We start from the raw sequence: 56,762 nt of genomic DNA on the forward strand, positions 1-56,762 counted from the left end.
GGGCAGCATGAAGTTGGGAAGTATGCCGTCTGGATCGAAAAGTTCCTGCATCTGCTCTAACAGCGTCGTGTTACCGCTGTCCATTCCCCAGCAGATGTTCCGTGCGTACCGGATGATGTCGCCTTCCGAAAGCGCTCCGTCCAACCGAACATTGGAGAGCCGCCATTCAACCTCGCCAGCAGCATCACGCTCGTCAGCCGTGTAGACGCCATCTATCACCGGGTCCTGGGCGATGCGTCCTGGACCGGGGTCATACTCCGTCCATGAATTGGCAGATTCTGACGTGGTCGTTGTCGAAGCCGCGCCTGTACGGGTGACCTCTTCTGCTTCAGTATCCCCTCCGCATGCGGCGAGGGTGAGCATGGCGAGTGTGGTGGCCACAGCGGTGGCTAGTTTCCTCAACGTCATTAGTACATCATATGTCAAACCATGTCTGCGCACAGAATTTACTCAGGTTAAGGTCGGCGATCCTCGCGGAAAACACAGCGAGCGACACTCCCCCTATCCCCGCCGCGCGGTGGATGCGGATGACGACGAAGCCGTGAAAACCCAAAAGGCTGATACGACTGCATGGCCCAGCAACTCAACCAGTACCACCAGGCTGACGCTGCCTGAACCGCGACCAACGGCGACAGCGCTCAGGTGGCCGATCTGGTCGACGCGAAGATCATCCTCCAGCCCGCACGACTTGCAACGTCGGCCCCGGCCCCTAGAGAGTGCACGCGAGGGCCAGCCTTCCACGCTAGAGACGCGGGATCGATTCCAGTCATTCCCTCCACGGAGAAACCCCCTCCGACCAGAGTCGGAAGGGGGTTTTCGGCGTCCTACAGGCCCTTGAAGCCGGACGGGCGCGGCACGTTGCGCAGGTTCGACTTCGCCATGGTGAACATCTTGCCCACGCCGCCCTCGAGCACGGTGCGGGTGGCCGCGCGGGCGAAACCGGCGACCTGCTCCAGCGAGATCTCCGGCGGGATGGACAGTGCGTTCGGGTCGGTGACCACGTCGACGACCACCGGACCGTCGTAGGCGAGCGCCTCGGCGAGCACCGGGCGGACGTCCTTCGGATCCTCGATGCGGAAGGACTTGATGCCGCATGCTTCGGCAATGTCGGCGTAATTGACCTTCTCGTGGTCGGTGCCGAAGTCGGGCATGCCGGCCACAAGCATCTCCAGCTTCACCATGCCCAGGGTGGAGTTGTTGTACACGATCGCCTTGAGCGGCACCTGGTGCAGCTTCAGGGTGAGCAGCTCACCCATGAGCATGCCCAGGCCACCGTCGCCGCACATCGCCACGACCTGACGCTTGCCCTCCACGGCCTCGGCCGCACCGATGGCCTGCGGCAGAGCATTGGCCATCGTCCCGTGCCGGAAGGACGCCAGCAGCTTGCGGTTGGCGGTCGGCGTCACGTAGCGGGCGTGCCACACATTGCACATGCCGGTGTCGGCGGTGAAGACCGCATCGTCGTCGGCGAGCTCGTCGAGCACGTAGGAGACGTACTCCGGGTGCAGCGGGACGTGCTTCTCGATGTTCTTCGTGTAGGCGTCGATGACGTGGCGCAGGTTCTTCTCCTGCGCGGCGAGCATCGAGGACAGGAAGGACGAGTCGTCCTTCTCGTCGAGCAACGGCAGCAGGTCCTCGATCGTCGCGGCGACGTCACCGGTGACCGGGTACTTCACCGTGGTGCGGCGTCCGATGTTGCGGCCCTTGATGTCCACCTGCGCGGTGTCGGTGTCGCGCGGGAGGAACTCGGTGTACGGGAAGTCCGTGCCCAGCAGGATCAGCAGGTCGGCCTCGTCGAAGGCCTCCGAGCAGGCACCGTAGCCCAGCAGGCCGGACATGCCCACGTCGTAGGGATTGTCGTAGTGCAGGTACTCCTTGCCACCGTAGGCGTGGCCGACCGGGGCCTTGATCTTCTCCGCCAGGGCGAAGACCTCCTCGCGGGCGTCCTTGCAGCCCGCGCCGCCGAAGATCGTGATCTTCTTGGCCTTGTTGATCGCCGCGGCGAGCGCGACCAGTTCGCTCTTGGCCGGGTGCACGGCAGGACGCTCCGCGGCGATGGCCGACTCCAGCTGCGGGGAGTCCACCGCCTCGTCACTGGCGATGTCGCCCGGCAGGACGAGGACGGACACACCGTTGCCTGCCATCGTCGACTGAATCGCGTGGTGCAGGATCGTGGCTCCCTGGGTCGCGGAGTTCACCATCTCGCAGTAGCCGGAGCACTCGGCGAAGAGCGCCTCCGGGTGGGTCTCCTGGAAGTAGTGCGACCCGATGAACTGCGAAGGGATGTGGCTGGCGATGGCCAGCACCTTCGCGCCGTTGCGGTGCGAGTCGTAGAGCCCCTGCACCAGGTGGGTGTTTCCGGGACCGCAGGAGCCGGCGCAGACCGCGAGGTTGCCGGTGACCTCGGACTCCGCACCCGCGGCAAAGGCGGCTGCCTCCTCGTTACGCACGTGGAACCACTCGATGCTGCTGCGCTTGACCGCGTCCACCACCGGGTTGAGACTGTCTCCGACGAGACCGAAGATTCTACGAACGCCCTGAGCCTCCAGGGCTGCGACGAGCTGTTCCGCGTAATTGCGAGCCATGTGGGCCACTCCTGTACATGAGAATTGTCGTTGACTACCTCTCCGACACTATACCGGTGCGCGCAACCCTGCACGGAGAGGTTCATCACCCCGCCCAGCCCGGACGATCATGTGTGGATAACTAAAGTTCCGCCTTGCGGTTACCCCCGTCATGCGCCGCCCCCGGGGCAAGAATGACCTCAACAGCACCTTTGTCCGGCATGGGTGGTCGGATATGGCGTTGAGGCCACCCAATTGTCAAAGGAAAAGTACCGTAAGCGTCCATGAAGCCCACCATCATCGACGCGGACAGCGGTCGCGAGCTGTGGACGGCCTCAGAGTGCGCCGACCACGCCGGGACGTCCCGCGGCACCTTCACCAGCTACGCAGGTCGCGGCCGGGCCCCCGAACCGGCCGCCAAACACCACGGCCTGACCCTCTGGGACTCCCAGGAGGTCAAGGACTGGAACGCCGGACGCCAACGCCGGGCCCAGGAGGGTCAGGCACAGGAGAGTCAGGACCCGGAGGGCCCGACGTCATCCTGACTACTTGGCGTCCGGGATCCCCGGGGTCTGGCCGGTCTGCTCGTAGGTGTCGAGGATCTCGATGCGCCGCTGGTGGCGATCCACGCCCGACCAGGACTCGGAGATGAAGGCGTCGACGATGTCGAGGACCTCCTCCTCGGAGTGCATCCGCCCGCCGATGCCGATCAGCTGGGCGTTGTTGTGCTCGCGGGCCAGCTTGGCGGTCTCCACCGACCAGGCCAGGGCACAGCGGGCGCCGACGACCTTGTTGGCGGCGATCTGCTCACCGTTGCCCGAGCCGCCGAGCACGATGCCCAGGGAGCCCTTGTCGTCGACGGTCTTGCGCGCGGCTTCGATGCAGAACGCGGGGTAGTCATCCTCAGGGTCGAAGGTGTGGGCGCCACAGTCGATGACGGTGTGCCCCTCCTCCTTGAGGTGGTCCGCAATGACGTTCTTCATCTCGAATCCGGCATGGTCAGCACCGAGGTAAATACGCATGGCCCTGAGTTTATCCGACGGCGGCCCCCGACAGTGGACAACACCGGTAGTTGCACCCCGGATAACACCGGCACCCCTCAACCCGGGGTGCGCCGAAGGGACAGAAATCGAGCGTGGGATGGCTGAATCCGATGATTCAGCCATCCCACGCTCGATGTTCGCCCCTCCCCTACGGCCCTACGGCGAGGAGTGGGGGAACGTCACTCAGCCAACGACTTCCTCGCCCAGGGAGCCGATCAGTTGGGGCAAGGTTCCCGGCAGCTCGTCCTCGATACCGAGCGAACCGACGATGGAGCCGACGAGGCTGCCGCCGATCTCGCCGGCGGTCTCGTCACCGGCAAGCGAGCCGTCCGTACTCAGCACGGAGTTGTCCCCGCCGAGGATGCCGGTGATGAGCTGGATGAACTCCCAGATGGACCCGATAATCTCAGGCATGGCCTAGCCCTCTGCGCCGTCGCCCAGGGAACCGGAGATGGCGTCACCCTCGGCCAGCGAGCCGGTGATGTCGGACAGCGAACCGGTCAGGTCCCACTCGCTGCTGGTGTCGAAGACGCCCTCGAGGGAGCCCTCGGTGCTCAGCACGGTGAGATCGCCCCGGATCAGGCCGAGGGTGATCTGCAGGACCTCGCTGATGATGTCGGTGAAGTCTGAAAGTGAACCCATGGTGTTCTTACCCCTTGTGTGTGGTGGTGCGGAAAGGAAGAGGAGAGCTACTCGGCACCGGACGACACCGCGCCGCGCCGTGAACTGCCGATACGGCAGATACTATCCACAAGGAACGCTAACCACTACACGTTTCCCGGACCGCCCCACCCCCGGGGGTACCTGAGAGCAGGCCCCCTGGCGACTTACTCCGCGCTGGGGTCCTCGGTGCGGGACTTCTTCAGCTCGAAGAAGTGCTCGTAACTACCCAGGGTCACCGCAGCGTCGAAGATCTTCCCCGCCTCCTCCGAGCGAGGCACCCGGGTGAGCACCGGGCCGAAGAACGCCCGTCCGTCCAGCTCGACGACGGGCGTGCCCACGTCGTCGCCGACCTTGGCGATCGCCGTCGACTGGTAGCTGCGCAACGTCGGCTCCCAGGCCTCCGGCGAGTCACCGCGCGAATGCGCGGCGTCGACGTAGTCGGCCGACAGGCCGACCTCCTCCAGGACCTCGGCGATGAGGTCGTCGTAGGCACCGTCGCCGGTGCGTCCTCCCTGTCCCTGGTCGTGGATGCGGGTGCCCAGGGCGGTGTAGAGCGCGTCGACCTTCTCCGGCTCACGGGTGTAGACGGCCGCCGCGACGAGCGCGGGGCCCCACGCCGCGGTCATGCGCTCGGCGTACTCGTCGGGGATGTCCTTGCCCTCGTTCAGCACGGCCAGGCTCATCGGGGCGAAGGTCACGTCGATGTCGCGCACGGCCTCGACCTCCTTGATCCACCTGCTGGTCACCCAGGCGAAGGGACAGGTCGCGTCGAAGTACAGGGTGACCGGTGTGGTGCTGGTGCTCATGTGTGCAACTCCTTGTCTGGCGTGTGCCTGGCATGCATGTCGTTGATCGCCCCACTGAGAATACGCGCCCCCGAACCGACCCATGTCCGGACAGGACGGTCCACGCCGACTATGGTGGTCCCCTATGAGTTCAACCAACCTGACCCGATCCGAGGCTGCCGAGCGGTCGGACCTGATCACGGACGTCCACTACGCCATCGACCTCGACCTCACCGAGGGCGGGGACATGGACCACAAGACGTTCTCGTCGGTGACCACCGTGACCTTCACCGCCACCACGGCAGGGTCCACCTTCATCGACCTGCGCGCCGACGAGGTGACCACCGTCGACCTGGACGGTGCGGACATCCTGCCCCTGGCCCTGCCCGGGGACGGGGAGGGTCGCTACGACGAGGCCCGTGGCCTCCAGCTCACCGACCTGACCGCGGGGCGTCACGAACTGACCATCGTCGCGGAGTCGCTGTACTCCACCACCGGTGAGGGGCTGCACCGTTTCCTCGACCCGGCGGACGGCGAGGTGTACATGTACACCCAGTTCGAGGCGGCGGACGCCAAGCGCGTCTTCGCCTGCTTCGACCAGCCGGACATCAAGGCCACCTACGAGGTCACCGTCCACACGCCGACCACGTGGACCGTGGTCACCAACAACTCCGTGGAGACCACCACCACCGGCGGCGAGAAGACCGGGGAGACCTCCCACCGTGCGGTGGTGGACTACCCGCTGTCGACGTACCTCATCGCCTTCTGCGTGGGCCCCTGGTACCACGTCACCGACTCGTGGACGGGGTCGCTGACCCCCACCGCCGAGGTCGCCGGCGTCACCGACACCCGCCTGGTGCCCGAGGGCGAGATCACCGTGCCGCTGGGCCTGTTCGTGCGCCAGTCGCTGGCCGAGTACCTCGACGCCGACGTCCTGTTCGACGTCACCAAGTCCGGCTTCGACTACTACGCGGCGAACTTCGGGGTGGCCTACCCGTTCCACAAGTACGACCAGATCTTCTGCCCCGAGTACAACATGGGCGCGATGGAGAACGCCGGCTGCGTGACCATCCGCGACGAGTACGTCTTCCGCTCGGCGGCGAGCCACTACGAGTACGAGCGTCGGGCGGACACGATCCTGCACGAGCTCGCCCACATGTGGTTCGGCGACCTGGTGACGATGCGCTGGTGGGACGACCTGTGGCTCAACGAGTCCTTCGCCACCTGGTCCTCGGCGATGGCGCAGACCCACGCCACGTCCTACGACACCGCCTGGGTGACCTTCGCGAACAAGGAGAAGTCCTGGGCGTACGCGCAGGACCAGCTGCCCTCGACCCACCCGGTGTTCTCCGGGGCCAACGACCTGGTCGAGGTCGACGCCAACTTCGACGGCATCACCTACGCCAAGGGCGCCTCGCTGCTCAAGCAGCTCGCCGCCTACGTGGGCCTGGAGCCGTTCTTCGCCGGCATCCGCGCGCACTTCGTCAACCACGCCTTCGGCAACGCCACCTTCGACGACCTGCTCGGTGCACTGGAGAAGGCCTCCGGGCGCGACCTGTCCGACTGGGCCGACCAGTGGCTCAAGACCACCGGCATCAACACCCTCGGCACGGAGACGGAGGTTACCGACGGCACCTACTCCTCCTTCGCCGTGACCCAGTCCGGCGCCGCCCCGGGCGACGGCGAGACCCGCACCCACCGCCTCGCGGTGGGCCTCTACGACCTGCAGGACGAAGGGGACGCAGCGTCGGTCGTCCTGCGCCGCCGCGTGGAGACCGACGTCGCCGGGGCGTCCACCGACGTCCCCGAGCTCGTCGGCGAGAAGAAGGCCGACCTGGTGCTCGTCAACGACGACGACCTCGCCTACGGCTTCCTCGCCCTCGACGAGGACTCCCTGGCCACCGCCGTGGAGCACATCGCCGGCATCGCCGACCCGATGGCCCGCTCGCTGATCTGGTCGGCGGCGTGGCAGATGACCCGCAACGCCCAGATGCGCGCCCGTGACTTCGTCGCCCTCGTCGTGCGCGGCGCCTGGGCGGAGACGCAGCTCGGCGTGCTCGAGCAGATCCTCGCGCAGGCCATCGGCGCCGTCGAGAACTACGCGGCACCGTCGTGGCGTCCGGAAGGACGCGCCCAGCTGCTCGCCGGGCTGCGTGCCGGTGCCGAACGCACCGAGGGCCAGGCACGCCTGGCGTTCGTGCGCGCCTACGCCAACGCCGCGCAGGACGCCGAGTCGACCGTCTGGATCTCCGGGCTGCTCGGCATCGGCGACGTGTCCGCCGGCGACCTGCTGCCCGGCTTCACCGTGGACCAGGACCTGCGCTGGCGCCTGATCACCGCCCTCGTCGGCGCCGTCGACGTGCTGCCCGACGAGGACGCCGCCGAACTCGTCGAGGACGAGGAGCAGGCCGACCTGTCGTCGTCCGGACGCATGAACGCCATGAAGGCTCGCATCGCCCGCCCCGACATCGAGGTCAAGCGCAACGCCTGGAACGCCATCACCCTCAACGGGCGTGAGCTCGGCAACCTGGAGCTGCGCTTCATGATGGGCGGGCTGACCCACGTCGGCCAGGGCGAGCTGCTCTCCCCCTTCGGCCCGGAGTACGTGCAGCGTGCCGTGGAGATGTGGGAGAACCTGTCGTCCGAGATGGCGCTGCGCACCCTCGACGGGCTGTTCCCCTCCTGGGCCGGCTACGAGGACGTCGCCGACGACCTGCGCTCCACCGCCGCCGACGAGTCCACCCCGGCCGGCCTGCGCCGCGTCCTGTCCGAGGGCCTGTCGCGCGCCGACCGCGCCGCCACGGCCCGGGCCTTCGACGCCCGCTGATGACTCAACCCAGCAGCTTCTACGAGGCCGTCGGCGGCGAGGAGATCTTCCGCCGGATCGTGCACGAGTTCTACCGGCAGATCCCCGACGACGACATCCTCGGTCCCATGTACCCCGCCGACGACCTGGCCGGCGCCGAGGACCGCCTGCGGTGGTTCCTCGTGCAGTACTGGGGCGGGCCGCAGACGTTCACCGAGCACCGCGGCCACCCGCGCCTGCGCATGCGCCACATGCACTTCCCCATCGACGCCGCCGCCCGCGAGCGCTGGCTGGTGCTCATGGGCAACGCCCTGGACACCGTCAGCGACGAGGACCTTCCCGAGGCCCCGCGCGCGGCGATGTGGGAGCACATGGTCCGCGTGGCCGACATGCTCGTCAACAAGCTGTAGTAGACGAGCTGCAGGACGCCGCTAGCGCGGCGACGGGATGCGCGCCAGCCCGCCCGGGCGCGGCACGTAGGCGGTGCCGAACAACGCGTCGATACGGATCCACGAGCCTGTCGCGCTCACCCGGATCAGGTCGTGGGCGCGCAGGTCCTCGCGGCGCGGCTCCACCACCAGGCCCAGGGCCCCCAACGCCGCGACGACGCGTCCGGCGATCTCCACCGCCCCGGCATCGTCTGCATCACCGGTCAGACGCAGCAGCGGCTGGTCCAGCAGCGACGGCGGCAACCCCGCCGGCCCGGAGTGCTCGTCCGCCTCGCGCTGCATGCCCTCGAACAGGGAGCGCACGTCGGCGGCCGGGACCGTGTCGATCAACCGGAACCCCGTCGCCGGCGGCGCAGTCCCCGTCCACAGCAACGACACCACCCCGCCGAGACTCACCGTCCCACGCGTGGGGCTCTCCACCACCCCGGCGAGCAGCCGCGGCACGGGCTCAGCCAGCACCACCGCGTCCGGCACCGAGGGCACCGCGTGGATCCGCTCGGCGACGATGCACCCCAGCGGCGTGGAGAAGATCACGTCCGACATCTCGTCGCCGACCTGCACCACCCGCGCCATCGCGCCGGTGTCCATGCGCAGCACGCGGGACGCCACGGCCGCCGTGCGGCGCAGCGCGGCGGCCTGCACGTCCGCCGGGCGGGTGAGGGTCAGGGTGAGCTGGGCGTCCTGCGAGGAGCCGGGGAAGTTGAGCACCATGACTGCCAGGGTATCGGTCCGCCCGCCGGCTAGCGCTGGCGCCCGCCGACCACGGTGCCGCCGTCGCGCGTGCCGTCGACCGCGGCCTCCTCCTCGTTCAGCGGGATGAGGAAGGTGTCGATGACCTTCAGGTCGTGTTCCGTCCACTCCCTGGTCTTGCCGGACATCGGGTCCACGCCCACGTTCACCGTGTCCACCACCGCCACCAGACGGTGCTGGCCGTTGCGGATGTACTGGCGCATCTTGAACGACTTCACGCCCACCTGGAAGATGAACGACTCCACCACCACCGCGACCTCGCTGGACGACACGGACTTCTGGTAGTCCACCGACGCCCACCGGACCACGAACGCCGGGATCGACATGTCGATCTCCGTGAGGACGTCGCGCACGAAGTCGATCCGCGCGTCCTGCGAGAACTCCAGGTACGCCGCATTGTTGACGTGCTGGAACTGGTCGAAGTCAGACCAGCGGAGGTTCACCCGTGTGCTGTGGTAGCGGGCACCGGTGGCCTCGTGGTCAACGAAAGGCATCGAAGTCTTCTCCTTACGAGGGCGGGGCCCCAGCATGTGACGCTGAGGCCCCGCCTGAACGGTCCGCCCGAGAAGCGGGAACCGCAGTTGTCCTGTTTTGTCTCGTAGAGGATTCTATCGGGAAAGCCGGCGATGTGTTACCCGGGTGGGTCGGGCGGCGTCCGCACCGAGTCGCTCGACCTTGTTCTTCTCGTAGTCCTCGAAGTTGCCCTCGAACCAGAACCACTGGCCCTCGGCGAAGTTGCCCTCCCACGCGAGGATGTGGGTGCAGGTACGGTCCAGGAACCAACGGTCGTGGGAGATGACCACCGCACAGCCCGGGAACTTCTGCAGGGCGTTCTCCAGCGAGCTCAGGGTCTCGACGTCCAGGTCGTTCGTCGGCTCATCCAGCAGGATCAGGTTGCCGCCGATCTTCAGCGTGAGCGCCAGGTTCAGGCGGTTGCGCTCACCACCGGAGAGCACCTTCGCCGGCTTCTGCTGGTCGCCGCCCTTGAATCCGAAGGCAGACAGGTAGGCACGCGAGGGCATCTCGTTCTGGCCGACGATGATGTAGTCCAGGCCCTCCGAGACGATCTGCCAGACGGTCTTCTCCGGGTCGATGTTCTCCCGGTTCTGGTCGACGTAGCTCAGCTCCACGGTCTTGCCGACCTGCACCTCGCCGGCGTCCGGCTGCTCCAGACCCACGATGGTCTTGAACAGCGTGGACTTACCGACACCGTTCGGGCCGATCACTCCGACGATGCCGTTACGCGGCAGGGTGAAGGACAGGTCCTTGATCAGCGTGCGACCGTCGAAGCCCTTGGTCAGGTTCTTCACGTCCACGACCTGGTTGCCCAGGCGCGGCGGAGTCGGGATCTGGATCTCCTCGAAGTCGAGCTTCTTGTACTGCTCGGCCTCCGCCGCCATCTCCTCGTAGCGCTGCAGACGGGCCTTGTTCTTGGCCTGGCGTGCCTTCGCCCCGGAGCGGACCCACGCCAGCTCCTCCTTGAGGCGCTTCTGCAGCTTCTGGTCCTTCTTGCCCGCGACCTCGAGACGCTCGGCCTTGGTCTCCAGGTAGGTGGAGTAGTTGCCCTCGTAGGGGAAGAGCTTTCCGCGGTCGACCTCGCAGATCCACTGCGCGACATGGTCCAGGAAGTAGCGGTCGTGGGTGACGGCCAGGACCGCGCCCTTGTAGTTGGCCAGGTGGTTCTCCAGCCACAGCACGCTCTCGGCGTCCAGGTGGTTGGTCGGCTCATCCAGCAGCAGCAAGTCCGGCTCGCTGAGCAGCAGCTTCGCCATGGCCACGCGACGACGCTCACCACCGGAGAGGTGGGTCACCATCTCCTCGGGCGCCGGGCAGCGCAGGGCGTCCATCGCCTGCTCGATCTTGGAGTCGAGCTCCCAGGCGTCGGCGGCGTCGATCTTCTCCTGGAGTTCGGTCATCTCCTCCATGAGCTCGTCGGTGTAGTTCGTGGCCATCTCCTCGGCGATGGCCTCGTAACGGGTCTTGACCTCGAAGATCTCGCCGAGACCCTCCTCCACGTTGCCGCGGACGGTCTTCTCCTCGTTCAGCGGCGGCTCCTGCAGCAGGATGCCGACGGTGGCACCCGGGTCGATGAACGCCTCACCGTTGGACGGCTGGTCGATGCCGGCCATGATCTTGAGCAGCGAGGACTTGCCGGCGCCGTTGGGTCCGACGACACCGATCTTCGCCCCCGGGTAGAAGCTCATGGTGACGTTGTCGAGGACGACCTTCTCGCCGTGAGCCTTGCGTACGTTCTTCATCGTGTAGATGAACTCGGCCAATGTGTTCCCTCCGGTTTACCTGGCTGCGTGCGCCTGTGCGTCGAAGCCCTTGCATATACGTTGGACGAGCCTACCCCACCACGCCACGCTTCCCCGAAGATGCGCGTACCCCCTCCCCTGCCTCGGCGGGACCCGGTGTTCTGACGAAGACGGGTACCAAGTTGGACCTGGGAGCGTTGAGTTGGTCAACTCAACGCTCCCAGGTCCAACTTGGTACCCCTTGCCTCAAACTAACCCGCCGCGTACCCGCGGGTGGACCCTACCGCCGGGTGCCACCGCATGACGGCGTCCTCGTCACTCCCGGGAATCGCCGGGGACTGCCTGTTGATTCGTGGAAGCACAGCACGCCGGATGTCTCGGGCGACGCGCTCGGCCGCCCGTCTTATGCAGGCGTCGGTGTAGTGCTGCAGCACCCAGCCGTGGTGGGTGATCTCGTTGTCCTTCCACCGCTCCTTGACGAAGCTCCCCAGCGTGACACCTTCCCCCTCCGCCGCGTGATACCTGAAACTGTCGATCTCGACGGCCACCTGCGCCTCCGGGATTACGAGGTCATAGCAGTAGTTCCCGACCATCCGGTTGACCAATACGGTGACGGGGAGGTCCGCCAACGCCTCACTCACGATCTCGAAGGCCCGGCGCTCCAGTTTGCTCATTACACCGATCGGCGTCCCCTCGAGCAACACGACCGCCTGCTTCCTGCCCTTGACCAGCGACGCAAGGTCCAGTTCCAGGAGGTTATCCGCACCGATGCCGTGGTAGGCGTTCGCGATGAAGCCGCGGAGTTCGCCGTCGGGAAGCTCAGCGTCGAGCGCGGCTTGCAGGGGACTGACCAGTGCGATTCCACCTGCCGTCCGGATCCGCTCCGGTACGCCACGGCGAAGTGAGTAGAGCTCTGAGCGACGCGCCTGACCCGTGCACCGTGCTTCCACGGGCCACCGGAAGGGCCGGTCGAGGTAGAGGCTCATCGCCGTACTCCCCGTGTACACCAGCCCCCGGAGTTCATGGAGCGCGACGAGAACCGTCCTGTCGTCCGGCTCCTCGTCGCAGTAGATCCCCTGGGCGAGGCGGAAGATTTCCCCGTCCCGGACCGCCGCCCGAATCTTCTTCGGTGTCTTGGTCCGACGCAGTTCGCTCGTCGTCATGAACCTGATGATTGCCACCTCCTCGACCTTCAGGCCACGCGTCCCCGGACGGTCAGAAGGAGGGCTCCGCGTCGCCGGCGGCGGCGACGAAGTCGTCGACCGGTGCCGAGTCGCCGTCGGTGCCTGCATCCCCGTCAGTACCGGACTCGCCGGACGCGCCGGAGGCACCGACGGCCGCGTAGCCGCCGAGGCTCTCCGACGGTGACTTCGATGCCGCCGCGTCCGCCGGTGCGTCCTGCGTCTGTGGTTCCTTGACGCGGTCAAGCCGCGACCAGGTCGACGGCGAGTGGCTCAGGTCCAGGCCGATGTTGGAGGCGGAGACCCGCCAGAGGGTATGGAGGATCTCCTTGCCCTCGTTGTTCGTGCGGGCGTTCTCCGGGGCGTAGGTGTAGGACGTCATCCGGCCGGTGATGACCAGCGGCGCGCCCTTCACCACGCTCTGCAGCACGTTCTGGCCGAGGCGTCCCCAGCACTGCACGTCGATGAACAGGGTGCCGGAGTCCTTCCATTCCCCGTTGTCGTTCCAGCTCGGCGTGGACGCCATGCGGAAGGTGACGAGCCTGTTGACGTTGTTGTGCCGCTGCGGGTGCGTCGCGGCGAAGCCTGTCATGGTCACGGACATCTGCTGTAGCGCCATCTCCGGCACGCTCCTCCCCCGGTCTCCCCCGGGTTGTGCGGCGGCCCCCGGCCGCCTCCCGGTGGTCGGTGGAGCCGTCCCCCACCTCGTTTCCCCGGTGGGACCATCATCCACAGCGTCCCCACGCCGGGTCAACGACCCTCTCACCGCCTGTGGACAACCCCGCCGGTTCCGGACGGAAGTTGTCCACAGCCTCCCTGCGAATTCCGTGACCTGCTAGGACTCGCCGGGGCCGCGGTGCCGCTGTTCGCGCTTGGCCTTCTCGGAGTGCACGTAGCCCTGCACCTCCTCGCTGCGGTACTCGGTGCGGTAGTAGGCGTCCGCGGCGTCGTCGCGTCCTTCCGTGAGGCCGGCGAGCATGGAGTTGTAGGCGTCCAGGTCGGCGTCGTTGTCGCGCTCGGCCTTGCGGTCGTAGCGGGCGGCCTCCTTGCGGTCCTGGCGCAGCCACTGCACCGCGTGCGCCGTGCTGACCAGTAGCAGGGGAAGCTCGCTGAGCCCCCAGGCGATCGCGCCGCCGGTGTGCTGCTGCTCCATGAGGTCCACGTCGAAGGGCAGTTGCAGCGACAGGTAGTAGGTCTCCGCCAGTGGCTGCGCCATCTGCATCATCGCGATGCCGAACCAGGCGTGGAAGGCCATGGACGCGAGCGTCATCAGCAGTTTCATGAACGGGCTGAGCTGGCGCGGCGCGGCGTCCACGCCGATGACCACCCAGTAGAAGAGGTATCCGGAGATCAGGAAGTGGGTCATCATGAACAGGTGCCCGGCGTGCTCGGAGGCCAGGTCGCTGAACAGGTCCGACAGGTACAGCGCGTAGAAACCGACCACGAACTGGAAGGACGCCACGATCGGGTTCGTCAGGAACCGTGAGACGGGGTTGTTGATGAAGACCACGAGCCACTCGCGGGGACCCTGCAGACCGTTGCGTCCGGCGGGGCGCAGCGCGCGCAGCAGCAGCGTCATCGGACCGCCGAGCACCCAGAACACCGGGATCAGCATGGTCAGCGCCATGTGCTGGAGCATGTGCGGGGCGAACATCGCCATGGAGTACATGCCGAGTCCGGAGCAGGTGACGAAGATCAGCACGAGGTTACCCAGCGTCCACCACACCAGCCGGCTGGTCTTCCACTCCACGCCGCGGCGTCGCAGCGTGATCCACGCCCACATGTACACCGCCTGCAGCAGCAGGGCGACGGTGCCGAAGACCAGGTCGAAGCGCCAGTTGGTGAGCACCGCCGCCAGGCTGAAGGGTTCGGAGACGTCGAAGCCCATGATCAGCTCGGCCGGGGTGATGTCGGCGACGGCCTCGACGGGTGGCGGAATGCGGGTCAGCGACAACGCGACGCCGACCGTGGCAGCCATGACGAAGATCTCAACCAGCGCCAGACGGACGAAGGGACGCCGCCACCAGGCGGTGGCCTTCACACCGGACGCCTCGGCCGCCTCGAGCTGCGGCACCGTCCAGCGCCGGTGGGCGAAGCCGAGGAAGGCCAGGATGAGCGTGAGCACGGCCTTCGCCACGATCACACGGCCGTAGTCGGTGGTGAACCACTCGGAGAACGACAGGCGGATACCCGCGTTGATCAGGCCGGACGCCGCGATGCCGATGATCGCGCACAATGCCACGAAGCTGTAGCGCCGGGTGATCTCGGCGAGGAAGGGGCCACGTCGCGCGGCGTGCGCGACCAGGGCCATCAGCCCGCCGATCCAGATGGCCGACAGGATGATGTGCCACAGCAGCGAGTTCACGCCGTAGTCGTGGTTGCCGCCGGCGGCGGAGTGCCCCTCGAGGGCGATCGGGATCAACGACGCCACCGAGAGGACGAAGAACACCGGTTGCCAGATCCACCGCCTGGTCAACAGGGACAGCACGGCGACCGCGCCGGCGATGCCGGCGATCCAGAGCATCGCCTTGGCGGTGGAGACCTGCGCGATCGCGACACCCCACATGTCGGGACGCAGCGTGTCCTTCAGCGGCTGGCCGGAGAGGTCGGACAGGTACAGCGGGACCAGCAGCAGGGCGCACAACGCCCAGCCGGCCATCGCCCAGGTGCCCGTGCGGGACGCCCGGTAGCCGTCGAGGCCGAGGTAGCCGTCCTTCCCCGGTTGCGCGCCGAAGGCGCTCATGAGGAATGAGCCGACGCCGAGGCACGCCAGGACGGTGCCCGTCCCCCGCACCAACGGCACGCCCCAGGATGTGACGGGACCGGGGTCGCTGATGCCGAGCGCCGCGAGCGACTGGCCGAGGAAGGCGTCGCTGATGACGGCGGCGACGAGCCCGGCCATGACGGCGGCGATGACGTAGATGGCGACTGGCGAGCCGATCCGTCCGGCAGGACGGGAGGGGCGGGACGGACGTTGCGGATCCCCTGTCGGGGATCCGCTGACTGATTCGGTGGCGGTGGCCGCGTCGGACATGCCCTGAACGTTACTAGCCGTGACCCCTGTACCCCGATTCCGTGTCCGTGGCCTGGCGTGCACTACGATGACTAGCGCAAGCCTCCGTAGCTCAGTGGATGAGAGCAACCGGTTTCTACCCGGTCGGTCGCGGGTTCGAATCCTGCCGGGGGCACTACACAGGTCGCCTACCTGCACGGACGTGCGGGAGGCGGCTTTCGTATTGCTACCCGAGCACCGGAGCGCGGTGTGGGTTGCAACGCAGGACGCCCGGACGGTGATGCTCGCCGCACACTGTCGGTCCACCCCGGAGCTTCTTCCCGTTCGAGGCGAGACGACCCCGGCCACCACCGCAACGGGTCGGCGAGGATCCTGGGTATCTTTCCCCGCCGAACCTGAGTTTTAGTGCGGTAACGTTTATGATCGCCCACAAGACGTTTCCCCCACGAAAGACTCACCTTGTTCACCACGATGACCCGCACCACCACCGCCGTGGTCGCAGCGCTCGCACTGACCACCCTCGCCGCCTGCGGGGACGATGCCGGCAGCACCTCGGACGCCACGTCGCCGACCGACACCACGACCGATGCCGACGACCCAAACGCCGAGCTCCGTGACCTCTACAACGAGGCCCTGGACGGCCTCAACCTCGACAACGACCGTTTCACCGACGAGGACAACGCCGCTCCGCTCTACGACTCGACCGGCGAGTTCGAGTACTCACTCGTCGACATCGACGGCGATGACACCCCAGAGATGCTGGTCGCGGCGATCGGAGATCCCTTCAAGATCTCCAAGGTCTTCGCCGTAGCAGATGGGTCACTGATCGAGACAGACCAACTTTTCGCCGACGGTGCCGCAACCGGCGGCGGTAGCCGGGCGGGATTCCACACCAGTGCCGAGCACAACGGAGTGTTCAAGACACTCGGCCGCAGCGGCAACGGCCAGTACGTCACGTCGCGCTGGTCGCTGGAGGGTGACCAGATGGTCGAGGGGCAGACATGGGAGTACAGGATCGACCAGATCCCCTCCGACCTCGATGCCGAGCAGGCCGAGATCCAGTGGACGTCCACCGACGACAGGTCGGCGCTGGACCACATCGGTGAAGCTGACGACGCAGACGGCGCAGACGACCAGGGCGACGGTCCGAATCCGGACCTCCCCGGCGCCACGAGCGACAGCGGCGACAGCAGCGGGTCCGCAACATCCGGCGGAAACCTGCCCCAGACGGACACCGCCTCCCCCGATCAGACAGGCACCGAATGCGGCACGGTCGACGGTGTGACGGTGACCGCCGGCAGTGCGACGAGCTGCGGTTTCGCGATGAACGTCGCACAGCAGGCCCTGCACCCAGGCAGTTGGGAGCCGGGCGTCGCCCCCGACGCCACAGTGACGCCACCGTGGGGACAAACGACGGTCACCGCGAGCAGTCCTGCAACCGGGCAGACGTACACGCTGAGCTGCAACTCCGGAACCGACCCCTTCTACGCCAATTGCAGTGGCGGAAACAACGCCAGAATCCAGTTCAACAAGACCGCCCAAGGCGGCCTGATGTACCTGCTCGGTTAAATAGCCGGACGCTCCGTTCGATGCGCAGGGCAGCGCCGCCGGCATGCACCACGTTCATGTCCGTCCCCTCCCCTATGATTGTTTTACCGGAGCAACCAGATGAGAGGACCGCCATGCGCACCACCACCATGATGAACCCCACCGCACTGCCAGGAAGGCCATGGCGATGTTCCTGACCTGCATGATCCTCTCGGCAGCCATCTCCGCTCTCGTCACCTGGCTGACGATGTGGCTCGTCCTCTCGATGGAGGAGAAGTCGAACGGAACGATCGAGGGGTTCGGGAGAAAACGCCGGACCGTCCAGCAGGCGGCAGCGAAGCAACTCGACGAGTGCCGCCACGTCTGGGGACAGTGGGAGACCATCCAGGAGGAGGCGACAGCTCCATTCACGGTCATCCAGCGGCGCGAATGCGAACTGTGCAGGAAACGGGCGCTGGACAGGGTGACTCTGACCGCGTGACGCGGCGTCGCCATCCCCGCTGCCGAGGCTCTACTGCAGGGACGAGGTCGGCGTGGAGCCTTCCGCACCCCTGCCCGGGTTGGCCTCCAGGTAGTCGGCCTTGGCCTTCTCGGTCTGCCCGCGGGCGTCGTCCTCGTTGAAGCCGAGCCCCTTGGCGATGACGGGCCAGGACTCGAACATGTCGTCCTGCCAGTAGGCCCACTGGTGCGTGCCCGTGGGGTGCAGGTTGTAGACGAGGTTGTTGGAGTCCTCGGTGATGCCGGCCTGGTCGGTCGTCGACTTCAGCAGCTGGGTGCACACGTTGCTGCCCGCCTCGATGGCAAAACCTTCGGTCATCGGCACGATCATGCCGATCCCGTTGCCGTTGAGGACGTCGCCGGACGTCACGTCGTGCTCACCGAGCAGTCCCGTGCCCGAGGAGACGTAGATGTTGTGCTGGTCGGACAGCTTGTCGGCATTGACCAGGGCGTCGTTCTCGCGGGCGACGGAGCCGTTGGGGTCACCCCACATCTGCTCGAACGAGGCGTTCCCACGGTCCAGGATCAGCTGGGTGGCCGCGGAGAACCGTCCGGACGTCGCCGCACAGCCGGAGTATGCGCCGACAGCGTCGTAGAAGCCGGGGTACTTCTGCGCGTAGACCAGCGAGGTGGACCCGGTCATGGACATGCCGATGATTGCCCGCTTGCCGTTGGCCTTCAGGTGCGACTCGATCGGCCCGGGGAGCTCCTGGGTCAGAAACGTCTCCCACATCTGCGTGCCGCCGTTGCCGTTGCCGTCGGTGTCCAGCGTGTCGTTCGGCTGCTGCCAGTCGGTGTAGTACGACATGCGCCCGGCCATCGGGATCACCACGTTCACGTCGCTGGTGCGCTTGCCGTAGAAGTCCACGGCGGTGGTCTGCTTCAGCCAGTTCGCCCCGCCCTCGCCACCGTCGGCACCGTTGAGCAGGTAGATCGTGGGCGCATTCTCGCTCTTCGCCCTGATGGTGACCACCGGGATCTCACGGCCGTCCATCGCCTCGGAGGTGACCTTGAGCTCCTCCAGGCGCTCGAACCTCGCCCCACCGTCGGCGTCGTAGACGTAGTCGCGCCAGCCTGCCTTCGACTCCCCGACGTAGCCGTCGCCCTCTGCTTCCGAGCGCGAATCAAAACGGGTGACGATGTCCGCGGTGCCACTGAACGCCGAGGTCGGGACGGCGGACGTCTGGCCCGAAGCGACGGACGACTCGTCGGCGACCGCGGGGGACGCGCCGAGGACGGACAGGGGCAGGACGGCGGCCACTGCTGCGGCAGCCACGCGCGTTCGCGGATTGCGGGGCATAGAGATCCTCAGGAAAAGTCAGGGTTGATTCCATGAGGATACTAACAGGTCTTATTCCACCGAAAGGTATCGGCGCCGCAGCCACTGCGGCCGGCTGAAGAGCCAGGCGAACCCGCTCGCGGTGAGCACCTTGTGCAGGCCCAGGCTCAGCACCACCGCGATCACACCGAGGATCAGCGGCTGCAACGGAAGCCCCGGGTCCGCCGGAAGCAGCAGGTTGAATACGAAGATGACCGTGGCGAGCACCATGATGTGCATCAGGAACACCGGCAGCGTCCGCGAACCGACCTTGCTGAACGGCACCATGATCCGCCACGACTCCATGTAGGAGAACGCACTGATCACCGCGATGATCCCCACCGAGGCCAGGAAGACCTTCAACGGACCGTTGAGCCCGATGAGGAAGTGGTCGTTGGTGGCGTCGACCCACAGGGCCACCACGGTGTAGAGGGCCGTGGAGCCCCCGATGATCCACAACGAGCGCATCCGGGCCATGCGGTGGATCCACGGCGCCGCGTACATTCCCAGGAGGTAGAAGACGTAGGTGTGGAGGATGTCGTTCCACGGCCAGCCGAATCCCGCCATGGGGCTGAGCATGCTCACCGCACCGGCCACCACGATCTGAACCACCGGCGGAACCCGGCGTGTGAGCTTCGACAGCACCGCGAACAGCGCCAGCGCGTACAGGAACCACAGGTAGGACGGTGGCCCCAGCACGGAGCGTCCGATGTTCTCCAGCATCGGCAGCCAGTTCTGCGGGTCCGCTCCCCGCGGCGCGGGGATGTCCCCGCTGTGGCCGACGTTGGTGTCGGGGATCAGCGACAGCCAGATTTCACGGATCGGCACCCAGAGGACGAAGAGCCAGACCATGATCCACACCCGACGGTCCGCGAACTTCCGCCAGCTCTCCGACAACGCCTTCGCCGCGAACAGTCCGGACAACAGGAAGAACAACGGCATGCGCACGGGGCCGATCAACATGTTGATGTGTTCCCAGGCGCCGGTGGCGTAGCCGTTGTTGTTGAGCGTGATGATCGCGTGGCCGCTCACGACCAGCAGGATGCACAGCCCCTTGGCTGCGTCCACCCACCCGACCCTGCCGATCCGTCCGGCACCACCCACCCGGCCGGTTGTCCCGTCCTCCCCGGTCGGGCCGGCGTCGACGTCTGGCGAGCGCGTGGCCCCCGAGGTCGGGGAAACTGCTTCGGGGGGCATTACGATCCGCTCACTCTCTGCATAGCCTGGCACTCACTGCCTGACGCTACTATGCAGCTCCCCCCACAGGGAAACGCCCCGGGTGGGGCGCTCCGGTCAGCCGAGGGGTCAGCCGAAGGTCAGCCCGAAGACCGGGACGGCCAGGGCGAACACGGTGATCGTGATGAGGAAGACCGCGACGATGTTCAACCAGATACCGCCCTTGAGCATGTCCCCGGCCTTCACGTAGCCGGCCCCGTAGGCGATCGCGTTCGGCGGCGTGGCCACCGGCAGCATGAAGGCACAGGTCGCGGCGAGCGCCGTCGGGATGACGAGGACCAGCACGTTGATCATGCCGTCGCCGGTCAGCCCGATGCCGACCGCGACGCCACCCATGATCGGGATGAACGTGGCGGCGGTGGCAGTGTTCGAGGTGAACTCGGTCAGCGCCAGGACCACGGCGGTGATAGCGACGACCAGGAGCACGATCGGCAGGGCCTCCAGCCCCTTGACCATCTCACCGATCCACAGCGACAGGCCGGAGGCGGTCACCATCGAAGACAGGGACAGTCCGCCACCGAAGAGGATCAGGACATCCCACGGCAGGGCCTTGGCGTGCTCCCAGTCGATGACGCGGGTGCCACGGTTGTTGACCGGGACGATGAACATCAGCACGGCGGCGGCCATGGCGATCGCGGCGTCGGCGATGGTGATCGACCACCACTCCACGTACTCGGCGAGCAGCGGGATGCTGATCCACGCCACGGCGGTGCACAGGAAGATGATGCCGGCGATGACCTCGGGCCGGGAGATCCTGCCCATGTCGTCGATCTCCTTGCGGATCAGCTCCTTGCCGCCGGGGATCTCCTTCATCTCGGGCTTGAAGACCGTGACGAGGACAAACCACGCCAGGAACGTGAAGACGAGCGCCAGCGGGAAACCGACCATCATCCACCGGGCGAAGCCGATCTCGATACCGTGCGTGGAGGACATGTAGGACGCCATGAAGACGTTCGGCGGGGTGCCGATGATCGTACCCAGCGAACCGATGGAGGCCGCGTAGGCGATGGCCAGCATCAGGGCCGTGGCGAACTTCTTCTGGTTCTCCCAGCCACCGACACGGTCGGCGGTGAGTGACAGGACCGAGATACCGATCGGCAGCATGACCACGGCAGTCGCCGTGTTCGACACCCACATGGACATGAACCCGGTAGCCAGCATGAAGCCGAGCACGAGTTGCTTGGGCTTCGTACCCACCGCGTAGACGACCAGCAGCGCCATCCGACGGTGCAGACCCCAGCGCTGGATACCCAGGGCAAGGATGAAACCACCCATGAAGAGGAAGATCGTCGGGTCCGCGTACGGGGCGGACACGTCGCCCATGGGGGCGACCTGCAGGATCGGGAAGACGACCAGCGGCACCATCGCGGTCGCGGCCAGGGGCAGGGCCCCGGTCATCCACCAGGCGCCCATGAGCACCATCACCGCGGCGGTGACGGCCATGGTGCTGAGCTCGAACGGTCCGTTCTCGTCGTCCGGGTACGCGTCGTTGACGAGGTCGGCACCGTTCGAGGGGAAGAGGAGGTAGATGAGGACGGCCAGGACGATGCCGACGCCCAGCCCGATGAACCGCTTGCGGTTCGACTTCCGTTCGGTGTCGGCGGCCTCAGCACTCTCGGGACCTTCGGCAGGCTGGGTGGGCTCTGCGGACTGGGTGGACTCGGTAGCGACCGGGCCCGACGGCTTCTCAGGCTCAGACGGTTTAGCGTCCTCGCCGGCTTTGGCAGACATGGTGTGTCCTCTCTCGGGGCAGTGAACGTCAGCTCCAGGGTAAACCTGGTAGTATCCCGGGGCTAATGATACGCGGGGCGGGGCTGAATGCGGGGGTGACGATGTTGTAAAAAGTCACCCCCGCCCGCGCGCTTGACCCGCCTACCGTAGTCAACTGAGTCGGGGAACACACAGTCGCCACCCCCGTTTCCCACACCGCAGGCCGGCCAGCCTCCCGCGACCACGCCCACCAGCACACGGGACGTCCCGCCGCGGGTCCTCAACTCCCGGGAGGCCACCGTGCTCCCATGTAACGTGGACGGGTATCACACCCGCGCCGCGCCAGCCCGTTCAGGAGTCCAATCACCGTGTTCCGTCGTCCCCGTCACCACGCACTGCCCGCACCCGGCCCCGACAGGGTCGCCGTCGTCACCGGCGCCTCGTCCGGAATAGGGCAGGCCATCGCCTCTGAGCTGGGACGTCGCGGCCACAACCTCCTGCTCGTCGCCCGCACCAGCGGGCCGATGGAGCGGATCCGCGACGACCTCGCCACCTCCCGTCCGGACGTCACCGTCGAGATCCGCCCCTGCGATCTCGCCGACGCCGACGCCCGCGGCGTCCTGATCGAGGAGCTCACGGGACGCGACGTCAGCATCATCGTCAACTCCGCCGGTGTGGCCACCTTCGGCCAGTTCCGCACGCTCGATCCGTCCTACGAGAAGGTGCAGTTCGAGCTCAACGCCACCGCGGTGTTCGACCTCACCGCCGCCGTCATCCCGGGCATGGTGGCCAGCGGGGACGCCGGCATCATCAACGTCGGGTCCGTCGCGGGCAACGCCGCGATCCCCAACAACGCCACCTACGTGGGCACCAAGGCCATGGTCAACACCTTCACCGAGGCGCTGCACTACGAACTGAGGAAGACCGGCGTGCGCTGCACCCTGCTCGCACCGGGGCCGGTGCGCGAGGAGGTCAAGGAGGACGCCGAGCGTACGATCGTCGACCGGGCGACCCCCGACTTCGTGTGGACGACCTACCCGGACTGCGCGACCGAGACGCTGGACGCCCTGGCCGCCAACAAGCTGCGCGTGGTGCCCGGCGGGCTGTCGAAGGTCGCGAACGTGATCTCCACCTACGTGCCCCGTCGCCTCACCGCACCGCTGTTCGGAGCGGCGTACTCACGCATGGCGCAGGACTAGAAGAACTCGAGGCCAGAAGGAATGGACAACACCGCAATGACACCGAACCAGATCGCCAAGAACGACCGGATCGTCTGGGCCGACTGCGAGATGACCGGGCTCGACCCCGACCGCCACGTGCTCGTCGAGATCGCCGTGGTCGTCACCGACGCCGAGCTGAACGCACTGGACGAGGGGATCGACATCGTCATCCACGCCACCGACGAGGAACTCGCCGGCATGGACGACTTCGTCACCAAGATGCACGGCGACTCCGGACTGACCGAGCAGATCCGGCAGAGCCCCGTCAGCGTCGCCGACGCCGAGGCCCAGGTCGTGGAGTACCTGAAGAAGTACGTGCCGATCGCCGGTGCCGCACCGCTGGCCGGCAACTCGATCGCCAGCGACCGCAAGTTCATCTCCCGCTACATGCCCGACCTGGACGGCTTCCTGCACTACCGCATGATCGACGTCTCCTCGATCAAGGAGCTCGCCCGCCGCTGGTACCCGCGGGCCTACAGCAACCAGCCGGCCAAGGGCATGCAGCACCGCGCACTGGCGGACATCCGCGAGTCCATCCGGGAGCTCGACTACTACCGCCGGGCCCTGTTCGTCCCCTCCCCCGGCCCCACCAACGCGGAGGCGAAGATCTCCGCCGACGAAGCCACCGAGGCCCGCCCGGTCTGAGCCCTGCGACAGGGTCACACCTTCATGGACACCTCGGTGCCGCCCTGTCCGGGAACGGTCACCGACACGAAGCCGCCGCCGGACCGGCGGACACGCTCCAGATAGTCCGCGTACTCCCTGGCGCCCGTGACCACGTTGTCGCACACCACGAGTGCGCCGGGTCGCAGGTACGGTTCCACGATCTCCAACGCGGGCAGTGCCATGGGAATCCAGATGTCCATCAGCACGAAGTCCACCGCCCCACCCTGCGCCGCGAGGAGAGCCAGTCGTTCCGGGAGGGTCTCGCGCAGATCCCCGGCGAGGATCTCGGCGTGTTTCCCGAGCCCCGCGTCCCGCAGGTTCCGCTCGGCGTCCTCCACCTTCCCCGGCTCATGTTCGGTACCGATGACCACTCCGCCGGTCTCACGCACGGCCGCGGCGAGGTAGATCGTGGACACACCGTAGGACGTTCCGATCTCGACGACCGTGGCCGCGCCGGAGCTGCGGCACAACAGGTGGCACAGGGCGGCCTTCTCCGGCGCCAGCGCGACCATCTTGTCCGCCAGCATCTCCTTGCCGGAGTCCGTCTGCGTGGAGTCCCACGTGCCGTGACGTAGGCGGGCCTTCACCGTCTCGCGCAGGACCGGCAGGAGACTGGGAAGGATCTGTCTGGTGCTCCTTCGGTGGAGTCGCTCGACGACGCCGCGTGCACGTTCATCCAGCGGGGACGGGGCCGACCTCTCTACCTTTCCCATGACAGGACAGCCTAGCTTTCGTACACCGCCCCCGGAACCCCCCGAGAAAAACTCAGACCACCTCGGGGCATGTCGGGGCCGGGGTGTGCACTCAGTTTGGCGCGCTGGCCACAGGTGGTTTAGTATGAATCCCGCTGCAGCAACGACGCCGGGCCTGGTTGCCGTTGTGCATGCATGGTGGCTGTAGTTCAGCTGGTAGAGCACCAGGTTGTGATCCTGGGTGTCGCGGGTTCGAGTCCCGTCAGCCACCCCGAAGAGAAGACCCCGCACCGTCCCCCGCCTCGTTTCACGAGCTCGGACGGTGCGGGGTCTTCCGCATGTCCGCCCGCACCTAGCGCTGGTGCCTAGCGCTGGTGCCTAGCCCTGGTGCCTAGCCCTGGTGCACCAGCTGGATGAGGTTGCCGCAGGTGTCGTCCAGCACGGCGGTGGTCACGTCCCCCATCTCCAGGGGCGGCTGAGTGAAGCGGACCCCGAGTGCGACGAGTCGGTCGTACTCGGCGGTCACGTCGTCCACGCTGAACTGGGTGTACGGGATGCCGTCGGTGTACAGCGCCTCCTTGAACGGCGCCGCCGCCGGGTGGCCGGAAGGCTCCAGGAGCAGCTCGGTGCCCTCCGGGTCCTTCGGGGAGACCACGGTGAGCCAGCGGTCGTCCGGCCCCTCCCCGAGCGGGATGTCGTGCTTCTTCACGAAGCCCAGCATGTCGGTGTAGAAGGCCTCGGCCTTGCGGGTGTCGTCGACGATAACGCTGGTCAGGGTGATCCGGATGCTGGGTGTGCTCATCGGCCCGAGACTACCTGCCGACAGCGGCCCGGGTATCTAGGAAAGCGTCTCGAAGCTGATCCCGGCCGCCGTGAGCCGGTCGATGAGGTTGTCCCCCATCGCCGCGGCGGTGGTCTGCTGCCCGGCGACGTCCGGGTTGTCGTCGAAGGCCAACGACAGGGCGGACTCCGCCAGCATCGTGGCCGTTTCGGTGTAGCCCGGGTCCCCACCACTCACCCGGGTGTGCACGGTGCGTCCACCGGCGGTGCCCACCACGTCGACGGTGAACCAGGAACCGTCGCGGCGCTCCTGCGACGGGCCCTCACCTGCGATGAAGCGTCCGGCGACGGCGCGGCGCAGGCGCGGCACCTGGATCGCCGCCACGCCCAGGACGAAGCCCAGGATCGACACGGGAACGGTCCTGAACCGCTTCGCCCCCGCGTTGTGGGTGTAGGTGAACTCCGGCCCGTACTCCTCGCGGGCCAGTGCGGAACGCACGACGACCTGGCCGTCGATCGTGGGCAACGGGATCAGCCAGGTGTCCGTGACCCGGTCACGACGCGGCCACCCCGTCCGCAGCCGGGACCGGCGCCCCACCGGCTGCGACTCCACGCGCCGACGTTCGGACGCCGTCTGCGCCATGGGACGCAGCCGGGACATCTGGGTCAACGCCGAATGCAGGGTGCCGGCGGAGAACTCCGCATTGGTCCGCACCACCCCGCGGACCTCGGTCGGGACCCCCTGCGGCAGTTGCCGGACGGTGTAGAGCACCCCCAGGTCGTGGGGTACGGAGTCGAAGCCGCAGGAATGCACGAGACGCGCGCCGGTGGCACGCGCGGTGGCGTCGTTCTCCAGGAACATCCGGTCGACGAACTCCGGTTCGCCGGTCAGGTCGACGTAGTCCGTCCCCGCCTCGGCGCAGGCGCCGACCAGCGCGGCCCCGTACTCGAGGTACGGGCCCACGGTGCTGACCACGACCTTCGTCGACCGCGCGACGTCGGCCAGGGAGGACGGGTCGGTGGCGTCGGCGTGTAGCAGGCCGATCTCCCGGCCGCTGCCGGCGAGCCGCCCGCGCACCGCCTCGAGCCGGTCCCGGTTGCGTCCGGCGAGGCCCAGGCGCCCGCCCTCGGGCAGGTTCGCGGCGAGGTAGTCGGCGGTGAGCCCACCGGCGAAGCCGGTGGCACCCAGCAGGACCACGTCGTAGGCACGTCGCGTCGGTGCGTCCGGCATCGTGGTCCTCCTTGATTTACTTCCGGCGTGGGAGGACCGAGCGTACCCCGTGGCGCTTCGCCACGGTCCACAGCGCAGCCAGCCCGTCGCCACCGATGGAACGTCCGTCGGTGATGCGGTCCATCTGCATCTGGTACCAGGCGGTGCCGACCAGCGACTCGGTCACGTCATCGAGCGAATTCAGGTGGGTCGTGAGGCGGGGCAGACGCACCCGCTCGCGGCTACCGTGAACAATGATCTCGTTGGCAAGTTCCGGGATCAACACCATGGGGCGGGCCATGCCGATGAGGTCGCCCATGCCCTCCTCGAGACCCTTCTCGATGTCGGCGGCGCACCGGAATCCGCCCGTGACCATCACCGGGGTGTCGATGGCCTCATGGACACGACGGGCGTGGTCGCCGAAGAAGATCTCCCCGGTTGCGCCGCTGGCATCGAACTCATCGCCCTGCATGAGCGGTTCGACGTAGGTGCCACCGGAGATCTCGATGACGTCCACGCCGATCTCGGAGAGCTTCTTGGCGACCTCGAGGGACTCGTCCTCGGAGAAGCCGCCGGGGATTCCGTCGGTGGAGTTGATCTTCACCGACACAGGGAAGCTCTCCCCCACCTGCTCGCGGACCGCGCGGTAGACGTCGAGCAGCACGCGCATGCGCCCGTCAAGGTCACCGCCGTACTCGTCGGTGCGCAGGTTGGACGCCGGGGACAGGAACTCACTGATCAGATTGCCGTGGCCGGCCTGGATCTGCACGCCGGTGAAGCCGGTCTCCCGGGCGATCAGGGCGGTGTAGCCGAAGCGCCACACCAGCATCTCGATGTCGGAGACCGTGAGTTCACGCGGTTCACCGAAATAGCGGGCGATGCGCCCAGACATGGGCACGGCGCTGGGGGCGACGGGGAACTTGTTGATGCTGCGCGGCGACTGCCGTCCGGGATGGTCGATCTGCATCCACAGTTCCGTGTCATTCGCGGTACCCGCCGTGGCCCAGGCACGCAGCTTGTCCAGGTGCCGGTCGTCAGTGACGACCACGCTGTCCGGATCCGCGCGGTGCTCGGCATCAACCATCACGGCACCGGTGATCACCAGGCCGGCTCCCCCGTCCGCCCAGCGGCGGTACAGGTCGAGGTGCTGGTTCGACGGGCCCCACGATGCGGCGGCCAGTCCCTCACTCGTCGATGCCTTGACGAGGCGGTTCTTCAGCGTGGTGCCGCACGGCAGGTCCAGGGGCGCGGCGACCGTTGTAGGGGTCACGATGACTCTCCAAAAGTTCAGGTTTCCCGGTGATGATCCGGGGCGTGTCGGTCAGGGACCGCTCAGCGGTCCGTCACCCGCAGACTGTACCCGCCGATAGCCGCCGTTTTCTCATACCCCAGCGCACACCCCCTGCCGGGTGTCATATCACAGTGCCGCGGTGTCGAAGTACAGGTGTGCGTGCAAGGAGCAGCCGGGGTTGAACGCCGCGGCGCACGCGGGGCAGGACGATCCGCAGCCCAGGTACCCGTTGACCGTCATCCAGTGCCCGCACGCCCGGCAGAGGACGGCATCCCCGACGTCGAACCGTGCCGCCGGCCACGGCACGAGGGGGTGGTCCTCGTTTTCGTCGTGACAGTGCAGGCACGGGTAGGTCCGCCCGCAGCAGTGGAACCGGATCGCGACGACGTCCAGCGGCGTGCTCCAGTGAGCACACCCCACGCCGCCGACGAGTGCCGCCGGCCCGGCTGTGTCAGTTGTGTCGGTCATGGCCGCCGAGCCTAGCCACGATCTCAGCTATCGCGACGACGGCCCCTCTTGTCCAGCCGCTCACTGAATGCCTCCCCTGCAACGTTCCGGCGCTCGGAAATCTGTCTCAGGCACTCCGCAAGAGTGTCGGAGGCCTCGCCGAACGTAAGCCGCCCCTCGGCGGTGAGGCTGATCTGGAACGCACGCTTGTCATCTGGTGATTTCGAACGTTTCACCAAGCCTCGTTCCTCCATCTGGGTGACCAGTCGGGAGATTCTCGGCTGGGAACGCTCCACCGTCTCGCACACCACCGACAGCGGAGTTCCCCCTTGCCGCGCAGATAGGCACTGCATCACCTCATAGGCGGTCAGACACAGAGAATGCCGGTCGCCGAGAGTCGACTCAATGTCGTGCTGGGCGACCTCGAACGGATGTGACACTGCTCGCCATGCTGCGAGTGTCGCAGCAACGTCGGCCGTGTCAGCCAATCCCCCATGGTTTTCCGTCTCGCCGGCGGTCACTCCACGCCGGGAGGCTAGGGCTTCTGACATGGCTTTTCTCCTCTACCGGTTGAAATGCATACCCGCGCATGTAGTCTAGCATCTGGCATATACATGCTCGGTAATATAAATACTCGAAGAACCGGAGACCTCGTGACCAAAGCCGAAGATCACACACAATCACCACACTCACCGCCTATCAACCCGACCGTGAGCTGGACGGCTCTGGCTATCGCCGGCATCGCCCAGATGCTCGTCATGCTCGACTCGACCGTGGTCAACGTGGCGCTCCCCTCCATCGGCGACGACCTCAACGCCTCTGCCATCACGCTGCAGTGGACCATCAGCGGCTACGTACTGACCTACGGCGCCCTACTACTGTTCGGTGGACGTCTTGCCGACACCATCGGACGTCGACGATCATTCATTGCCGGCCTATTGGTCTTCGGCTCTTCCTCCGCCGCATGCGGATTCGCCGGCACCGGAGAAATGTTGGTCGCCGGCAGAATCGTCCAGGGAGTCGGCGCGGCCCTGCTGTCCGCGTCAGCGTTGTCGATCATCGTAGCCACCTACGGCGCGGTGCAGGCACAGCTCAACATCGCGCTAGCAGCATGGAGCGCCCTGGGTGTGATCGGCGCGACCATCGGGGTGATCATGGGCGGCGTGATCGTTCACGCCTGGTCCTGGCAATGGGCGTTTCTGATCAACCTTCCGATCGTGGCCGTCGTCATCATCGCCGCGGTTGCCAAGCTCGATGCAATGCCCAGCCAGCTGCGCCAGAGCCTCAAGCTCCCCACCGCCATCGTCGCGACGCTCGGTGTCGGCCTGCTCTGCTACGGGATGAGCCGCTTCGAGGAAGGCTGGACAAACCCGCTGCCCTGGGCGTTACTGGTACTCGGCGTCGTTGTACTGATCGGACTATTCCGATTCGAGGACAAGGCCCTCGACCCGCTGCTTCCGGTCTCGCTGCTGAGAACCCCCACCTACGCCTGGGCGGGCTTCGGACTCGTCCTTGCCGCGACGTTGATGCTGGGGGCGCTGTATCTGGCGAGCAACTACCTACAGCAGGCGCACGGTTTGTCCCCGCTGAGTACCGGAGTCGCCCTACTGCCGCTGTGCGGCGGTTCGCTCATCTCGGCATTCGCAGTCCCCGGGATCGCCGGGAGGATCGGTATGGCCAGGCTCTATCTCGGTGGTGTTGTCGCGCAGTTGTTGGCCCTGACCATCATCATCGTGACCACCGCCGACGGCACAGGAAACTCCATCATCGTGATCTGTGCCCTGGCCGTGTTCGGCCTCGGTTTGCCCACGATGTTCGTGCCGCTGTACACCTTCGGATCCGCACCGATTCCGGCGGAGAAGTCCGGTGTCGGTTCCGGGCTACTGAACACGTTCAATGAAGCTGGTTCGGGTGTCGGTCTGGCGATCGTCGCCCCGGTTTTCGCTTCGACGGTCGCTTCCCACCTTTCCTCGGGTGGAGCGGCACCGCTTGCCTCCGCAGCAGGCACTCACGCTGGCTTCTGGGTGTTGGGTGGTGTCGCCTGTCTAGCACTGGTCACGGCGATCGTGCTCACGCGTATCCACTCACAGCCGGAAGACGTGAGTGGCTAACGAGTTCCTGCCGAGCACTCACACCTTCAGATGTCATCTGAGTCGCCGCTCATGCAGGAGAATCGCCTGATCTTGCCCTGGGGGACGGCTCAGATGACACGCCGGACGCAGCGTCCTGCGTGCGTCCGTAGTAGATGTCGCGGTCGATCTCGTCGTCGGAGGCGGCGACGAGCATCGCCACGAAGGTGTCGCCGTTGACGTTGAGGAAGGTGCGCAGGATGCCGGTGAACCAGTCCACCGCGATGAGCAGGCCCACCGCCTCCACCGGCAGGTCCAGCGAGGCGGCCAGGAACATCGCGACCACCGGGAAGCCGCCCGGCACGGTGATCGTGCCCATGTTCAGCATGATCGACAGGGCGACACCGAGCACGATCTGCCCGAAGCTCAGCTCCACCCCACCGGCCTGGGCGAGGAACAGGATCACGATCATGTAGTTGAGCACCGCGCCGTAGGAGCCCATCGTCAGCCCGATGGACAGGGTGAAGTTCGCGACCCGCTTGCTCACCCCGACCTTCTCCACCGTGTTGCGCAGCACCGTCGGGAAGGTGACCGCAGAACTCGTGGTCGTCACGGCGACCACTGTCTGCTCCACGAGCTTGCCGGGCAGCAGCCACACGTTCAGCCTGGTCCGCACCCAGATCACCAGCATGAAGAGCGCCATCAGGATCAGCACGCCGATAAGCGTGGCGACCAGGTACTTCACCGCCGAGGTGATCACGGCGACCCCCTGCTCACCGGTCAGCGCCGCCAGCAGGCAGAACACGCCGACGGGGGCGATGTACATCACGTACTGGATCATCGTCAGGACCACGGCCTGGATGCCCTCGAAGATGCCGATCAGGGTGCGGTTGCCGGTCTGCGCCATGTAGCGGATCAGCGCGATGCCGAAGATCAGGGAGAACACGATGATCGGCAGCATGTCGGCGGTGGCCATCGCCTCGACGATGTTGGTGGAGACGAAGCCGAGAAGGGTATCCTGCCAGCTGCTGGCCTGCTCGGCCCCTTCCTCCAGCGACGGGTCGAGTTCGCCGGTGAAGACCATGCCGTCGCCCGGACGGATCAGGGTGCCGAGCACCCACGCCAGGACGGCGGCGACGAAGGAGAAGGCGAGCATCCAGCCGAAGGTGCGCGCGGCCATGCGTCCGGTGCCTTTGCCGCTCATCGACCCGGTCGCCACGATGACGGACGCCATGACCAGCGGGACGATGGACATCTGGATCAGCCGGATGAACATGTCACCGAGGAACTGCAGGTTCGCGGCCCAGTCGCCGACGATCAGGCCGAAGACCATGCCGGTGATCGCGGCGACTCCGATGTGCAGGGCGGGGTTGCGCAGGAGTGCGCGTCTTCTCATCGATGACATGCCGTCCGAACCTATTCGTCACGTGTTTCGCGCCGATGGCGTCGACGTTAAGCCGGAGGTTAACCCGCTAGGGTGGCGGGATGGACACCACGGACACGCTCGCCGAACTCGCCGACGTCGGCCGCGGCATGCTGACGGCCGGTGCCCCGCTGCTCCTGCTCTGCGCACTGCTGCTGGTGGCGGTGCACCTGGTCGAACGGCGCAGGACCACACCACGGCAGGACGCCCCGCTGGGTAACGTCCTCGCCGCGCTCGCCGGCGCCGTCACCGGTGTGGTGCTCTGGCTGGTGTGGTTCACGCTGGGGCTCCCGGGGGACCTGGAGGTGCTGATGTACGTCGGCGCGGCAGCGTCCTCCTTCGGTGCGTTGGTCTGGTTATCGTGGAGGACGCGATGGCGGTGGACCGGGCCGTTCTCCGTGGCGTTGGCCGGGCTGACGGGGTTCTCCACGGCTATGGCGGTGGCCTCCGGAACCGACGATGTCAGCGGTCTGTGGGTGGTGGGCTACCTGGTGACGACCGTGCTCGGCGTGTGCTTCCTTGCGGTGGTCACGCTGGGTGTGGTCGTGGTGCGGGAGAACTGAGCCGCCGGCGGCGTTCGAACGCCGGCGTTGATTGCTGACGTTCATGTCCGTGCCGGGTTCTAGGGTGGGGCCCATGCCGAGCAACCCCTATGACGACCGTCTCTTCGTCCGCGCCACCGAGATCCTGCGGGAGCTGACCGGACGCCCGGACGCCGCGTTCCGCGACGGGCAGTTCGACGCCATCGCCGCGCTGGTCGCCGACCACAAACGCGTCCTGGTCGTGCAGCGCACCGGCTGGGGAAAGTCGGCGGTCTACTTCGTCGCCGCCCGCCTCATCCGCGAGGGTTTCGGCAGCGCAGACAGCGCAGGCAGTGCCGGTGGGCCCACGTTGATCATCTCCCCGTTGCTGGCGTTGATGCGCGACCAGGTCGCCGCCGCCGAACGCGCCGGCGTGCACGCGGCCACGATCAACTCCGCCAACGCCACCGAGTGGGACGCGGTGCTCGACAGCCTCACCGCCGGTGAGCTGGACGTGCTGCTGATCTCCCCCGAGCGCCTGACCAACCCGAAATTCCGCACCAACGTGCTGGACGTGCTGCTCGATCCGTCGCGCACCGGGGTGGGGATGATCGTGGTGGACGAGGCGCACTGCATCTCCGACTGGGGGCACGACTTCCGCCCGGACTACCGGCGGATCGGCGCGCTGCTGGACGGGCTGCCCGCCGACCTCCCGGTGCTGGCGACCACGGCCACGGCGAATTCGCGGGTGGTCACGGATGTCGCTGCCCAGCTCGGCGACGACACGATGGTGGTGCGCGGGGCGTTGTCCCGCGACTCACTGCGCCTGGGTGTGGCCCCGACGGCGACGGCGGAGCACCGTATCGGCTGGTTGGCCCAGCATCTCGGGGACTTCCAGGGCGCCGGCATCATCTACGCGTTGACCGTGTCGGCGGCAGAGGACACGACCCGGGCCTTGGCCGAGGCCGGCTGGGACGTGGCGTCCTACACGGGCCGGACAGACGCCGAGGACCGCGCCCGCCTGGAGCAGTCGTTGAAGGACAACGAGATCAAGGCCCTGGTCGCCACCAGCGCGCTGGGCATGGGCTTCGACAAACCCGACCTCGGCCTCGTGGTGCACCTGGGTGCCCCGAGCTCCGCTGTGGCGTACTACCAGCAGGTCGGACGTGCCGGCCGTGCCACGGACAATGCCGACGTACTGTTGTTGCCCGGTGGCGAGGACCCGAACATCTGGGAGTACTTCGCCACGGCCTCGATGCCGGATGAGCAGGAGGCGCAGGCGGTCCTCGCGGCGTTGTCGGATGCGGCAGGCTCGGGGTCGGCCCTGTCGGTGCCGGCCCTGGAGCCGATGGTCGGGGTGAAGCGTTCCCGGCTGGATCTGCTGCTCAAGACCCTGCAGGTCGACGGCGCGGTCGACCGGGTGCAGGGTGGCTTCGTCGCCACAGGAACGCCCTGGACGTACGACGCCGAGCGCTACGCCGCGGTCGCGCAGGCCCGCCGCCGCGAGGCCGAGGCGATGCTGGAGTACGAGTCCGGCACCATGTGCCGGATGCGCTTCCTCTCCGAGACGCTGGACGACCCGGAGGCCCACGACTGCGGCCGGTGCGACGTGTGCGCCGGGCAGTGGTGGGACAGCGTGGTCAGCGAGGACAACACCTCCGGGGCCCGGCGGATCCTGTCCGGACTCGGTCTGCCGGTCGAACCGCGCGGCCAGTGGCCGTCGGGCATGGCCACGATCGGGGTGCCGCTGAAGGGGAAGCTCCCCGCCGAGGAGAAGGTGTCGCCCGGACGTGCCGTCGCCAGGTTCACCGACCTGGGTGCAGGTCAGGTGTTGCGCGGCTTCCTCGCCGAGGGTGCGGAGGACTCCCCCGTACCGAAGAACATCGCCGACTGGTGCATCACTGTGCTCAAGGAGTGGGACTGGGAGGAACGCCCCACGGTCGTCGTCGGCATGCCGAGCGTGACCCGGCCGACGACCAGCGCGGACCTGGCGCGGGGACTGGCGCAGATCGGCCGGATGACCGATGCCGGCCAGCTGGCGTACACCCGTGCCCCCGGCTCGCCGGACGTCAACAGCGCATACCGGGTACAGAACCTCCACGAGGCCTTCCGCCTGGACCCGGCCACCGCCGAGGCGGTCGCCGGTCAGGTCGTGTTGCTCGTCGACACCGAGATCGGTTCCCGGTGGGCGGTGACCATGGCCGGCCGTGAGCTGCGCCGTGCCGGGGCGCGTGCGGTGCTCCCCTTCGCCCTGGCGCTGCGGGGCTGACCGGGCTGCGCCGCGCGTAGGCTGGTGCCCGGAAAATCCCAGGGTGGAAAGGTGTCAGCAGATGCACGGAGAATACAAGGTCCCCGGCGGCAAACTCATCGTCGTCGACCTCGAGGTGTCGGGCGGCTCCCCCGGCACGTTGTCGGGCGTGCGCATCGCCGGTGGCTTCTTCCTTGAGCCGGACGAGGCCCTCGACCGGATGACCGGAGCGCTCGAGGGTGCACCGGCCGACCTGAGTGCCTCGCAGGTCTCGGAGCGGGTCCAGGCATCGCTGCGCGAGGACGACGTCCTGTTCGGCATCACCGCCGACGGTGTCGGCGTGGCGGTGCGGCGCGCCCTCGGTCACGCGGTGAGCTGGGAGGACCTCGACTTCGACGTGATCCACGGCCCCAGTGTGGACCCGATGGTCAACGTCGCACTGGACGAGACGCTCACCGACGAGGTCGCCGCCGGACGGCGCAAACCGTTCATGCGGCTGTGGGAGTGGAATGCCCCGCAGGTGGTCATCGGTTCGTTCCAGTCCTACTCCAACGAGATCAACCAGGAGGGGGCGGACCGTCACGGGATCACCGTGTCGCGTCGTGTCACCGGTGGTGGGGCCATGTTCATGGAGCCCGGCAACTGCGTGACCTACTCCCTGGTGGTGCCGCAGGCCCTGGTGGACGGGTTGAGCTTCGCCCAGTCCTACCCGTTCCTCGACGAGTGGACGATGGAGGCGTTGGAGAAGGTCGGCATCCGCGCACGTTACGTGCCGTTGAACGACATCGCCTCGGAGCAGGGCAAGATCGGCGGGGCGGCGCAGAAGCGTTTCAGCAACGGCTGGATGGTCCACCACGTGACGATGTCCTACGACATCGACGCGGAGAAGATGATGGAGGTCCTGCGCATCGGCAAGGAGAAGATGAAGGACAAGGGCCAACGCTCCGCGGTGAAGCGCGTCGACCCGATGCGGTCGCAGACGCAGATGCCGCGCTCGGAGATCCTGGAGGTCTTCTTCAACCACTTCCGTGACAAGTACGGCGCCACCGAGGGGTCGATCTCCGAGGCAGACCTGGAGATCGCCCGGGCACGGTGCGAGGAGAAGTTCTCCACCGAGGAGTGGACCCACCGGCTGCCCTGAGCCGCCCCTGCGGTTCACCGCCACAAGGTTTAACGCGGGAAGCTTTCGCCGTGTTATTAATCTCCCATGCCGTCAGAACTCAATGTCATCACCTCGTGGCTGTTCCAGGCCGAGGTCCCCATCCCGCAGGACATCGGCCCCATCCTCGTCAAGGGGGAACAGCCGATAGCGGCGTACAAGACCTTCCGGGATTCCGCGGTGTTCACCGACCGCAGGCTCATCGTCCGTGACGCCCAGGGCATCCGGGGCAAGAAGGTGGAGATGTACTCGCTGCCGTATTCCGCGATCAACATGTGGTCCTCGGAGAACGCCGGCACCCTGGACTTCACCGCGGAACTGGAGTTGTGGACGCGTGCGGGCAAGGTGAAGATCGAGCTGGGTCGCGGGGTGGACGTCCGGCGTCTCGACCAGTTGATCGCCAACGTGTTGCTCGCCGACAGCTGAACATCCCCACCACATGACGAAGCGGGGTCGATTTCCCTGAATTCCGGGAAACCGACCCCGCTTTTCGTACGCCCGGACGAGCCGGTAGGCGCTACCGTCGAACTAGCGTGCGCTGACCTGTCCGAAGCGCGAGGCAACCGGTGCGAGCACCAGCGGACGGGTGGCGAACAGGATGCCGATGGTGAGCAGCACGCCACCGAGCATCCAGAAGAATCCGCCCCAGCCGTCCACCGGGGTGCCGGCGAACATGTGGTTCAGGTTCTTGGTCATACCGGTGGCGAACACCAGGAAGACGTGGGCGACGATGAACAGGACGAAGAAGAGCATCGTCGGGAAGTGGATCTTGCGTGCCACCGGGGCGGGGTAGATCTTGTTGAGCTTGGTGGCGTTCTTCGGCCACCATTCGCTCATGCGCAGACCGGAGATGATCGCCAGCGGGGCGGCGATGAACACGACCAGGAAGTACATGATCTGCTGCAGGCTGTTGTAGTTGACCCAGCCGTTCTCCGCGGGCCACTGCATCGAGGCGTACTGCAGCATCGACGACAGCGCGTTGGGGAAGACCTCCCAGCTGGTGGGCACGATCCTGGCCCAGTGGCCGGAGACGAACAGCATGACGATGAACGCCAGGCCGTTGACCATCCACAGCACGTCGAGGGAGGTGTGCAGCCACAGGTGGATGCTGATCTTCTTGCCACCCTTCTTCGGCTGCCAGACCGCCGGCGGCTTCTGCTGCTGACGCACGCGCAGACCGGACTGGATGATCATCGCCATGAAGAAGAAGTTCAGGAAGTGGCTCCAGCGGGCCCAGGCGGGGAATCCGTCGTCGACGAAGTCGGGCAGGTGGTACTCACCGGGGTAGCGCTCCATCCAACTGGAGACGGCGTCGAGTCCGGTGAACCAGCGTGCGCCGAGGATGACCACGGCAGCCAAGACGGCGGCGCCGGCCAGGCCGATGCCGGCAAGCTTGCCCCACTGTCCGAGGGACTTCTCGCCGATCATGACCGGCTCGCGCTTCTTCTTCGGCTTCTCCTTGGTCGCGGTGCCACCAGCCTTCGGCTTGGCAGCGGCCGCGCCCGGGGTCGCCGGAGCACCGGGGGCACCGGGGCTTGCCGGGGCACCAGGAGCACCCGGGCTTGCCGGAGCACCGGGAGCACCGGGGCTCGCCGGAGCACCGGGAGCAGCAGGTGCAGACGGTGCGCCAGGGGCACTGGGTGCAGAGGGAGCGCCCGGAGCGCCGGGAGCCGCAGGAGCCGACGGGGCGCCAGGGGCACCGGGTGCCGAGGGAGCGCCCGGAGCTGCAGGTGCAGACGGTGCGCCAGGGGCACCGGGAGCCGCAGGAGCCGACGGGGCGCCTGGCGCAGCAGGAGCCGACGGCGCACCCGGAGCACCGGGGGCAGCAGGGGCCGAGGGAGCAGCCGGGGCGCCAGGTGCTGCCGGGGCCGCAGGCGCGGAAGGCGCAGCCGGAGCGGAGGGCGCAGCAGGTGCTGCCGGAGCGCTGGGCGCACCCGGAGCACCCGGAGCACCGGGTGCAGAGAGCTTCATCGGAGCACCGGGGGACGCCGGCTCGGAGGGAGCTGACGGGGCCTCCTCTGCGGCAGGAGCCGCAGGAGCCGCAGGTGCGGCAGGGGCCTCAGGTGCTGCCGGGGCGGACGGCGCCTCAGCCGCAGCAGTGGTCTCCGGTTCAGCGGGAGTAGCCGGAGCGGCGGGCGATGCCGGGGCCGACGGCGCGGAAGGCGCACCGGGGGCCTGGGCGACTTGTGGGTCCAGCTTGATGGGCTGGGCCTGGTCGTCGTTGGACATTGTGTAGTCTCCTACTGCTTTCGCTCGTCAATAGCGCTGGTGAGTTGTGGAACTGCCGCACACGGTTCTTTCCTGCGGTCGCCGTCTTCCGTCACGAAGATCTTAGCGTCCGGCATCCCCGGTACTGCAGCAACTGTCGGGCGGCCTGAGTGCCGTTCACCTGACGGGACGTACGGGGCCTGGCACCCCGCCCGCGTCGCCGTCGACGATGAGGTAAGAAGTCGCGCGGTGACCTCGCGGTGACCACGTGACCGGGAAACATACCCGGCAGGTGCGACGGAACTCATGTGACTTGGGCCTCTTCTGAAACGATAACTACCTCAGAGGACAGGATAGCGGACGTGTGCCGCGAGTCACGAAAAACCGCGAATTCGCCTCCGCCCGGCCCGTGCCGTCCCCACCACACCGTCTCACCGTCCCCGGTAGCCTGTAGACAGGCTTACCTCAGTCGCGCCTCACCACCTCACCGTCCCCACCACCACACCACCGACGCGGGAAGCGAGCACCCGACGAATGACCGACCACCCCGAACCGTCCTTCTCCTTCGACCACCTCATCCACGCCACCAACGGTCCCCACGCCACCAACAGCTTCGACGCCACGATGCAGGCCTACGACGCCGTCGGGCTCCCCACCCACGCCGCACTCACGATGCCGGGGTTCCGCAACGCCGCCTGGGGGATCGACGATGAACGCTACGTCGAACTCGCCGTCGTCGAGGACTGGGACGCCGTCGCCGACACACCGTTCGGTGATTCGCTGAGCCTGCTGCGCGCAGTGTTCGACGCCTCAGCCCCGGGCCTGGCCGCCTTCGCCGTCCACGTGCCCGACGCCCACGCCACCGCCGCCTCGCTGCGGGAGAACGGTCACGACGTCCACGTCGCCGACATCCGCCTCGAGGACAGGGACGCCGGATTCACCGAGGTCTTCGTCACCGACACCCCCGCCTGGTTCCCCTTCTTCATCAGCTACGACCCGCCACGGGCCACGATCGCCCGGATGCGTGCCGATCACCGCGTGGCCCAGGGCGGGAGTCCCGAACAACCCAGCACCACCGGCCCGGACATCAGCTGCCTGCTGGTCCGCAGCGACGCCCCGCACGAGGACGCCCACCGCCTCGCCGAGGTCCTGGACCTGCCCGTCCGCGACGACCCACCCGGCGCGACGGTCCCCCTGCCCGGCGCCGAGATCCGCTTCACCCGGGGCTCCCCGACCGGCCTGTACGGGTTCGGGGTCGTCCGCACCGGTCCCGACGGCCTCGCCGGCCCCGTCGAGATCGCCGGCGCCACCGTCGTCCCCGACGACTGAGCACGTCACCGGTCCAGCGCCCTGCGCAGGCGGTCCACCGTCGCCCCGGCATGCTCACTTTGTTCGGGACGTTTCGCCGCCGTCGCCACGACCAGCACCTCCAGCACCGCCACCGTGGGCACGTAGCTGGGGCTGAGTTCGGGGTCGCCGCGTCCTATCCCCAGCGCCACCGTGGCGCGCGGGTCCTCGCTCAGCGCCCCCTCGGTCAGCTGCACCACAGAAAGCCCGAGCTCACCGGCACGGTGGAAGAGTACGTCGCCTTCCGCGGAGGTGCCGTCGTAGGCGAGCATCAGCACCAGGTCGCCGGCGGTCACCGTGGCGAGCTCGTCGGCGAAACCGACCCCGGTGCTGCCGATCGCCACGGCCGGCAGTCCGGCCCGCAGGCACCGCGCCGCGGCGTACTCGGCGATGTGCCGGGAAGGCCCGAAGCCGACCAGGACGATCCGTGTGGCGTCCGCCATCAGTGCGACGGCGGCGACGAGGTCGTCCTCGGCGACGCGCTGCATCAGCGCGTCGGCACCGTCGGCGCGGCGTCGGACGGCCTGGGCGACCTCCCCGTCGCGCAGCGAGGATCCCATGCGTCCGCGCCGCGACAGGTCCTCGGCGAGCCGTTCGCGCAGGTCGTCGAGCCCGGCGAAACCAAGTTTGCGCACGGTGCGCACCACGGTGGCGTCGCTGACGCCCACCGCGCCGGCGAGTCGCAGGGCCGAATGGTGCCCCACGCTGTGCGGATTCGTCGCGATGAACTCCGCCACCTTGTCCTCGGCGGGTGAGAGCTTCCCGCGCCGCGCCTCTATCGTCTCGACCAGGTCCATGTCGTGGACACTACCGTCTTGCGGTGTGCGGACTGCAGCGACGACACGGCAGGTGAGGTGAAGCTCACTTACGGCATGCTAACCTACGGTCCTGCCCACGACTCCGCGCCCCGGATCAAGGAGTAACCCCCTCACATGACCCGCCCCGCCCCGGCCGAGCGCTCCACCGAGCGTCCGGTCGCCTCCGACGGCGAATCGCTGCGCAGCCACGCCTTCGGCGTCCGCTGGCCGTTGTTCCTGCAGGCGCCGCAGCGTCCCCGCGTCGCCGACCCGGTCGTCTACGACGACGACCCCTCCCCCGCCCGTTTCACCTGGCGGGTGATCCTCGGCGCCAAGCGGTTCACCCTCCCCGGCGGTGGCCTGCTGATCGTGTCGAACATCGCCGCGGCCGCGCTGCCGGTCATCGCCGGCGTGGCGATCGACCGGGGCATCGCCGCCGGTGACCTGGGACAGCTGCTGCTCTGGGCGGCGGTGCTGCTGCTCGACGTGGTCGTGATGTCGCTGACCTTCCGCTTCGGCGGACGCCTGGGCTTCTTCGGCATGCAGACCGTGCAGCACCGGCTGCGCATGCAGGTCACCGACCGTCTGCTGGACCCGGCGGGCATGAAGGACCGCCGCCTCGGCGGGGCGATGCTGTCGGTGGCCACCGGCGACGTCTTCCGTCTGGCCGGCACCATGGCGTTGGGCATCTACCCGGTCGGCGAGATCGCCGCGATCCTGGCCTCGGCGGTGTTCCTGCTCACGATCTCCTGGCCGCTGGGCCTGGCGGTGCTCGTCGGCGGCCCGTTGATGCTGTGGCTGATGACCGCCGCCGGACGCCCCCTGCAGCGCCGCAGCCGCGAGCAGCAGGCCCTCGTCGCCGGCGCGACGGGACGCGCCACGGACCTCATCACCGGCTACCGGGTGATCAAGGGGCTGCGCGCCGAGGACGAGGCGTCCGCCCGCTACACCGAGGTCAGCCGCACCGCCCTGGGCGGGGCGTTGCGCGCCCGGACGTCGCGCGCGCTGTTCCTGGTCTCCATGAACACCGTCACCGGCGTCTTCATCGCCGCGCTGACCGTGTGCGCCGCCTGGTTCGCCCTCACCGGGCGGCTCAGCGTGGGCGAACTGGTCGCGGTCGTCGGCGTGACCCAGTTCCTGGTCAGCCCGCTGACGATGCTGCCGACGAACTCCGGGGCGATCTGGGCCACCGGCGTGGCCTCGGCCGAGCGCGTGCTGGAGCTGCTGCGCACCCCCACCGAGCACGCGCAGGACGCCCCGGCCGCTACAGCGCCCGGCGCGTCCGATGCGTCCGGCACGTCCGGCCTGGCGGTCCTCGTCGACGGGGCGACCGTGCTGCGCGCGGCCCCCGGCGAACTGCTCGGCGTGCGTGCCGACGGCACGGCAGGACGCGACCTCGTCGCGCTGCTCGCCGACGGGCGCGCCCCGCACGATGACGGGCACGGTGACGGGCACGGTGACGGGCACGGCGTCCTGCTGGAACAGGACGGCACCACCACCGATGCGGCGTCACTGCCCGTGGAGGACTACCGGACGATCGTGCTCACCGCACCGCACGCCGCCGACCTGTTCGACGGCACCATCGTGGAGAACCTCGACCCGCACGGCACCGGCGGCACCAGCACCGGCCGCATCCCCGGCGCACTGCACGCGGCGTCCTGCGACGACATCATCGACTCCATGCCCGACGGGCTGGCCACACGCGTCGGCGAGGGCGGCACACGGCTGTCCGGCGGGCAACGCCAACGCGTCGCCCTGGCACGCGCCCTGGCCGCCGACCCGCCGGTGCTCGTGCTGCACGACCCGACCACCGCCGTCGACGCCGTCACGGAGAACACCGTCGCCGAACGCCTCGGTGCCGTGCGGGCCGGACGCACGACCCTCGTCGTCACCGGCTCCCCCGCCCTGTTGGCGCACTGCGACCGGGTGGTGGAACTGTGAGCGAGCCGAACCCTGACCCGAACCCCACCCGTCTTCCGGTCGCCACCGGTCGCCGCTGCGTCACCGCGGTGTGGCAGACCCTGGCCGGACGCCGCGGGCTGCTGCTCCTCGCCGCGGTCATCTCCGCCGGGGCCGCCGCCCTGGAACTGGTCACCCCCGCGCTGCTCGGCACCATCGTCGACGACATCTCCGACGGCGGGGACCACCGTCCCGTCTGGCTCTACGGCGCGCTGATCGCCGTCGCCATCGTCGCCGCCTCCGCACTCAGCGTGCTGGGGGTGTGGCTGGCCTCGCGCGTCCTGGAGCGGCTGCTGGCCACCCTGCGCGAACGCCTGGTGACCACCGCACTGCGTCTGCCGCAGGAACGGGTGGAACGCAGCGGCACCGGCGACCTGATCTCCCGGGCCAGCGACGACGTCGCCCAGGTGTCCGAGGCCCTGTCACAGGTGCTGCCCTCGCTGTCGCGCACCGTGTTCACCATCGGGCTGACCCTGGTGGGACTGTTCCTGCTGGACTGGCGTTTCGGGGTGATGTTCCTCGTCGCCGTGCCGCTGTACTGGCTGTCGCTGCGCTGGTACATCCGTCTGGCCCCGCCGCTGTACGCCGCCGAACGCGCCGCCTTCGGCACCCGAGCCCACCACCTGCTGTCGGCGCTCAAGGGCCTGGACACGGTGCTGGCCTACCGCCTGTCCGGCTGGCACGGGGTGCGTACGGCCACGGCGTCGTGGGCGGTGGCCACCTGGGCGCTGCGCGCCCGCACCGTGCAGACCATGTTCACCTGGCGCATCGACCTGTCCTTCGCCGTCGCGGTGTGCGTGGTGCTGTTCACCGGCTACGGGCTGGTGGACGCCAACGCCGTCACCGTCGGTGCCGCGACCACCGCGGTGCTGTACTTCCTGCGGCTGCAGGGCCCGCTGCGCGGACTGATGATGGAGATCGACACGCTGCAGGCCGCCGCCGCGTCCCTGGCGCGCGTCATCGGCGTCACCGACCTCGCGGAAGACGCCGACGGTGCCGACGGTGCCGAGGCGCAGGACGTCCCGGACGATGCAGCCGCGGCGGCTGCGGCGTCCGCGGCGTCCGGCGTGCACCTCGACGCCGTCAGCTTCGCCTACCAGGACGGCGCGCCGGTCCTCCACGACCTGACGTTGACCATCCCCGCCGGCCAACGCGTGGCGGTGGTGGGCACCTCCGGGGCGGGCAAGACCACCCTGGCCGCCCTGATCGCCGGCATCCACCGTCCCACCACCGGCAGCGTCGACGCCCCGGTGAACACCATGCTGGTCAGCCAGGAGACCCACGTGTTCTCCGGCACGCTGCGCGACAACCTCACCCTCGCCGCACCGGGCCGCGACGACGCCGCACTCGTCGACGCCCTGCACCGCACCGGTGCCGGCGGGCTCCTCGAGGAGCTCCCCGACGGTCTGGACTCCCCTCTCGGCGCACAGGGCCACCCGCTCAGCGCGGCGCAGGAGCAGCACCTCGCCCTGACCCGCCTGCTCATCGCCGACCCGGACCTGGTGATCCTCGACGAGGCGACCGCCGAGGCCGGTTCCTCGCAGGCCGCGGTGCTCGACCGGGCGGCGGACGTGGCCCTGCAGGGACGCACCGGCGTGGTCATCGCCCACCGGCTGTCCCAGGCCGCCGTGTGCGACCGGGTGGTGGTCATGGAGCACGGTGTGGTGCAGGAGGACGGCACCCACGACGACCTCGTGGCCGCCGGCGGCCCCTACGCGCGCTTATGGGCGGCGTGGAACGCCAACAGGTGAGCGGCGCACAGGTTCACCCCTGGCTACTATTGACACGGTAACCAACCTTGCGCGTTCACTGCGCGAACACGACGGAAAGCGACAGTGCCGTGACCACTACCCCGACCTTCGGCCCCATCTTCACCGAGATCCGCAAGCGCAGCGCCCAGTACCTGCTGTGGCGCGGCATCTTCGGCGTCATCATCGGCCTGCTGCTGATCTTCTTCCCCTTCGGCTCGGCGATCGTGCTCAGCATCTTCGTCGGTGCCTGGATGATCGTCGACGGCCTCGTCGCCGCCGGTGAGGCCTTCGACCTGAAGAAGGCCGACGCCCCCTGGGGCTGGACGTTGACCGCCGGGATCATCACCGCGATCGCCGGCGTGGCGATCCTGTTCATCCCGGGCATCTTCGCCCTCGTCAGCGCGATGTTCATCCTGATCTTCATGGCCATCGGCCTGGTGTTCAGCGGCATCTCCCAGCTGAACATCCCCAAGGCGCTGCGCAGCGGCTGGACCATCACCGCCGGCATCCTGAACATCATCTTCGGTCTCGTCCTGCTGGTGCTGTCCCTGACCAACCCCGCAGACAACGTCTGGACCCTGGCGATCGTGGCCGGTGTCTTCGCCCTCGTCATGGGTATCTCCTCGATCATCTTCTCCGTCCGTCTGCGCAGGTCGAACAAGGAAAACGCCTGACGTACCGACGGACACGCTGACAGGGCCGTCACAGCGTCCGTCATAGGAGTTGTGCGGTCTCCACGGACGGGTCTACGATCGGTCGCCATGATTACCCGTCCTGGGGACACCTCCGAGTGTTCTTACGCTGTACCCGGCCCTCACCTCGGCCGGCACCTCCGCGACACCGGCGGACGGATGCTGCTGTGGAGAGGCGGGTTGAGCATCGTCATCGGTCTGGCGCTGCTCGTCTTCCCCATCGGCACCGCCACCGTGGTGGGTCTCGTCATCGGCCTGTGGCTCGTGGTCGACGGCGTCAGCACGATGGGGCTGGCCTTCCAGCAGCGCTCCCACGCCGCCGCGTGGGGCTTCACCATGTTCTCCGGCGTGGTCACCGCCGTGGCCGGTGTCGCCATCCTGCTCTTCCCCGTTGCCTTCGCCGTGATCGGTGCCCTGGCCGTGCTGTGGATCATGGCGCTGGGCCTGGTCATCACCGGCATCGCCCGCACCGCGTCCCGCGCCGGAGGATGGAGCCTGGCCACCGGCCTGCTCAACATCATCTTCGGTGTGCTGCTCGGCGGCCTGGCCCTGGCCGAGCCCACCGGCGGTCTGGTCGCCCTGGCCTGGCTGCTCGGCGTGTACGGCCTGCTGTTCGGGATCCTGTCCGTGGTCATCGGAATCAGGTTGCGCCGGGGCCGGTAACCGGGGCGTACGGTCGTGGACATGACAACCAACGACCATGACGTCAACACCGAAAAGCACGTCCCCCTCTCCCTCATCGACTTCGCGACCGTCTTCAAGGGCGAGACCTCCCGGGAGGCCTTCCTGCGTTCCGTGGAGCAGGCACAGCTCGCCGAACGTCTGGGCTACTCCCGGATCTGGTACTCCGAGCACCACAACATGTCGTCGATCGCCTCCAGCGCTCCGGCCGTGCTCATCTCCCACATCGCCGCGAAGACCGACAGCATCCGGCTGGGTTCCGGTGGTGTGATGCTGCCGAACCACTCCCCCCTTGTCATCGCCGAACAGTACGGCACCCTCGCCGAGCTCTACCCGGGCCGCATCGACCTGGGAGTGGGACGCGCCCCCGGCACCGACCAGCGCACGGTGATGGCGCTGCGTCGCGACCCGCGCTCCGCCGAGTCCTTCCCGGAGGACGTCCGCGAGCTGCAGGGCTACCTCGCCGGACGCTCGCGCGTGCCGGGCGTGACGGCCATCCCGGGCACCGACACCCACGTGCCGGTGTACGTCCTGGGCTCCTCCCTGTTCGGCGCGAAGCTCGCCGCGCAGCTGGGTATCCCCTACTCCTTCGCCTCCCACTTCGCCCCGGACGCGTTGAAGGAGGCCGTCTCGGTCTACCGGCAGACCTACCAGCCGTCGAAGGAGCACCCGGAGCCCTACGTGATCGCCGCGGTGAACGTGACCACCGCCGACACCGAGGCCGAGGCCCTGGCACAGAGCGAGAAGGTCCGCCGTGCCCGCGTGGAGACCATGGCCCTGCGCGGACGCAAGGTCTCCGAGGAGGACCTCGACCTGTTGATGTCCTCGCCGGCGGCTGACCAGATCTTGTCGATGCTTAAGTATTCCGCGGTGGGAACCGGCGAACAGGTACGCGAGTACCTCGAGGGCTTCACCGCCACCGCGCAGGCCGACGAACTGATGGTGGCGATCCAGTCGCCGTCGACTGAGGGATCGCTGAGGGCCATGGAGATCCTCGCCGACTCCTGGGGCCTGTCGCGCCCGTAGCGACGCCGCCCCCGACGGGCGCCGGGGTACCCCTGTAGCGCCTGTAGTGCCCATAGCGTCAGTTCATACCTGCACTACAAAGGCACCTTTTCGACCCGTCGGAGCTCCCCCTCATTTTCACCCCCGATAGCTCCGCGCGGACCCACCCCCCTTTCTTCGGCGACACCCTATGCTGACCTCGGCATAAGTACTTTCCACACCCCACGCACGGGCGGACACACCCGCCCGGGTAACCCACCCGAACCTATCTTCTGCTTAGGGTGCACTTTGCTGCATCACGTTCACCTCGGATACGCTGCCGCTGAACGAGTTTCGCTCAGTGAGTTCGAGCCTCGCCCCCGGGTCCTTCTGACGTTGACCCCGGGGCACGGGGCCGACAAAGAAAGGGAATCCGCCGAATGCGCACCATCCTCCGACGCAGGTCCAGCCGAGCGCTGGCCGTGTCCATGACCGCCGTGCTCTCCATGGGAGCACTCGCCGCCTGCTCGTCCGACGACGACTCCAGCTCGTCCGACAACGGCGACTCCGACACCCGCACCGTCACCGACGCGCGCGGTGAGGTCGAGATCCCCGCCGACCCCGAGCGCGTCGCGGCCTTCGACAACCGCATCTTCCAGGTCCTCGCCGACTGGGACATCGACCTGGTCTCCGCACCGGTCACCCTGATCCCGGACACCATCGAGAAGTACCACGACGACGAAGATATCCACGACACCGGTTCACACCGCGAGCCGAACCTCGAGGAGCTCGTCGCCGCGGAGCCGGACCTCATCATCACCGGCTACCGTTACTCCAGCCAGTACGACGAGATGGCCGAGCTGCTGCCGGACACCCCGATCATCGACCTGAGCTTCGGCCAGGACGCCGAGGGCGAGGACAACCAGCCCCTGGAGGACACCCTCAAGGAGATCACCAACCTGATCGGTGAGGTCTTCGAGAAGGAGGACGAGGCCGAGGCTCTGGTCGAGGACTTCGACGAGGCCAAGGACCGCGCCAAGGCCGCGTACAACCCGGATGAGACCGTCATGGGTCTGCTGACCTCCGGTGGCGACATCAACTACTCCGCACCGTCCACCGGCCGCTCCGTCGGCCCGGTCTTCGACATGCTGGACCTGACCCCGTCCTACGACCACGACGGTTCGTCCAACCACCAGGGTGACGACATCTCCGTCGAGGCCATCGCCCAGTCCAACCCGGACTGGATCCTGGTCCTGGACCGCGACGGCGGCACCTCCGCCCGCGACGAGGCCGACTACGAGTCCGCCGCCGAGCTGATCGCCGACTCCGAGGCGCTGCAGAACGTCACCGCCGTGGAAGAGGACAACATCGTCTACTTCCCGCAGGACTTCTACACCACCGAGGACATCGAGGCCTACACCGAGGTCCTCAACTCCATCGCCGACGCCTTCGAGGCTCACGACTCGGAGTAGTCCCCCAAGCTAGAACCGCACGGCCCCTTCCGGGTCGAGCACGCGCCCGGGAACGGGACATCCTCACCGCAGGTGACTGCGTGGGACGTCCCGTCTCGGGCGCACAGGTGTGACCAGTACCGCGACACTCCACAGACAGGATCTCCATGACCGTCGCACAGTCCTCGGCCTCCGAGGAGGCCTCACCTCCCCTGGCACCGCCACCGCAGGCCTCCTGGTGGAGGACCACCTGGCCGATCCTCATCGGGATCGCCTTCACCCTCGCGCTGATCGCCGGCTCCCTGTTCATCGGGGTCTACGACATCCGCGGCGCCGAGGACGGGTGGAACATGTTCGGCATCACCCGCGTGCCACGCACCATCGCGCTGGCACTGGCCGGTGCCGCGATGGCCATGTGCGGTCTGGTCATGCAGCTGCTGACCCAGAACAAGTTCGTGGAACCGACCACCACGGGAACCACCGAGTGGGCGGGCCTGGGCCTGATCCTCACCATGGTGATGATCCCCGGTGCCAGCCTGCTCACCCGCATGGTCGGTGCCATCATCTTCGCCCTGGTCGGCACGATCGTGTTCTTCCTGTTCCTGCAGCGCGTCACGCTGAAGTCCTCGCTGATCGTGCCGATCGTGGGCATCATGCTCGGCGCGGTCGTCGGCTCGGTGTCCAGCTACGTCGCACTGAAGACGGACATGCTGCAGCAGCTGGGCATCTGGTTCGCGGGCAGCTTCACCGGCGTGGTCAGGGGACGCTACGAGCTCCTGTTCATCGTGCTGGTGGTCCTGGTCCTCATCTTCATCGCCGCCGACCGGTTCACCGTGGCCGGCCTGGGCAAGGACATCGCGACCAACGTCGGCCTGAACTACCGGCGCGTCCTGTTCCTCGGCATCCTCATGATCGCCGTGGTCTCCGGGGTGGTCACCGTGGTCGTCGGCAACCTGCCCTTCCTGGGCCTGATCGTCCCCAACATCGTCTCGATGTTCCGTGGCGACAACCTGCGCTCGAACCTGCCCTGGGTGGCGATGCTCGGCATGTGGATCCTGATCATCTGCGACATCATCGCCCGCACCGTCATCATGCCCTTCGAGGTGCCCGTGTCCCTGATCCTCGGCATCCTCGGCGCCGTCGTGTTCGTCTTCCTGCTGGTGAGGAGCCGCCGTTATGCGCGATAAGAAGTCAGTCCTGAAGAAAACCGCGCCGGACGCCGGCAGCGCCGCAGCCGGCGCCGACACCGGTGCCGCGGCCGGCACGGACGCCGCCGAGGCGTCCGACGTCCGTTCGGCGGCACGCCATTCCGGGCCCTTCTCGCACCCTGGCCAGCGCACCAGGTACATCATCCTGGTCAGCGTGCTGGCCGCGGCCGCCGTCGGGTTCACCGTCGCGCACATGAGCTACGGCAACCCGATGGACTTCGGCACCCAGGGGTACTGGAAGATCGCCGGGATGCGCGCGGACGCGATCATCACGATGATCATCGTCGCCGTCTGCCAGGCCTTCGCCACGGTCGCCTTCCACACGGCGACGAACAACCGGATCATCACCCCGTCGATCATGGGCTTCGAGTCCCTGTACATCGCCGTGCAGACCGGCGTGATCTTCTTCCTGGGCACCGCGGGTCTGGCCGCGTTCACCGGCGCCCGGCAGTTCGTCCTGCAGTCGCTGCTGATGATCGTCTTCGCCGTGGCACTGTTCAGCTGGCTGCTGTCCGGCAAGCTCGGCAACATCCACGTGATGCTGCTGGTCGGCGTGGTCATCGGCGGTGGCCTGCGGTCGCTGTCGACCTTCATGCAGCGCCTGCTGGAGCCCAACGAGTTCGACGTGCTCACCGCCCGGACCTTCGGCAACATCAGCAACGCCAACACCGACAACTTCCCGATCGTCATCCCCGTCGTCGCGGTGACCTGCCTCATCCTGCTCCTGCGCTCCCGCCGGATGAACGTCATCGCCCTCGGCAAGGACACCGCCAGCAACCTGGGCCTGAACCACAAGCGCGAGCTGATGATCCTGCTGCTGCTGGTGGCGATCCTCATGGCGATGACCACCTCGATGGTCGGCCCGATGACCTTCCTCGGGTTCCTCGTGGCCACGCTGGCCTACCAGCTCACCGACACCTACGACCACCGCCTCATCCTCCCGGTGGCCGTCCTGGTCGGCTACCTCGTGCTGATCGGCTCGTACTTCATCATGCGCAACTTCTTCTACGCCGAGGGTGCCGTGACCATCATCATCGAGCTCGTCGGCGGAACCGTCTTCCTGTTCTTCATCATGCGAAAGGGTCGCCTGTGATCACCATCGACAACGTCTCCAAGTCCTACAGCACCGAGACCACGATCGGCCCGGTGTCACTCGAGATCCCGGCCGGCGGGGTCACCGCCCTGGTCGGCCCCAACGGTGCCGGCAAGTCCACCCTGCTCACCATGGTCGGACGCCTGCAGAAGCCGGACACCGGCACCATCACCGTCGGCGGCATGGACATCGCCTCCGCCGCGTCCGGCGAGGTCGCCAAGCGCCTGTCGATCCTGCGCCAGGAGAACCACTTCGTCACCCGGCTCACCGTGCGCCAGCTGGTCGGCTTCGGCCGCTACCCCTACTCCCACGGGCGGTTGAACGTGGAGGACGAGAAGTACATCTCCGAGGCCATCGACTTCCTCAACCTCCGCGAGTTCGAGAACCGCTACCTCGACCAGCTCTCCGGCGGTCAGCGTCAGCGTGCCTACGTGGCGATGGTGCTCGCGCAGAACACCGAGTACGTGCTGCTCGACGAGCCGCTGAACAACCTGGACATGAAGCACTCCGTGCAGATGATGAAGCAGCTGCGCCGGGCCTGCGACGAACTGGGCCGCACGGTGATCATCGTGCTGCACGACATCAACTTCGCCGCCCGCTACGCCGACCACATCTGCGCGATGACCAATGGCGAGGTCAACGTCTTCGGCACGCCCGACGAGGTCATCCAGGACGAGACGCTCAGCGACATCTTCGGCACCGACGTCCGCGTGCTGGAGACCGAGTACGGCCGCCTGGCGAACTACTTCTGAGTGGCCCGATGACCTTCACCCCGGAGATCTGGCACAGCCTGCTCGGCGTGGCCGTGCTGGTGGCCGTCGCCGTGGCGGTGCTCTCCCTGGCCGGGGTGGGCCACCGCTGGAGCACCGCCGTGGCCGTGGGCCGCGGCACGGTCCAGCTGGCCCTGATCAGCGTGGTGCTCTCCGGGGTCATCACCGACCCCCGGTGGGTGGGGTTGGCCCTGGTCGTCATGTTCTTCGTCGCCGCCACGACCAGCACCCACCGCATCGGCTGGACGCCGTACCGTTTCCTCGTGGTCACCGGGGCGATGGCCGCCGGGGTGGGCGTGGTGCTCACCGTGGTGTTCCTCACCGGCGCGATCGAACTCTCCGCCCGCTACGCCCTGGCCATCGGCGGGATCATCATCGGCGGGGCCATGTCCACCGCCACGCTGGCCGGACGGCGTCTGGCCCAGGCCACCGAGGAACGCTGGGACGAGGTCGAGGCCTGGCTCGCCCTCGGCGCCACCCCGCGTCAGGCCACCGTGGAGATCGCCCGCTTCTCCATCCGGGAGGCCCTGATCCCCGCCACCGACCAGACGAAGACCACCGGACTGGTCACCCTGCCCGGCGCGTTCGTCGGCGCGATCTTCGGCGGCGTGAGCCCCGTGGACGCAGGACGCTTCCAGATCGTGGTGCTCGCCGGCATCATGGCCGCCGGCGCGGTCACCGCGACGATCATCGCCTTCAGTCTCTCCCCCACGCTGTACCGTCCGCGCGACAAGGCCTGAACCTACCGGTCACAGGCCTCCACCCCCAGATAGCCCCTACGCGCAGAAATTACTTCCCAAGCCTTCCGCACCAGGCCTATCATCAGAATCGGGTCCGGCGAGCATGGTGAGCCTCACCCAAGTTAGTGCGGTGACAGCCCCGCTCATAGCCGCTCACAGCTCTCCACCGGACCCCCAAGAAATCCGCGTCAATGTTCTACACGAACGCACTGATCGGGCTGCGCGAAGGCCTGGAAGCCACCATGGTGGTGATCATCCTCGCCGCCTACCTGAACAAGACCGGGCAACGCCGCTCGTTCCCCTGGTTGTGGGCCGGCATCATCGCCGCCCTCGCCTTCACCGTCGGCATCTTCCTCGTCATCAACTTCGGCTCCAAGACGTTGACCACCGTCGGCCAGGAACTCATCGGCGGCATCGCCTCGCTGATCACCGTGGCACTGGTGGTCTGGATGAAGGGCGCCAGCAGGGACATCGCCGCCGAACTCGAGGGCCGCATGGGCAGGGCGGTCGCCGTCGGGCCACTGGCGGTGGCCACGGTGGCCTTCGTCGCCGTCGCGCGCGAGGGCCTGGAGACCGCGTTGCTGGTCTTCGAGTCCTTCACCCGCGCCTTCGGCGTCCCCTTCGCCGGCCTGATGACCGGCGTCGGGGTGTCCGTGGTCCTGGGGGTGCTGATGTACTTCGGCGTCCTGCGCATCAACCTCGGCGTGTTCTTCCAGGTCACCGGCGCACTGCTGATCGTCGTGGCCGCCGGCATCCTGCGCTACGGCATCACCGACCTGCAGGAGGCCAACGTCCTGCCGGGCCTGTCGAACCACGCCTTCGACATCTCCGGTGTGCTCACCCCGGGCACCTGGTACGCCTCGCTGCTGGAGGGCATGTTCAACATCGTGCCCCAACCCACGGTGCTGGCGTTCACCGGCTGGCTGCTCTTCCTGCTCATCGCACTTCCCGCGTTCTTCTGGCCCGCCCGCTCCCGGACGGACTCCGACTCCTCCGCACAGAAAGCCACCGTCTCATGAAGATCTCCCGGATCACCCGTGCCTCCCTCGCCGTCCCCGTCGTCCTGGCGCTGCCCCTGTCGATGGTGGCCTGCGCGGACAAGGACGACTCCGCCACGGCGTACACCGTCACCGCCACCGACGACTCCTGCGACGTCGACTCCTACGAGGGCACCACCGGCAACAACGCCTTCGACATCGCCAACGACGGGTCGAAGATCACCGAGTTCTACGTCTACACCGACGGCGGCCGGGTGCTCGGCGAGGTGGAGAACATCGGCCCCGGCGCCGCGCGTACCCTGCACGTCGAGATCCCCGAGGCCGGCACCTACCAGGTGACCTGCAAGCCCGGCATGGTCGGCGAGGGCGTCTCCCACGACTTCGAGGTCACCGGCGACGCGGTGTCCCAGGCCGAGGGCGACGACCAGCTCACCGCCGCGGTGGACGGCTACCTGCGCTACGTCCGCTCGCAGACCACCGCACTGCAGGAGTCGGTGGACACCTTCGCCCAGGCCATCGAGGACGACGACGTCGACACCGCCAAGGAGCTCTTCGCCCCGACGCGCACCTACTACGAGCGCATCGAGCCGATCGCCGAGTCCTTCCCCGACGACCTCGACCCGCGCATCGACCTGCGCGAGGCGGACCTGGAGGACGGCCAGGAGTGGACCGGTTTCCACGCCATCGAGAAGCAGCTCTGGGAGGACGGCAAGATCACCGACAAGACCAAGCAGGACGCCCAGCAGCTGGTCGACGACATCGCCGAGCTCGTCGACGGCGTCGCCGCGTCCGACTTCTCCGTGCAGCCCGTGCAGATCGCCACCGGCGCCCAGGGCCTGCTGGACGAGATCTCCACCTCGAAGATCACCGGCGAGGAGGACATCTTCTCGCACACCGACCTGTGGGACTTCCAGGCCAACCTGGACGGCTCGAAGGCCGCCATCGCCTCGTTGGAGAACGCCATCGACGACCGCGACGCCGACCTTCTCGCCGAGATCAACGACAACGTCGACAAGGTCCAGGCCCAGCTCGACGCCTTCCGCGAGGGCGACGGGTTCGTCTCCTACGACACCGTCAACGAGAAGGACCGCAAGGAGCTCTCCGCCGGCATCGACCGGCTGACCGAGCAGGTCTCCAAGGTCGCCGAGGTCATCTCGCAGTGAGTGGATCCCGGTCGTCACACCCGTTCTCCCGCCGGACGTTCCTGACCGGCCTCGGTCTCGGCGCGGCCGGCGTGGGTGCCGCCGGCGCGGGAGGCCTGGCGTTGAGCTCCTGCTCGACCGACGGCAGTGCCGGCAGTGCCGGCGGCAGCGGCGGTGAGCACACCGTGCCCTTCCGCGACGTCCACCAGGCCGGGATCACCACCGCGCAGCAGGAGCACCTGCACATCGTCGCCTTCGACGTGGTCACCACCGACCGCGAGGACCTGCGCGACCTCCTGAGCGAGTGGACGGCGATGGCCGAGCGTATGGCAGAAGGCCTGGAGACCACCGAGGGCGGGGCGCTGAGCGACACCTCGGCGGACACCCCCTCCGACGACCCCTCCGGCGTGACCGTGCCGTCCGACACCGGCGAGGCGCTCGGCCTGACCGCGGCGAACCTCACCGTGACGATCGGCTTCGGCCCCTCGCTGTTCGACGACCGCTTCGGCCTGTCCGACCGGCGGCCGGACGAACTCACCGCCCTGCCGAAGTTCCCCGGCGACCAGCTCGTCGAGGAACTGTGCGACGGCGACATCGTGATCCAGGCCTGCGCCGACGATCCGCAGGTCGCCGTGCACGCCGTACGCAACCTCACCCGAGCCGGCTCCGGCGTGGTGGAGGTCCGCTGGTCGCAGCTCGGCTACGGGCGGGCGTCGAAGACCACCGTGGACGAGACCACACCGCGCAACCTCTTCGGGTTCAAGGACGGCACCCGCAACATCCTGGCCGACGAGACCGACGACCTGGACACCCACGTGTGGTGCCCGGCGGAGCCCGGCAAGGGCTCCTGGATGGACGGCGGGTCGTACATGTGCGTGCGGCGTATCCGCATGCTGCTGGAGGTCTGGGACCGGCAGATCCTCGACGACCAGCAGCACACCTTCGCCCGCTACAAGGGCTCCGGGGCACCGCTGGGCACCACCGACGAGTTCGACGACGTACCCTTCGACCTGTACCTGGGCACCGGTGGCCCGGCGATCCCCCACGACTCGCACGTGTTCCTCGCCCACCCCGACAACAACGACGGGGCGCGCATGCTGCGCCGGGCCTACAACTTCATCGAGGGCTCGGACTCCTTCGGCCACCTGTCCAGCGGCCTGTTCTTCATCGCCTACGTGGCACGTCCGTCGGTGGACTTCACGCCGGTGCAGATGGCGCTGGCGCACAAGGACAAGATGAACGAGTACGTGCGTTACGAGTCCAAGGCGATCTTCGCCTGCCCGCCGGGGTTGGGCGACGACGGCGCCGACTGGGGAACCGCACTGTTCGACGGGTAGTGCCCTGTAGTGCGCGCGGTACACGGTACTTCTCAGTGAAAACACCAGCTAATACCGTTCCTACAGGTACTTAGGCGAGCGTAGCCTACTGCTCATGCCCCAGATTCTGACGTCCTCCCGCACCCTCCCCCGCCGTGCCTTCCTCGGCGGCGCCGTGACCCTTGCCATGGCGTCCTTCGCCGCCGCCTGCGCCTCGTCCGACGGCGGTTCCGGCGGGGACGGAGGCGACGCCGCAGCGTCCGGCGCGGCGCAGGGAACGTCCGGCGAGCACCCCTCGCGCGTGGTCGCCCTGTCGACCGGACACCTGGACCACTGCCTGGCCATGGGCGTGCTGCCCGTCGGCCTCGCCGTCGCGGTGTCGGACGCCACGGACAGCCGCGGAATCCCCCAGTACATCCGCGACGTCTTCGACGACGACTTCGACCTGGACTCCATCGAGATCGTCGGTGAGCGCATGGACCCCGACCTCGAGATGGTCGCCACACTGAAGCCCGACCTCATCCTGTCGAACAAGCGCAACCCGCAGGAGCTCAACGACCAGCTCGCCTCCATCGGCACCGTGGTGCAGACCAACGGCGGCTCCGAGTGGTTCAAGACCGACCTCGGCATCGTCGGCGACGCCCTCGGCTACCGCGACAAGGCCGACGAACTGCTGCGCGACTACGAGGCGCGGGCGCAGGAGTGGGGCGAGCAGCGCGGCACCAGCGACACGATCTCGCTGACCCGCGCCAAGGGCGACCAGTACATGTACTTCGGCACCCTCGCGCTGGCCAGCATCGTCGCCGAGGACGCCGGACTGACCCGCCCGGAGAACCAGCGCTTCGACGACAACGCCAGCCGGCCGCTGGCCCAGGAGAACGCCGGCGACCTCGACGCCGACTGGCTGTTCTACAGCTTCCCCGGCGGCACCACCGACATCCTCGACAGCGACTCCTGGCGGCGCCTGCCCGCGGTGCAGGACGGGCACGCCTTCGAGGTCGACGTGGACCCGTGGTTCATCAACGCCTCCGTCGTCGCCGCCGACCGGGTGCTGGCGGACATGAAGAAGTTCATGGCCTGACGCGCTTCCAGCCCCGTCCCCACTCCGTCCCCGCCCCGTCCCAGACCGGTAGGTTGGTCACCATGTCCTCACCTGAGCCCGACTCCGTCGCCGCCCGTTTCCGCACGGCGTTCCGACGCCACCCCACCGGTGTCGCGCTGGTCACCGCGCACGTCGACGGGCAGGACGTGGGCCTGACCGTCTCCAGCCTCGCCTCCCTGTCCGTCGACCCGCTGGCCGTGGCGTTCTCCCTGGCCAAGCGCGACGGCAGCGCCGGGGCGATCCTCACCGCCGACTCCTACCTGATCCACTTCCTCAGCGAGGAGCAGGCCGACCTCGCCTACGAGTTCTCCCGCTACGACGGCCGCCGCTTCACCGTGGACCAGCGCTGGTCCACCGCCCCGCACGGCGAACCGATGCTGAAGGACGCACTGGCGGTGATGCGCGCGCGCACCGTCGACACCATCCGGCTGGGCGAGGCGACGCTGATCGCCGCGGAGGTCACCGACGTGATCCGCGGTGCGGACGGCCAGGGCGAGGCCCCCGCCTGCGCCGACGTCGCCGCACCGTCCCCCCTGATGTTCCGCAGCCACCAGTTCTACCGCTTCCCCACCGGGCAGCCGCCCCTGTAGGACGCACCGCGGTGCGTCCTACCTCCTGCGTCCTACTCGTCGGCGTTGCCGGCGGACCAGGTCGACCAGGGGATGTTCCAGTCACCCAGGCCGTCGTACCCCTCGAGCGTGCCGCCGCCGGTGCCCCGCACCTCGGTGATGTCGCCGCGCTTGAGGTTCTCGTACACCCACTGCGCATCCTCGACCGAGAGGTTCAGGCAGCCGTGGGAGGTGTTCGTGTTGCCCTGGGCGTAGACCGACCAGGGGGCCGCGTGGAAGTAGATGCCCGAGTAGGACATCTGCGTGGCGTACTGCACGTCGGTGACGTAACCGCCGGCGTCCAGCGCCAGACCGAAGGTCTGCGAGTCCATCGTCAACGACTCGAACTGGTCACCGATCTGGTAGA

At 67.7% G+C, this 56,762-nt stretch carries 54 protein-coding genes and 2 tRNA genes (1 of these 56 running past the window's edge); 31 read left to right on the forward strand and 25 right to left on the reverse strand.

The features are described from left to right. Together ACT3TD_RS02780 and ACT3TD_RS02785 are read right to left on the reverse strand one after the other, a co-directional pair. Positions 1-381: hypothetical protein (locus ACT3TD_RS02780; protein WP_444614807.1), on the reverse strand; the 381-nt coding region annotated here is incomplete at its 3' end. Between the two features lie 443 nt (positions 382-824). Next, positions 825-2,585: a pyruvate dehydrogenase gene (locus ACT3TD_RS02785; protein ID WP_301444171.1), complete on the reverse strand. Its 1,761-nt coding sequence runs from the start codon at positions 2,583-2,585 to the stop codon at positions 825-827. A gap of 263 nt (positions 2,586-2,848) precedes the next feature. On the opposite strand from ACT3TD_RS02785, the gene ACT3TD_RS02790 reads away from it, so the two are divergent. Beyond that, the gene (locus tag ACT3TD_RS02790) at positions 2,849-3,109 is read left to right on the forward strand and encodes a hypothetical protein (RefSeq protein WP_301444172.1); all 261 of its coding nucleotides are present in this window, start codon (positions 2,849-2,851) and stop codon (positions 3,107-3,109) included. On the opposite strand, the gene ACT3TD_RS02795 is transcribed toward ACT3TD_RS02790, so the two are convergent. The 4 genes from ACT3TD_RS02795 to ACT3TD_RS02810 form a co-directional block, all read right to left on the reverse strand. After that, a complete protein-coding gene (locus ACT3TD_RS02795) occupies positions 3,110-3,586 on the reverse strand; it encodes a ribose-5-phosphate isomerase (RefSeq protein ID WP_441582289.1) in 477 nt (158 codons plus the stop codon). 204 nt (positions 3,587-3,790) lie between these two features. After that, on the reverse strand, positions 3,791-4,021 hold the full coding sequence (locus ACT3TD_RS02800; RefSeq protein WP_301442328.1) for a hypothetical protein: 231 nt from the start codon (positions 4,019-4,021) through the stop codon (positions 3,791-3,793). Between the two features lie 3 nt (positions 4,022-4,024). Then, entirely contained in the window at positions 4,025-4,249 is a 225-nt protein-coding gene (locus ACT3TD_RS02805) for a hypothetical protein (protein ID WP_301442327.1), read from the reverse strand. A 185-nt stretch (positions 4,250-4,434) separates the two neighbouring features. Next, positions 4,435-5,076, reverse strand: a complete 642-nt coding sequence (locus ACT3TD_RS02810; RefSeq protein ID WP_301442326.1) for a mycothiol-dependent nitroreductase Rv2466c family protein — start codon at positions 5,074-5,076, stop codon at positions 4,435-4,437. Positions 5,077-5,200: 124 nt separating this feature from the next. Between ACT3TD_RS02810 and pepN the strand changes: the two genes are divergently transcribed. Continuing rightward, positions 5,201-7,882 (forward strand): aminopeptidase N, encoded by a 2,682-nt coding sequence (gene pepN / locus ACT3TD_RS02815; RefSeq protein ID WP_441579068.1) that lies wholly within the window; start codon positions 5,201-5,203, stop codon positions 7,880-7,882. After that, positions 7,882-8,271, forward strand: a complete 390-nt coding sequence (locus ACT3TD_RS02820) for a globin (protein WP_301442324.1) — start codon at positions 7,882-7,884, stop codon at positions 8,269-8,271. Before pepN ends, ACT3TD_RS02820 begins: the two co-directional genes overlap by 1 nt. Positions 8,272-8,292: 21 nt before the next feature. On the opposite strand, the gene ACT3TD_RS02825 is transcribed toward ACT3TD_RS02820, so the two are convergent. From ACT3TD_RS02825 to ACT3TD_RS02850, 6 genes are all read right to left on the reverse strand, one after another. Further along, the gene (locus ACT3TD_RS02825) at positions 8,293-9,021 is read right to left on the reverse strand and encodes a hypothetical protein (protein ID WP_301442323.1); all 729 of its coding nucleotides are present in this window, start codon (positions 9,019-9,021) and stop codon (positions 8,293-8,295) included. Positions 9,022-9,050: 29 nt separating this feature from the next. Continuing rightward, entirely contained in the window at positions 9,051-9,554 is a 504-nt protein-coding gene (locus ACT3TD_RS02830) for an acyl-CoA thioesterase (protein WP_301442322.1), read from the reverse strand. A 114-nt stretch (positions 9,555-9,668) separates the two neighbouring features. Continuing rightward, positions 9,669-11,339: an energy-dependent translational throttle protein EttA gene (gene ettA, locus ACT3TD_RS02835; RefSeq protein ID WP_301442321.1), complete on the reverse strand. Its 1,671-nt coding sequence runs from the start codon at positions 11,337-11,339 to the stop codon at positions 9,669-9,671. A 230-nt stretch (positions 11,340-11,569) separates the two neighbouring features. Next, positions 11,570-12,499 (reverse strand): hypothetical protein, encoded by a 930-nt coding sequence (locus ACT3TD_RS02840; protein WP_441579070.1) that lies wholly within the window; start codon positions 12,497-12,499, stop codon positions 11,570-11,572. Between the two features lie 34 nt (positions 12,500-12,533). Then, positions 12,534-13,118: a single-stranded DNA-binding protein gene (locus ACT3TD_RS02845; protein WP_301442319.1), complete on the reverse strand. Its 585-nt coding sequence runs from the start codon at positions 13,116-13,118 to the stop codon at positions 12,534-12,536. A gap of 216 nt (positions 13,119-13,334) precedes the next feature. Then, on the reverse strand, positions 13,335-15,533 hold the full coding sequence (locus ACT3TD_RS02850) for a cytochrome c oxidase assembly protein (protein ID WP_301442318.1): 2,199 nt from the start codon (positions 15,531-15,533) through the stop codon (positions 13,335-13,337). 80 nt (positions 15,534-15,613) lie between these two features. On the opposite strand from ACT3TD_RS02850, the gene ACT3TD_RS02855 reads away from it, so the two are divergent. The 3 genes from ACT3TD_RS02855 to ACT3TD_RS02865 all read left to right on the forward strand — a co-directional run bounded on the left by ACT3TD_RS02855 (position 15,614) and on the right by ACT3TD_RS02865 (position 17,541). Beyond that, a tRNA-Arg gene (locus ACT3TD_RS02855) sits at positions 15,614-15,687 on the forward strand. Positions 15,688-15,983: 296 nt separating this feature from the next. Further along, on the forward strand, positions 15,984-17,081 hold the full coding sequence (locus ACT3TD_RS02860; RefSeq protein ID WP_301442317.1) for a hypothetical protein: 1,098 nt from the start codon (positions 15,984-15,986) through the stop codon (positions 17,079-17,081). Between the two features lie 160 nt (positions 17,082-17,241). After that, the gene (locus ACT3TD_RS02865; protein ID WP_301442316.1) at positions 17,242-17,541 is read left to right on the forward strand and encodes a hypothetical protein; all 300 of its coding nucleotides are present in this window, start codon (positions 17,242-17,244) and stop codon (positions 17,539-17,541) included. 30 nt (positions 17,542-17,571) lie between these two features. Here ACT3TD_RS02865 and ACT3TD_RS02870 read toward each other — a convergent pair whose 3' ends face one another. From ACT3TD_RS02870 to ACT3TD_RS02880, 3 genes are all read right to left on the reverse strand, one after another. Further along, the gene (locus ACT3TD_RS02870; protein WP_441579071.1) at positions 17,572-18,834 is read right to left on the reverse strand and encodes an alpha/beta hydrolase; all 1,263 of its coding nucleotides are present in this window, start codon (positions 18,832-18,834) and stop codon (positions 17,572-17,574) included. A gap of 75 nt (positions 18,835-18,909) precedes the next feature. After that, entirely contained in the window at positions 18,910-20,073 is a 1,164-nt protein-coding gene (locus ACT3TD_RS02875) for an acyltransferase family protein (protein WP_441579072.1), read from the reverse strand. A gap of 108 nt (positions 20,074-20,181) precedes the next feature. Next, on the reverse strand, positions 20,182-21,843 hold the full coding sequence (locus ACT3TD_RS02880) for an SLC13 family permease (protein WP_301442313.1): 1,662 nt from the start codon (positions 21,841-21,843) through the stop codon (positions 20,182-20,184). 347 nt (positions 21,844-22,190) lie between these two features. On the opposite strand from ACT3TD_RS02880, the gene cmrA reads away from it, so the two are divergent. Continuing rightward, positions 22,191-23,021 carry a mycolate reductase gene (gene cmrA, locus ACT3TD_RS02885; RefSeq protein ID WP_301444133.1) on the forward strand — a complete coding sequence of 277 codons (831 nt, stop codon included), beginning with the start codon at positions 22,191-22,193 and terminating at the stop codon, positions 23,019-23,021. Positions 23,022-23,042: 21 nt separating this feature from the next. Then, complete coding sequence (orn, locus tag ACT3TD_RS02890; protein ID WP_301444132.1) at positions 23,043-23,687, forward strand: oligoribonuclease; 645 nt, start codon at positions 23,043-23,045, stop codon at positions 23,685-23,687. 14 nt (positions 23,688-23,701) lie between these two features. Here the strand turns inward: orn and ACT3TD_RS02895 are convergent, their stop codons facing one another. Further along, entirely contained in the window at positions 23,702-24,421 is a 720-nt protein-coding gene (locus ACT3TD_RS02895) for an O-methyltransferase (RefSeq protein ID WP_301444131.1), read from the reverse strand. A gap of 177 nt (positions 24,422-24,598) precedes the next feature. Here ACT3TD_RS02895 and ACT3TD_RS02900 point away from each other — a divergent pair. Then, positions 24,599-24,671 (forward strand) — tRNA-His (locus ACT3TD_RS02900). A gap of 120 nt (positions 24,672-24,791) precedes the next feature. Here ACT3TD_RS02900 and ACT3TD_RS02905 read toward each other — a convergent pair. From ACT3TD_RS02905 to ACT3TD_RS02925, 5 genes are all read right to left on the reverse strand, one after another. Beyond that, positions 24,792-25,187, reverse strand: a complete 396-nt coding sequence (locus tag ACT3TD_RS02905) for a VOC family protein (protein ID WP_301442558.1) — start codon at positions 25,185-25,187, stop codon at positions 24,792-24,794. A gap of 51 nt (positions 25,188-25,238) precedes the next feature. After that, positions 25,239-26,411, reverse strand: coding sequence for a saccharopine dehydrogenase family protein (locus ACT3TD_RS02910; RefSeq protein ID WP_301442544.1), 1,173 nt, complete (start codon positions 26,409-26,411; stop codon positions 25,239-25,241). Between the two features lie 16 nt (positions 26,412-26,427). Continuing rightward, positions 26,428-27,660 (reverse strand): NADH:flavin oxidoreductase/NADH oxidase family protein, encoded by a 1,233-nt coding sequence (locus ACT3TD_RS02915; RefSeq protein ID WP_301442545.1) that lies wholly within the window; start codon positions 27,658-27,660, stop codon positions 26,428-26,430. 147 nt (positions 27,661-27,807) lie between these two features. Further along, positions 27,808-28,149 (reverse strand): CHY zinc finger protein, encoded by a 342-nt coding sequence (locus tag ACT3TD_RS02920; protein ID WP_301442546.1) that lies wholly within the window; start codon positions 28,147-28,149, stop codon positions 27,808-27,810. 23 nt (positions 28,150-28,172) lie between these two features. After that, entirely contained in the window at positions 28,173-28,679 is a 507-nt protein-coding gene (locus ACT3TD_RS02925) for a MarR family winged helix-turn-helix transcriptional regulator (protein ID WP_441579074.1), read from the reverse strand. Positions 28,680-28,781: 102 nt separating this feature from the next. On the opposite strand from ACT3TD_RS02925, the gene ACT3TD_RS02930 reads away from it, so the two are divergent. Next, positions 28,782-30,239 carry an MFS transporter gene (locus ACT3TD_RS02930; RefSeq protein WP_301442548.1) on the forward strand — a complete coding sequence of 486 codons (1,458 nt, stop codon included), beginning with the start codon at positions 28,782-28,784 and terminating at the stop codon, positions 30,237-30,239. Positions 30,240-30,288: 49 nt separating this feature from the next. On the opposite strand, the gene ACT3TD_RS02935 is transcribed toward ACT3TD_RS02930, so the two are convergent. Then, on the reverse strand, positions 30,289-31,593 hold the full coding sequence (locus tag ACT3TD_RS02935) for a dicarboxylate/amino acid:cation symporter (RefSeq protein ID WP_444637964.1): 1,305 nt from the start codon (positions 31,591-31,593) through the stop codon (positions 30,289-30,291). An 89-nt stretch (positions 31,594-31,682) separates the two neighbouring features. Between ACT3TD_RS02935 and ACT3TD_RS02940 the strand changes: the two genes are divergently transcribed. The 4 genes from ACT3TD_RS02940 to ACT3TD_RS02955 all read left to right on the forward strand — a co-directional run bounded on the left by ACT3TD_RS02940 (position 31,683) and on the right by ACT3TD_RS02955 (position 35,974). After that, positions 31,683-32,183 carry a hypothetical protein gene (locus tag ACT3TD_RS02940; protein ID WP_301442550.1) on the forward strand — a complete coding sequence of 167 codons (501 nt, stop codon included), beginning with the start codon at positions 31,683-31,685 and terminating at the stop codon, positions 32,181-32,183. Positions 32,184-32,256: 73 nt separating this feature from the next. Then, positions 32,257-34,410 (forward strand): RecQ family ATP-dependent DNA helicase, encoded by a 2,154-nt coding sequence (locus tag ACT3TD_RS02945; protein ID WP_444637965.1) that lies wholly within the window; start codon positions 32,257-32,259, stop codon positions 34,408-34,410. Positions 34,411-34,471: 61 nt separating this feature from the next. Further along, complete coding sequence (locus ACT3TD_RS02950) at positions 34,472-35,530, forward strand: lipoate--protein ligase family protein (protein ID WP_441579075.1); 1,059 nt, start codon at positions 34,472-34,474, stop codon at positions 35,528-35,530. Positions 35,531-35,596: 66 nt separating this feature from the next. Further along, on the forward strand, positions 35,597-35,974 hold the full coding sequence (locus ACT3TD_RS02955) for a PH domain-containing protein (RefSeq protein ID WP_301442553.1): 378 nt from the start codon (positions 35,597-35,599) through the stop codon (positions 35,972-35,974). A 102-nt stretch (positions 35,975-36,076) separates the two neighbouring features. Here the strand turns inward: ACT3TD_RS02955 and ACT3TD_RS02960 are convergent, their stop codons facing one another. Further along, a complete protein-coding gene (locus ACT3TD_RS02960; protein ID WP_301442554.1) occupies positions 36,077-36,976 on the reverse strand; it encodes a cytochrome b/b6 domain-containing protein in 900 nt (299 codons plus the stop codon). Between the two features lie 134 nt (positions 36,977-37,110). Here ACT3TD_RS02960 and ACT3TD_RS02965 point away from each other — a divergent pair, with 134 nt between their 5' ends. Continuing rightward, complete coding sequence (locus ACT3TD_RS02965) at positions 37,111-37,671, forward strand: hypothetical protein (RefSeq protein WP_301442555.1); 561 nt, start codon at positions 37,111-37,113, stop codon at positions 37,669-37,671. Between the two features lie 619 nt (positions 37,672-38,290). Then, positions 38,291-39,085, forward strand: coding sequence for a VOC family protein (locus tag ACT3TD_RS02970; protein WP_301442556.1), 795 nt, complete (start codon positions 38,291-38,293; stop codon positions 39,083-39,085). A 5-nt stretch (positions 39,086-39,090) separates the two neighbouring features. Here the strand turns inward: ACT3TD_RS02970 and ACT3TD_RS02975 are convergent, their stop codons facing one another. Further along, positions 39,091-39,900 carry a MurR/RpiR family transcriptional regulator gene (locus tag ACT3TD_RS02975; protein ID WP_301442557.1) on the reverse strand — a complete coding sequence of 270 codons (810 nt, stop codon included), beginning with the start codon at positions 39,898-39,900 and terminating at the stop codon, positions 39,091-39,093. Positions 39,901-40,035: 135 nt separating this feature from the next. On the opposite strand from ACT3TD_RS02975, the gene ACT3TD_RS02980 reads away from it, so the two are divergent. The 15 genes from ACT3TD_RS02980 (at position 40,036) to ACT3TD_RS03050 (ending at position 56,377) form a co-directional block, all read left to right on the forward strand. Continuing rightward, positions 40,036-41,841: an ABC transporter transmembrane domain-containing protein gene (locus ACT3TD_RS02980; RefSeq protein WP_441579459.1), complete on the forward strand. Its 1,806-nt coding sequence runs from the start codon at positions 40,036-40,038 to the stop codon at positions 41,839-41,841. Beyond that, a complete protein-coding gene (locus ACT3TD_RS02985) occupies positions 41,838-43,610 on the forward strand; it encodes an ABC transporter ATP-binding protein (protein WP_301442389.1) in 1,773 nt (590 codons plus the stop codon). The genes ACT3TD_RS02980 and ACT3TD_RS02985 overlap by 4 nt, the downstream gene beginning before the upstream one ends. Before the next feature lie 89 nt (positions 43,611-43,699). Next, positions 43,700-44,284 (forward strand): HdeD family acid-resistance protein, encoded by a 585-nt coding sequence (locus ACT3TD_RS02990; protein ID WP_301442388.1) that lies wholly within the window; start codon positions 43,700-43,702, stop codon positions 44,282-44,284. A gap of 87 nt (positions 44,285-44,371) precedes the next feature. Then, positions 44,372-44,965: an HdeD family acid-resistance protein gene (locus ACT3TD_RS02995; RefSeq protein WP_441579460.1), complete on the forward strand. Its 594-nt coding sequence runs from the start codon at positions 44,372-44,374 to the stop codon at positions 44,963-44,965. 21 nt (positions 44,966-44,986) lie between these two features. Next, on the forward strand, positions 44,987-46,009 hold the full coding sequence (locus ACT3TD_RS03000) for an LLM class flavin-dependent oxidoreductase (RefSeq protein WP_301442386.1): 1,023 nt from the start codon (positions 44,987-44,989) through the stop codon (positions 46,007-46,009). Positions 46,010-46,407: 398 nt separating this feature from the next. Continuing rightward, entirely contained in the window at positions 46,408-47,439 is a 1,032-nt protein-coding gene (locus ACT3TD_RS03005) for a siderophore ABC transporter substrate-binding protein (protein ID WP_301442385.1), read from the forward strand. A gap of 146 nt (positions 47,440-47,585) precedes the next feature. Beyond that, a complete protein-coding gene (locus ACT3TD_RS03010) occupies positions 47,586-48,605 on the forward strand; it encodes an ABC transporter permease (protein ID WP_301442384.1) in 1,020 nt (339 codons plus the stop codon). After that, entirely contained in the window at positions 48,595-49,719 is a 1,125-nt protein-coding gene (locus tag ACT3TD_RS03015; protein WP_444614806.1) for an iron chelate uptake ABC transporter family permease subunit, read from the forward strand. The genes ACT3TD_RS03010 and ACT3TD_RS03015 overlap by 11 nt, the downstream gene beginning before the upstream one ends. Continuing rightward, a complete protein-coding gene (locus ACT3TD_RS03020) occupies positions 49,716-50,471 on the forward strand; it encodes an iron ABC transporter ATP-binding protein (protein WP_301442382.1) in 756 nt (251 codons plus the stop codon). Before ACT3TD_RS03015 ends, ACT3TD_RS03020 begins: the two co-directional genes overlap by 4 nt. Before the next feature lie 8 nt (positions 50,472-50,479). Continuing rightward, positions 50,480-51,229, forward strand: coding sequence for an ABC transporter permease (locus tag ACT3TD_RS03025; protein ID WP_301442381.1), 750 nt, complete (start codon positions 50,480-50,482; stop codon positions 51,227-51,229). A 191-nt stretch (positions 51,230-51,420) separates the two neighbouring features. Next, complete coding sequence (gene efeU, locus ACT3TD_RS03030; protein ID WP_301442380.1) at positions 51,421-52,248, forward strand: iron uptake transporter permease EfeU; 828 nt, start codon at positions 51,421-51,423, stop codon at positions 52,246-52,248. Further along, positions 52,245-53,390 carry an iron uptake system protein EfeO gene (gene efeO, locus ACT3TD_RS03035; protein ID WP_301442379.1) on the forward strand — a complete coding sequence of 382 codons (1,146 nt, stop codon included), beginning with the start codon at positions 52,245-52,247 and terminating at the stop codon, positions 53,388-53,390. Before efeU ends, efeO begins: the two co-directional genes overlap by 4 nt. After that, complete coding sequence (gene efeB, locus ACT3TD_RS03040) at positions 53,387-54,706, forward strand: iron uptake transporter deferrochelatase/peroxidase subunit (protein ID WP_301442378.1); 1,320 nt, start codon at positions 53,387-53,389, stop codon at positions 54,704-54,706. The genes efeO and efeB overlap by 4 nt, the downstream gene beginning before the upstream one ends. A gap of 94 nt (positions 54,707-54,800) precedes the next feature. Further along, on the forward strand, positions 54,801-55,766 hold the full coding sequence (locus ACT3TD_RS03045; protein ID WP_301442377.1) for an ABC transporter substrate-binding protein: 966 nt from the start codon (positions 54,801-54,803) through the stop codon (positions 55,764-55,766). Between the two features lie 62 nt (positions 55,767-55,828). Continuing rightward, positions 55,829-56,377 carry a flavin reductase family protein gene (locus ACT3TD_RS03050; RefSeq protein WP_441582279.1) on the forward strand — a complete coding sequence of 183 codons (549 nt, stop codon included), beginning with the start codon at positions 55,829-55,831 and terminating at the stop codon, positions 56,375-56,377. Between the two features lie 32 nt (positions 56,378-56,409). On the opposite strand, the gene ACT3TD_RS03055 is transcribed toward ACT3TD_RS03050, so the two are convergent. Beyond that, positions 56,410-56,762 carry the 3' portion of a L,D-transpeptidase gene (locus ACT3TD_RS03055; protein ID WP_441579463.1) on the reverse strand. Its footprint extends 841 nt past the window's final position, so only the last 353 of its 1,194 coding nucleotides appear in the window; its start codon lies off the right edge, out of view; it ends in the stop codon at positions 56,410-56,412.

Origin of the sequence: Corynebacterium sp. AOP36-E1-14 (assembly GCF_052377495.1) — a bacterium.
Classification (GTDB): Bacteria; Actinomycetota; Actinomycetes; order Mycobacteriales; family Mycobacteriaceae; genus Corynebacterium.

What these genes read in the sequence shown, in the direction of transcription:
- ACT3TD_RS02785 (WP_301444171.1), bottom strand. Translation starts at nt 2,585, where the DNA reads ATGGCTCGCAATTACGCGGAACAGCTCGTCGCAGCCCTGGAGGCTCAG.
- ACT3TD_RS02790 (WP_301444172.1), top strand. Translation starts at nt 2,849, where the DNA reads ATGAAGCCCACCATCATCGACGCGGACAGCGGTCGCGAGCTGTGGACG.
- ACT3TD_RS02795 (WP_441582289.1), bottom strand. Translation starts at nt 3,586, where the DNA reads ATGCGTATTTACCTCGGTGCTGACCATGCCGGATTCGAGATGAAGAAC.
- ACT3TD_RS02800 (WP_301442328.1), bottom strand. Translation starts at nt 4,021, where the DNA reads ATGCCTGAGATTATCGGGTCCATCTGGGAGTTCATCCAGCTCATCACC.
- ACT3TD_RS02805 (WP_301442327.1), bottom strand. Translation starts at nt 4,249, where the DNA reads ATGGGTTCACTTTCAGACTTCACCGACATCATCAGCGAGGTCCTGCAG.
- ACT3TD_RS02810 (WP_301442326.1), bottom strand. Translation starts at nt 5,076, where the DNA reads ATGAGCACCAGCACCACACCGGTCACCCTGTACTTCGACGCGACCTGT.
- pepN (WP_441579068.1), top strand. Translation starts at nt 5,201, where the DNA reads ATGAGTTCAACCAACCTGACCCGATCCGAGGCTGCCGAGCGGTCGGAC.
- ACT3TD_RS02820 (WP_301442324.1), top strand. Translation starts at nt 7,882, where the DNA reads ATGACTCAACCCAGCAGCTTCTACGAGGCCGTCGGCGGCGAGGAGATC.
- ACT3TD_RS02825 (WP_301442323.1), bottom strand. Translation starts at nt 9,021, where the DNA reads ATGGTGCTCAACTTCCCCGGCTCCTCGCAGGACGCCCAGCTCACCCTG.
- ACT3TD_RS02830 (WP_301442322.1), bottom strand. Translation starts at nt 9,554, where the DNA reads ATGCCTTTCGTTGACCACGAGGCCACCGGTGCCCGCTACCACAGCACA.
- ACT3TD_RS02845 (WP_301442319.1), bottom strand. Translation starts at nt 13,118, where the DNA reads ATGGCGCTACAGCAGATGTCCGTGACCATGACAGGCTTCGCCGCGACG.
- ACT3TD_RS02850 (WP_301442318.1), bottom strand. Translation starts at nt 15,533, where the DNA reads ATGTCCGACGCGGCCACCGCCACCGAATCAGTCAGCGGATCCCCGACA.
- ACT3TD_RS02860 (WP_301442317.1), top strand. Translation starts at nt 15,984, where the DNA reads ATGACCCGCACCACCACCGCCGTGGTCGCAGCGCTCGCACTGACCACC.
- ACT3TD_RS02865 (WP_301442316.1), top strand. Translation starts at nt 17,242, where the DNA reads ATGGCGATGTTCCTGACCTGCATGATCCTCTCGGCAGCCATCTCCGCT.
- ACT3TD_RS02875 (WP_441579072.1), bottom strand. Translation starts at nt 20,073, where the DNA reads ATGCCCCCCGAAGCAGTTTCCCCGACCTCGGGGGCCACGCGCTCGCCA.
- ACT3TD_RS02880 (WP_301442313.1), bottom strand. Translation starts at nt 21,843, where the DNA reads ATGTCTGCCAAAGCCGGCGAGGACGCTAAACCGTCTGAGCCTGAGAAG.
- orn (WP_301444132.1), top strand. Translation starts at nt 23,043, where the DNA reads ATGGACAACACCGCAATGACACCGAACCAGATCGCCAAGAACGACCGG.
- ACT3TD_RS02895 (WP_301444131.1), bottom strand. Translation starts at nt 24,421, where the DNA reads ATGGGAAAGGTAGAGAGGTCGGCCCCGTCCCCGCTGGATGAACGTGCA.
- ACT3TD_RS02910 (WP_301442544.1), bottom strand. Translation starts at nt 26,411, where the DNA reads ATGCCGGACGCACCGACGCGACGTGCCTACGACGTGGTCCTGCTGGGT.
- ACT3TD_RS02920 (WP_301442546.1), bottom strand. Translation starts at nt 28,149, where the DNA reads ATGACCGACACAACTGACACAGCCGGGCCGGCGGCACTCGTCGGCGGC.
- ACT3TD_RS02925 (WP_441579074.1), bottom strand. Translation starts at nt 28,679, where the DNA reads ATGTCAGAAGCCCTAGCCTCCCGGCGTGGAGTGACCGCCGGCGAGACG.
- ACT3TD_RS02935 (WP_444637964.1), bottom strand. Translation starts at nt 31,593, where the DNA reads ATGAGAAGACGCGCACTCCTGCGCAACCCCGCCCTGCACATCGGAGTC.
- ACT3TD_RS02940 (WP_301442550.1), top strand. Translation starts at nt 31,683, where the DNA reads ATGGACACCACGGACACGCTCGCCGAACTCGCCGACGTCGGCCGCGGC.
- ACT3TD_RS02945 (WP_444637965.1), top strand. Translation starts at nt 32,257, where the DNA reads ATGCCGAGCAACCCCTATGACGACCGTCTCTTCGTCCGCGCCACCGAG.
- ACT3TD_RS02950 (WP_441579075.1), top strand. Translation starts at nt 34,472, where the DNA reads ATGCACGGAGAATACAAGGTCCCCGGCGGCAAACTCATCGTCGTCGAC.
- ACT3TD_RS02955 (WP_301442553.1), top strand. Translation starts at nt 35,597, where the DNA reads ATGCCGTCAGAACTCAATGTCATCACCTCGTGGCTGTTCCAGGCCGAG.
- ACT3TD_RS02960 (WP_301442554.1), bottom strand. Translation starts at nt 36,976, where the DNA reads ATGATCGGCGAGAAGTCCCTCGGACAGTGGGGCAAGCTTGCCGGCATC.
- ACT3TD_RS02970 (WP_301442556.1), top strand. Translation starts at nt 38,291, where the DNA reads ATGACCGACCACCCCGAACCGTCCTTCTCCTTCGACCACCTCATCCAC.
- ACT3TD_RS02975 (WP_301442557.1), bottom strand. Translation starts at nt 39,900, where the DNA reads ATGGACCTGGTCGAGACGATAGAGGCGCGGCGCGGGAAGCTCTCACCC.
- ACT3TD_RS02980 (WP_441579459.1), top strand. Translation starts at nt 40,036, where the DNA reads ATGACCCGCCCCGCCCCGGCCGAGCGCTCCACCGAGCGTCCGGTCGCC.
- ACT3TD_RS02995 (WP_441579460.1), top strand. Translation starts at nt 44,372, where the DNA reads ATGATTACCCGTCCTGGGGACACCTCCGAGTGTTCTTACGCTGTACCC.
- ACT3TD_RS03000 (WP_301442386.1), top strand. Translation starts at nt 44,987, where the DNA reads ATGACAACCAACGACCATGACGTCAACACCGAAAAGCACGTCCCCCTC.
- ACT3TD_RS03005 (WP_301442385.1), top strand. Translation starts at nt 46,408, where the DNA reads ATGCGCACCATCCTCCGACGCAGGTCCAGCCGAGCGCTGGCCGTGTCC.
- ACT3TD_RS03010 (WP_301442384.1), top strand. Translation starts at nt 47,586, where the DNA reads ATGACCGTCGCACAGTCCTCGGCCTCCGAGGAGGCCTCACCTCCCCTG.
- ACT3TD_RS03015 (WP_444614806.1), top strand. Translation starts at nt 48,595, where the DNA reads ATGCGCGATAAGAAGTCAGTCCTGAAGAAAACCGCGCCGGACGCCGGC.
- ACT3TD_RS03025 (WP_301442381.1), top strand. Translation starts at nt 50,480, where the DNA reads ATGACCTTCACCCCGGAGATCTGGCACAGCCTGCTCGGCGTGGCCGTG.
- efeU (WP_301442380.1), top strand. Translation starts at nt 51,421, where the DNA reads ATGTTCTACACGAACGCACTGATCGGGCTGCGCGAAGGCCTGGAAGCC.
- efeO (WP_301442379.1), top strand. Translation starts at nt 52,245, where the DNA reads ATGAAGATCTCCCGGATCACCCGTGCCTCCCTCGCCGTCCCCGTCGTC.
- ACT3TD_RS03045 (WP_301442377.1), top strand. Translation starts at nt 54,801, where the DNA reads ATGCCCCAGATTCTGACGTCCTCCCGCACCCTCCCCCGCCGTGCCTTC.
- ACT3TD_RS03050 (WP_441582279.1), top strand. Translation starts at nt 55,829, where the DNA reads ATGTCCTCACCTGAGCCCGACTCCGTCGCCGCCCGTTTCCGCACGGCG.